Here is a 57,671-nt window from a genome sequence, read left to right on the forward strand (position 1 = left end):
ATCGGTCCGTTCCTCTCTCGTTTGCAACAAGAGCAATCTAACCGATCGCTCCGGAGAGGGGCGGGCCATCCCATAATCTGAACGAAGTGTTCACGATACGATCGGTCCCATCAAGTGGCGATCTATTGATCTATTTTAGCTGGGCAGATGCCCCTCGGCTTCAGGGACTGACAAGCTTCGCTGAATATGAAACGAATGCCATCTTCATCCGGGATCCGGGGAAGTCCTGGTACAATGGCGCTATTCCAGGCCTTTCGGGCAATGCTAACGAGCTGCTCGATTTACTACGGGCGCACTGCGCAAAGTTTGATCTCAGCAGGGTTACAGTTGCCGGGACTTCCATGGGCGGGTATGCAGCAATTCTGTTCGGAACGCTCCTCGGCGCCGGCCGCGTTGTTGCGATCGGTCCCCAGATCGTGCTTGACAAGAATCTTCCTCGCTCGCCGTCCGCTCCAGTAAAATACAGCGATCTGGCCCCTGTAATCGTTGGCAAGCACGAGCGCACAGCGATCGACATCTGGTACGGCTTTGAAAGCGCACTTGATCTCTACAACGCGCTACTGGTTCCCCAGATCGATGGGGTGAGAACATTCGGCGTACGAGGCGCAATGCACAACGTGTTGGCCAAATTTAAGCGGACAAATGAGCTGCGGCGCTTCTTCTCGCATATCGCGATTGGCACCCCCTTTGACGTTCCTGTCTTCCACATCAATGGTGATTTACGCGAAAGGATTTTGCAGGCCGGAGAAAGGTTTTTTGTCCAGAAGGACTATCCAGGCGCCATAAGTATCAGCACGCCAATCGTTGAGCAAATTAGCCTCTCTTCCGTGCATTTCCTTATAGGTGCATCCCACTTTCGCATGAAGGATCTTGAGCTGGCCAGGCAATCATTTGAGCGAGCAGCTTCGGCCTGCGATGAGAACTACGATGCGCATCATCACCTTGGGCTATACTTCGAGAAAAAAGGAGATTTCAAAGCGGCAGAAGCCTCCTTCGCGCGTGGACTCGAATACTTCGACGCTCCCAACGGCCTCAGATTTTCAAAGCTGGCAGCAAGTCAATTTCGAAACGGGAAGTACCAAGAGGCTATCGCCAACCACCAACAGGCAATCAGCCTCGATCCTTCTATTTCCAGAAGTCATTTTGAATTGGCGATGATGTACGACCGTGCAGGCGTAGGCGATAGGGCATTGCATCACTTCCAAGTGCACGCTCATCTGAAACCTGGCTTCCCCACGACGGAACGCCACATCTCCCGCCTGATGAAGGTGACAGCGAAGCGATAGCCGATCGCCTGAAGCGGAAACCGCCCAAAGCTCTATTACGCTTTTAGCGCTGCCAACCTCGCCCGAACACCCTTTAACTCGGCGACGAGATAAGGCACGAGTTTGCTCATATCGACGCTCCACCATTCAAAGATTCAAAGCCAGAATCCCGGGGGAGTTTCTCCGGGCTGGATCGCCAACGTAACCATCCGGCCAGGGCCGCAGGTTAGGCAGCCTGATGTTGTAGGGACTTCGGTGGCTGCCAATTCCACGGAAGCAATTGCTCGAGCCTGGTGATCGGGGTGTCGGCGATGCGAGCGAGCACCGTCGGCAAGCCACGCCTGCGGATCGATGTCGTTGAGCTTGGCGGTTTATGCCGACCGTCGAACCATGCGAGCACCTCTTCGAACATACCAGTTGAAACGCGCTTCGTTTCGGTTGGAGACTTGTCATTGATATTCGGCATAGTTCTCATGCCCAGAGGGCGTTCAGGAATTCCAGAAGCCGGTCGTTTGGTCGAAATCGCTCGGCCTCCGCGCGTTCGTACGGCTTCAGCTTTGCGAGTGCGGATTCCTTCAGTTGAAGATGTGCACGAAGATAGGTCAGCGTCGTTTCCATTGCCTCATGGCCAAGCCACAGGGCAATGACCGAGCGGTCGACGCCCGCCTGTAGCAACTCCATGGCAGCGCTGTCCCGCAAAACATGGGGCGATACCCGCTTTGAGCGAAGGGAGACGCAGTGCTCGCGCGCTTTGGCGACGTATTTGTTCAGCAGCGCCTGGTGCCGCCGATTAGACGTACGCTCAAAACTAGATCCCACGCATACCGAACAGGTTGGTCGTTGTCACACGGCAGATGCGGCCGGCGACGTTGGGCAATGTTTTTGGCGAAGTCGGTAGGAATCCGACATGCATTACATATATTGCTGTGCAATCCTGTTTGCGTTCAGCGTTGTTGCAGTAGCTGGCCTGTCGGCGACTCGTCCAGTGGCTGCTCTCCCGTCGCCGTTCAGGACAAAAAGGGTCTAAAGCCGGCGTCATTATCAGCCCCATTTTTTTATTTCGGTGCTGTTGGACTGTGCGGGGCGAACCCGCAGTCCAGTTCAATGCCCGATTGCGAAGTTGCGAACCGGTAGTGTCGTCTCATTGTCACGCGGCGTCGTCGTCGTCCTCGCCGATGGCAGTCGAGCTGTAGTTGCCACCAACGACTGTCATGTCGATGGTGTTGCCCTGAGGTTGGCACCAAGCACGATTTACTGGAAAGGCGTTGGTGTCGATCACCGCATCGGCCGATGCGGAGGAGATTCCTTCGAGGAAACTATCGTAACCATTGTAGGAACCCCAGGTGCCGCCCGAGCCTGCGCCGCCACCGCCGGTCGTAGCGATGCCACCTGCAGCGCCTGCGCCGCCTGCACCGCCTGTGGCTGCTCCACCTACACCGCCACCGGCAAAGGCATCGCCAGCCCATGCACCCGTGAGGGCAAAGCCGCCGTCACCAGCGCCACCGGTTGCCGCTCCGCCGGTTCCAGTCCCGCCGCCGGCAGCGCCGGACGTTCCGCCATTCGCAGTGGCACCGCCGCCGCCGCCATTACCGGATCCGACACCGGCACCCATGCCGATACCAACGCCAGCGCCGAGCGCATCGCCGCCGTCACCGGCATCGGCCGCGCTGCCGCCGTTGGCGTTGCCGGTCTCACCGAGAGCGATGCTGTTGCCGCCATCGTTGTCGCCGCCGTCGCCAGCGTCATTATCGCCACCCGCCCTCGTTCAGCGCGGTAGCGCGCGAGCGACGGAGCGGTGGTCATTGCAAAGCGACAATCCGGGTAAGATTCTGGTGTCGCAGTCGTCGGTGACGGTATCATCCAGATTGTCGCCCAGCTCGGGGGATGTGCTCACATTCGTGCGCGTCCCTGCTCAATGTCCATTTGCTTTGCCGCAACCCGTCGAGGTCAGGTGGAGACGTTGAGACTGCGTCGCTGCAAAACTCCCAGCCCCGCTCAAACATCCAGCGTCGTCTCATGTTTCACACGCGCTGAACTGCGAGCAATAGCTACTCCATTCGCCATCTTTCAGCTTGAGATACGCTTGCTCGCGCCGGTGAGCGACGGCACACGCCGTCTGCCCGAAACCACGAAAGCCAACTAGAAAAACGACAAGCATTTGCGGCCTCCAATTGGAAGCATGTGCGAAGGCAGTTCCCTACAACGTTTAAGTGAAGCCCCTGAGGACATATGACCATGTGGTCCGCGCGTCCAGCCGAGCTTCACGTGTTGTCGCATCGATCAGCGCTGCAAGGTGCGGTCGCCTTGGCCGGGGCATCGTCGGTAACTAACAACTCCAGGAACGCGTAGCCTCCACAGTGTCGAAGAAGTCATTGTGGCCAAGCGGCAGGAATTGCCAAGCTGTACCCGTTTTCGCCCGCCGACGGCCGGACCGCTCGGCTCAAGGCAGACGCCTGCGTCAGGCGCCCGCAGAACCACTCTGTGAACGGCTTGTCGGTAACCACCATGAAAACTAGAGGCGCATAAAAGAAAACTTCCAATTGTGTCCCAGCGCACGGAGACACCCGGGCGCTGCGAATAGTCTTTCTCCTGCCACCAAGGCACTCACCACCTCGAATTTCGGGGGCAAGCCACAGGAGGAACCCTTCAATGAAACATGATCTCAAGCTCACGAGTGGTTCAGTTCAACAAGTCGTCAACGACCTAAATGCCGGCTGGCGTAACGAGGTCGTCCGCGCCCTCGGCATGGATTCAAACACGTTTCAAATGGCGCAAGGCACCCTCGGCCTGCAAAGCGCCGATTCCAGCGGGCTGTTCCTGATGGCTGATTCAGTGCCGCCACAATCGACCACCGCCTATTACGATCCCTCGGGCAAGAACAAGCGCTCCAGCGCTTACAACCAGATGCTGCATGCAATGCTGCCCAGCACCTCGAGTGGCCTTCGCGCCGCACTCGGTGATCAGTATTCCAACTGGATCGCCTACAGGAACGCCGACACCAGTGATCTCAGCCAGCTCGAGCTGTTCAAGAAATGGGCCAGCCGGCGTCTTGATCCGAATCAGGAAACCGCGGCTATCACGGCCTTCAAGAAGACGTTAAGCGATCCTCTGAACGTGGCGCTGAGCAATTACGTCGACAAGAACTTCTACATGACGTTCACCGATGACTCCGGCAAGTCCTTCACTCTTCCGAGCTATTCCTGCACGATCGACGCGGCAACGAAGGCGATCAACACAGGTGGCTCGGCCTCAATCGACTACGATTCGACCACTGCATCCACGTCCTCGAACGGGACTATGGTTTCGGGATCAGCGTCCGGCTTCTATGACATTTTCAGCGCCAGTGCGGGCGGCTCGTTCGAGCAACTGAACCAGACGGCCGCCAGCAGTGCCTTCACCATCAAGGGGACGATTGGCAAATACGCGACCGTCGTGTCGGATGCGGCCGAGTGGTACGACGGCTCGATGGTAAGCCGTGCCTATAACGGGAAGAACGACAACACGATCTGGGATCCCAATTCCAATATGGGCACCTGGGACTCCTTCTTCGGCGCCAACGGCTCGCTTGCACGGCGCATGTCGTCACTCCTGGTGGTGAGTGAATATGACCTCGTCGTCACCTCGAAGGCGACCTATTCCCAGGCTGACTTCCAGCAGATCAAAGCGCAGGCATCTTTCGGAATCTGGCCGTTCTTCTCGGCAAGCGCGAGTGCCACCCACACCGAGACATATACGCTCAACGAGGACGGCTCGCTGAGTGTGCGCTACCAGCTCAACAAGGGCCTGATAGCGATATGGGGTGCCACAATCCAGAACGCTCCGAACTGAGCGTGCACGTTACGGTCAGCGCCGGGTTTCCGGCCGGCGCTGATCATTCGTTTTCACGCCCATGAAAGGGACCCGGCGATGACCAGGCAAGTTGATCTCTATTTCGACACGATAGCTGGCGTGGCGCAAAGGGCGGTTGCCGCCCAGACACCCCCCCCTCCAAATCCCGCCCCGGTGTTCAATACCTCGCAGGATGCGACCGCAACCGCCTGGTCCGCTGTTGCGGTCCATCCGATGTCGGTGCTCGAGACCGAATATGTCAGCGTCGTTCAGCAGGCCGAAAGGAGCGCCGGAAACAACGGCGACGAAAAACGAGAAAGAGCATTCGAGGCGATGAGCAGGTTCTTTGTGCTTTCCTCGGAAGCCCCCTCGTTGCTGCAGCCGAATACGGAGCCCCTGGCAGACAACCGGATAAAGGACCTCAAAGCCCAGTTCGACCTGGTCGAGATCATCGCGGAAAAAAATGCTAGCGAAGCTTCGGCCGAACTGAAGGCCTTGATCCAAGCGGCGGCCGAGATCATCGTTTATGTGACGAGCGGAGAGGAGCTCGAGTTTGCCGGCGAAAACATCCAGGCAGCCGCAACGTATCTGCAATTGTTCGAGGTCCCCGCCGAAAATGCGGCAGAGGCTTGGGCAACGTCGCATGCCGACCCCGACAAGATCGGCGACTATATCGCCGAGGTCGACAAGAAGCTGATCCAGCCGCTGCTCTCGAATGACAACGCCGTGGCCTCGGCCCGAAGCCTCTACAATATTGCGCCCTTTTACCTGTTCCGCCTCATGCACCGCTTCATTGGAGGGGATCAGGCAGCACCCATGGATCTCGACTCGAAGGGTGTCGCCAGTGGTGCAGCGACGAAGGCCATGCACCCACCTCAGTGGGATTGGTTGATAGAATGGCACGAGACACAGATCGTATTGCTGAAGGACCGGCTATCCCATCTCAACACGTCGCTGAAAGCGTCGTTCAAGACGAACGAGGACGTAATCCGCTTCTTCTTGAAAGGGGGGGCGAGCAATGTTTACAGCTCTCGGCAACGCACGGAAGGGCGAGAATGACTGGGATACGGGCATCCTCATCAATCCAAACCTTTCTCCCGAAGACTGGTATTCGGCCTATGCCGCCGCAAACGATACGGTTTCTACCTTCCTCGATCAGGCGCGATACGGTTACACGGCGCTTTTGAACCGCCACAAGGCGGATCTGCAGCCGCCCGCCGCCCTTGCGCGACAGTCGGTCGGCCCCGTGGAGTTGAGGTATTACTCGCGCTTGGCACTCCAAGCCGAACAAGATACCGAACGAACCAGGCAGGGAAGCGGCCGGCTGCGTCCGCTTGCCTCGGGCACTGGCCAGCCCGCAGAGATCCTCGCAGGGAGGCCCCGGACTCGCCCGGTTGGCGTGAACGGCGAACTTATCGACGTCGGGCTTTCGAAACGAAACACGGTCGAGCTGATGGAACATTGGCTGGATGTCAAGATCGTCGAGAAAGAAGGCGTCGTATCTGACGGCATCCCGGTGCCCCAGCTGCCTTATTTCGTCGACGACTTCTCGACCATTATCCGCGAGGCCCTGGCCACGAACACGGCGGATCGCAAGCTCGCCAAGCGGCTCGTTCGGCTGAAGCTGGTGCTCGAAAGCGACGACGACACACTGGTCGAGGCCGCGCAAGCAGCCTCGGACGCAGTGGCGGCGGCCCTGCCGAAATCGGCGAACGCCTTCGGGACCGGTGTCGCAACGAGCACTGCACGAATGGCAACCTGGGTGCTTGCCGGATTGATACAATCGATTCCGGATCTCTGGCTGAAGCAACAATGGCAGGAGTCCCTCGACTCATACATTGCCGCGCAAGCTCCGACGCTGTTGGCCCGTGAGAAAGTCGCCGGGATCTGGCAGCAGGTGGTCACCGCGATAAACCCGCCCGATCAAGACGACTGCCAAACCATCCTGGCCATCCAGTACGCGATCAGCACTCTGTCCCGCCGCATCGTTGAAGATGGGGTTACGGTTGCGCAGGCAATCGGTGGACCTGATCTTTCGGCGGTGCCGCTCTGGAAGGCGGTCGAAACCGCAATCGGAGCAGTCGTGGCGCTGAACTCGGATACCCGAAGCGGGATGTTTTATATCTCGGGAGGGTTGGCCGGACGCATGCAGACGATGCATGCGGATTTGTCGGCGAACGATCTGATGAGCGTATATCCCGACGGCGGCGTCGAAATCTTCTATCGGCCGAACCAGGTGCAGCCGGCCTGGGCCTTCCGCGGCTTGCAGCAGCGACTGGTGAGCGTCCTCACCGGACAACCGTTGACCGCCGAACTGGTCTCGAGCACGAAGGGTACCGCCGTGGTGGTGAAAGGAGCCAATCCAATCAACAATCTGGCTATCGCGGATCCATCGCCCGTGCTGATGACCATCTTGCAGGAACCTGCGAGCCGAGCCTGTAAGACGATCGACTTTGTCAATGGCTGGCCGATCGGATCAACACGGGATCTCGTCCGCTTGTTCCTGGCGCGAGCAGCCGACAGTCACGATTTCGACTTGCGCCAGGCACGCAAGGCAAGCTCGGAGTTTCTGCTGAGCGACGTCCTGGGGCAGCAACTGCGATAAGTCTCGGTAAACATTTGTCAGCCTTTGACGAGGAGCAGCCTGTGACGGCCGAAGCGGCCTTCAGCCAAGCGCTAACCATCTAAATTGTGGTCTCAGAGCCCTTCCAACATCGCGGAAGGGCTCTAGACTACGCATGCGTTAGCGCCCGTCGACGAGGACAAAAGGGGCTTCGATCATGACCCAGGCGAATTTACCAGCTTGCGGAAGTGCCGGCGCGGCGCTCGGATCGGTTTCGCTGCTCGCGGAGCTCAACGAGAGCACACGCGCTGCTTTTGCCAAGAGCTTGTACCTGAGGTCGGTCAAACCCGGGCAGATCGTCGTCGAACAGGGCGAGCGTACCGACGATCTCTACATCGTCTTTTCGGGGCGCCTCCTTGGTTTGCTGCTCTCGGCAAACGGCAAGGAAGTTGCCTTTACCGAGATCGGACGGGCCAGCTATTTCGGAGAGCTTGCGGCGCTGGACGGCCAGCCCCGTTCGATTACCGTATCAGCGTTATCTGAAAGCCAGCTCGGCGTTATGCACGCTTCGATGTTTTGCGGTTGGATCGAACGCGAACCACGAATCGGCTTCAATCTCGCGAGAGACCTGGCAAAACGAAATCGGACGCTGACTGAACGGATATTCGGCCTTGTCGTGCACGATGTCGACAAGCGCGTCCGCGTGCTGCTTTCACGTCTGGCGCAGTCGACCGGGCAATTAAGGCCAGGCGGTGTGCTTGAGCCTGCCCCGACCCACGACGCCATTGCAACCTATGTCGGCGCCAATCGCGAGGCGGTCAGCCGGGTTATTGCGCGCCTTTCATCCGACGGCATGATCGAGGCCGGCAGGCGCAGGATTGTCTTTCACAATATCGACGCTTTGCTCTCAGGCCTTTGAAGGAGAGCCGATGAGTGCCTGGCAAGCGGGAACCAGCCAGCGCTCTCCGGCCAAGAGTTCATGTTGCAGTTCGACGAGGTCCAGGTCGAGCGATGCTCCGCTATCGCGTGCAGCCAGTGCCATAACGAGCTTGAATGTCGGTCCCATGAAGCGAAACCCTTGCGCCTCCAGCGCTTCCTGCGCCTGTCTAAAAGCTGCTTGCCCCGAGCGATGGTCGCCTTGAGCCACTTCCAGTATGCCGCCTAGCATGCCGTCGAAGAGCATCCAGAATACCAGCCCCCGGTCATTTGTAAGTTGCTTGAGACGGTGAGTGTATCGGCTCGCCATTTCCCAGTCCCCGCGGATTGCCGCTGGCAGCGAGGCGCCGAAGGTCAAGGTATGGCAAAGTGTGTGCGCGTGACCTGATGCCTCTGCGGCTCCTACGGCCCTCTCGATGGCGCCAACAGTGCTGTCGTGCGTTCCCGATATACCCTCGATTGCCGCCTGACAGCAGAGGACAGTGACAAAGTTGTCGGTCACACCGAACTGACGCAACTGGCGGGCGTGCTGGTCAGGCTGATATGCGTCGAGGAAAGCAGCGAGATGAACTTTGGCATCGACGAACTCGCCGCGAAACATCGAAGTGGAGCCGATCATCCGGTGAAGCATCAACCGCTGGAGACCGGTGTTGTCCGCATCCGCGATACCGGAAAGACCCAAGGCAAATTGGTGGGCGGTGTCGATGTCGCCCTGCGTGGCAATTTGGAGCCACCGCACGAACAACGACGAGAAAACACGCTCAGGACCTCCAAGACGCCTGCTCAGCCCCTGGATGCGAGTGAGGATGTCAGGTCCGGCTGCCCGGTACCCATAGGCTCCGACGATTGCAGAGAACATCGCAAGCAACGTATCGGCCTCAAACCGTTCGCCCCATTCGCTGTCACGATTTGCGCACCGGGGGATCAGGCCAATGGCTCGTCGATAGAGCGATACTGCCTCGGCGTCCGCTGACTGCAGCGCTGCGCGGCGGCCGGCGGCCGCCCACAGCTCGGCCGCTTCGGACAGGCGATCTGCGCGTTCGAGCTGTCCTGCGCGCAACGCAGGTTCTATCGCAAAGCCTTGTGAGACCCTGCTCTCGAGTGCGTCGGCAATCTGGGAGTGGATCGACATGCGATCACGCGTGAGAATCATGTCATACGCACAATCGACGATCAGCTGGTGGCGCACGACAAGGTGATTTTCCTGATCGTCACGACGCGAAAGTTTCAGCTCGGCCAATCCCGTTTCGACGATTTCGATGAGAGCGAGTTCGATTGGGTTTCTGCCGGACCAGAGATCGCGCAACAGTGAAACCGGCACCTCGCGCCCGATGCTGGCAACCAGCCGCATCAAAGGTCGCGCTATGGTCAATTGCCCAATTCGCGCCTGGAGACTTTGTTGCAAGCTCGACGACATGAGGTGGGCAGCGTCAGGAACAGAATCGCCGGTTCCGGGCGCCCCAAGCCTCGCGCGCATCTCGAGGGCCAGCTCCTCGGCAAAAATCGGGACGCCTTCTGCCCTTTGTGCCAGGATCGGAACAAACGCTGCACTTCCCGAGGCGTCAGACAGAATATCCAGAATGATCTGTCCCGCGTCTTCGATGTCCAGGGGAGAAAGTTCTAGCGCTGCCATTTGACCAGCATCACCAAACTTGTCGAAGGGCAAAGGTGCGCGCGTGCTCGCGATAAGGAACAGGCCGGAGCGCTTGCATCGAACGAGGGCTGAAAGGACTTCAATCGTTGAAGGATCGGCCCAATGCATATCCTCCAGCCAGATTGCTCGTGGAGTGCGGGCGTCACCGGCAAAGTAGTCGACCATTGCCGCTATTAGCTGCGTCCTTCGTTGACGTCGTTCCGATTGGTTTGCGCCTGAGGCGTCATCCAGCAGCCGCATGATTGCGGCAGGCGCTTCTTCCCCGTCTTCGCGATCGCGTTCCAAGGCAGGGAGAAATGCATGGAAGGGAATATCCTGGCCCCCTGGCCGACTGACGATGCGACGAACGGGATTCCCCTGAGCGCGAAGAGGCGTCAAGAACTCCGAGATAAGCCGCGTCTTTCCTATGCCTGCCTCGCCGATCACGGTTACCGCAATCGATCCGCCACACAGCACGCGAGTCCAGTACTCGGCGAGTTGAACAAGCTCAGTTCGGCGCCCAACGAATCGTGCTCGTCCCGGTCTAGAGAGCATCGCCGCACCGAGTTCGGGCGAGCGCTGGCCGCGGACCTCGAAAAGTGTGCATGCATCGTCGATCCCCTTCAGCTGGCGCGCGCCAAGTGGGTAAAGATCGAACTGGTCTTCGACGAGCGATGCGGTTGTTTCTGCTAGAACGATCGTGCCGGGTTCTGCTTCGCCTTGGACCCGCGCTGCGAGGTTTATCGTGGCACCGAAAGCTCGCCCGCCTTCGAGGTGCCTGCCGCCGTTGTGCCCGTTCACCACCGCCACGCCACTCGCAACGCCCACGCGGGCGGCGACCCGCTCTCCGTGCGGTGTCAAAAGCTCCGCGACACGGGCCACGACCTTGACAGCCGACAGCACGCAGCGAATGGCAGCGTCTTCAAGGCCTTTCGGATAGCCGAAATACACCAGAACACCATCGCCGTGATATTGAGCAATGTAGCCGCCAAAGGGATCGATTGCTTGGTTCACGGCCCTGTAAAAGCCGTCCAGCAGCTCCGCAAAGCGCTCGGCGCCAAGTATCAGCGAAAGTCGTGTCGAACCGACTAGATCGCAGAACATCACGGTCACGAATCTGAGCTCCGATGCCGTGAGATCAACGGTCTCACCCGCTGCCATATGTGACAGGCCAGCCATGATCTTGCGTCGATGACCGAGCGATCTGACACCCAGTTCCGTAAGGTCTGCATCGCTCAGAAGGGCAAGCGCCTCCAGGTCGATGTCGGCGCGCGCGAATTCATCCGCATAGGCGCCGAGACCAAGACCGGCCAGCCAATTGGCAACCGTCCGGGCTGACGCCTGCTGCGTGGTCATCTCATCACGTCCCGTCGCTATAGGCTATAGGACCGGCCAATTCGGGTATCATTGCGCTATCGAGGGGCTCCTCAAGGAGGGCAATGCTTTGGGGATAACGGAAGAGGTTACCTGGATCGTACTTCGTCTTGATGGCTCTCAGAAGAGCATACCTTTCGCCCCAGTAGTTCTCGCCGAAGTTTTGATTCTTCGGACTGGGATAGTTTTGATAGACGCGCCCGCACCAGTAAGGGGCTATTCGTTTTTCCCAGCCTTCGAGAAAGCTCAGCATTGTCTCGCGCTCGTCTTCGCTAACCCAAAAGACGTCGAAGAAGAGGTCACAATAGACGTCGCGATGGATGAAGGCGTTGGACTCGCAGCCAACTGCGGCAATAGCTCCGCCATAGATCTCCATGGCTGCAATCGTATAGGGACTCGGGCTGGTGCGGAAATAGTCGATCAGGCCCAGCCAATCCGAAGCCGCAAGCGGGCGCGCCAAATAGCGGCTCAACTTGGCTTCGGGCGGTGGCATCGGGACCATATCGGCCGGGAACTCCGGAACCTCGTAAGGTTCGCTGAGCAAGATGCGGTTGAGGTCCGTATAGGGCTGGGGATCGTAAAGCGCCTGCAGCGTTGATCCTGGCAGGTCAAGCACCGGCTTCAGAATTGTTTCGAGCTCGTCCGTTGGCCCCCGGTACATGCCGCGCATCAGCAGCATCGGCTCCTTGGGCTGGGTCACAGGGCCTTCGAACGCCCATATCATCTGGTAGCCCAGGTTGTCAGGAGCGCCGGTGCGCATGAAATGTTCCTGCAGCCAGGCCAGCGCCCTCGCCGCATTGGCCGCTTCTTCATCGGTGTTCATCGACCAGACGATGGAGAACCCGGCGAAATCATTGCCCTTGTAGAGCCGATACTTGACCGCGAGCAGAACCCCGAAATTACTGCCGGTCCCGCCGCGCACTGCCCAGAACAGGTCGCTGTTCGTATGTTCATCGGCGTCGACCATCCGTCCGTCCGCGAGCATCAAGCGCACCGCCTGGACCTGATCGCAGTTCATTCCGAACATCCGGGCGGTAAACCCGTAGCCGCCACCTTGCATATAGCCTCCGATGCAGACATCGGCACAGGCTCCACCGGGGGTGTGAAGGTCAAAATACTGGAGCTTGGCGTTGAACTTGCGGAAGTTCGTCCCCGGCCCGACCCAGGCGCTCAAATTCGCGGTATCGACAACGACTTCATTCATCCGGCTGACATCAATGAGAAATCCATCTTGCGACGAGAACCCTCCGGTGCTGTGCCCGCCCGAGCGCACCACAACCGGCAGGCTCAATGCGCGTGCCACATGGATGCATTCGGCAACGTCGTTCTCGACCTCGCAATAGACGATCACCTGGGGAAACGCCGAGAAACGAGGATTCGTCAGTAGACGATCGCGATCATAATCAGGGTCACCTGGAAGGACGACTGTGCCGACAATCCTCTTTTGCAGTTCTTCAGCATAGTGTGGTGCGACCGCGTCCGTTTGTCCTATTTTAGCCCGAGCTTTCCAGGCAGGGGCAACGCGGCGCAGGCGCTGCGCGTGGCTGTCATACCAAAGCAAATCTATTCTCCCCCAAGTAGCTGCAGCGGCTGACTATCGCGGCGCCGCCGTTGCAGATGGTTGTTTCGCACCTGCGCTTTGCCTGCAGATCATCCGCCTGGTCCGAACTGCAGGAGTAATTTCGCCTGTGGCGAACCCGCAACGTTGTGGCCACAGACGTAGCGAGGCATTTGTGCTGATCCTGAGATCGGCCAGAAGCAACTCATCCGTTCAAGAAAGCGCCCAATTCCTTGGCGGCCCGAACGAGGCAATTCAAACACCGGAATGTGGTTGGCGCCCCGCCAGCTTGCCACCCTCCGTGAAGCTATTTCGAAAACTTGAGTTCGTCAATGCCAGGCTGTACGAAATATGGCAACACCCGTAAAAGTTGACTGGTTTCACGGTGTTGACGCACTCATGCTTTGGGGCTACGCAGGCCGAACGGCCTCGGCTTGTCCACTGTCAACGCTGCAGCGCACGTCGGTCAGTATTAACGCAGAGGACGGCCAGCCACGCTTCAGAAGGCCGCGCTTCTTCTTCGCAACGGCAAAGCCCTCGCCGATGGCTCACGCCAGTCGTCGTCCTTGCCAGAACTGCGCAGTCGCTCGCGTTCCTTCATGCCGGCATTGAGAGAAGATTGAAGGGCCTGAGCGATAGAACCACTGTCGCAAAGGAAGCGGAGGGCCCAGGCCCTGGCCTAAGTGGCGATGAAACCCGCAATCCAGAGCTGCGATCCATGGCCGCGGTCGACGTCCTCGGCTGAAATCTCTCGCCTGTATATTTCAGATGTTCCTAATGAAACAGCGCATGCGACGATGTCATGGTAAGTCGGAGCATGGAGGGGGTACGGGTCAATGCGCCGCGTCTATCTGCTCATGGCTACCATCGGATTTCTGGTCTGTCTCGCCGTTTCGGCCATCTTCATACGCATGGACGTTTTTGGGCGCTTGCTGGCTGATAAGGTGCTGGCGAACGCCGCCATGCCGACGGAAAAGGAGATGCCACCCACTTCTGGTCAGATCCCTTTTTCCTCTGCGGATATCCAGATCATCGGCGGACGGGGAGAAGGGTTGAGTTGCAGCCTGCCCAGACTTTTGGCCGACCTCGCCTTTCCCCAAAGAGAAGGTCGCGAAGCAATCGGCCTTCAGATGCGGCAGGCCTGTGCCACGCACGATTACTGCTACAGGCACGGTGCGGCCACCTATGGCTACACCCAAGCCGATTGCGACTTCCTGCTCCAGGAGCACGCATTTCGGCTTTGCTACTTCATCGAGAGGCGGGAACCTGGAAGTGACATGGAGGCCAAACAAAGCAAATGCATCCGCGATGCCAGGCTCGTGACCCTCGGCGTTCGCGCCGGCGGCAGTGATTCATTCCGGCCGCTGAACCCGGACGTGGATGCTCTATCGGAAGGTCTCGAAAACAAGGCTGGACTTGATGGCAGAGCTTCGACCTACTTTGAGTTCGACCCCTATCCGGTTCGGTCTCTTTCCTACGCCGTATATCGAATTGCGGATGCCCCCCACGGCCGTCAAGGACTGAAGGCGCTTTACAAGTTCTCGATGCGGCCCTCCGGCATGTTCGTCTCGGTAGCGACCATAAGCAAAGATGCGAAATTTGGTGCGCTCGAACTCCACGTAAAGCTACCTGGTGATCCGTCCTACATCGTCAATGCGCCGATTGTCATCGCCACGACACATCGCGGCAACAAGGAAGACTGGTTCGTATGGTGGCAGCGACGTGGCCTTAGCGAAACTGGCGGGCGCATCCTGGCGATTGCTCCGCGGCGGGCGACCAAAGAGGATTGGAACTGCCTCTACCTCGCCGGCATGACCGATGCGATGCTCGGCAACAGCGATCCGTGCGGTGCGCGCAGCACCATAGCAATAGTCGAAGTGGGAGACGCCGGGCGTCCTGACGATGGCGGATTTTCCCAGATCGTCGCGGCCCACGGCGCGCAGCCTGTGCCAGATACGCTTCACTTGATGGCGTTGCAGACGAACAGTTGCCTCGGAAATGGTGCGAACACACCCTGTTTTCGCGACATTCTCATCAGTACGGCGCTGCGGCGCAAGCACCAGCCACAGGAACCCCTGCGAGTAACGGATCAGCTTGCGAAAGAACCGCCCGGACAGAAACAGGAAGAAGACTACGTCTATCGCAACTACGTCTCTGCGCCGCTGGTTTTCCAGTCGCCGCTGGAACGCGATCCGCTCATGACCTGGGCGCGACGGGACAAGGACTATGAATCGAAGGCATTTGTGCGGCGCATCGGCATCGCGCGCAAGACCGCAAGGCCCAAGAACGATACCGGTCGGTCGCGCGGTTCCGTGTGGCTCGCCGACATACAGGAAAACGACGAACCGCTTTTCGCCTTGGGTCGGACAGGCGAGCGCCAATCACTGGTAGCGATACGGAAGTCCGACTATACGGGCATGGGCCGCGTGGAGATCCGCCAATGGCGCTTGCCGGGGCTAAGGGACGACGACTCGGGCGAGGCGCCGTTGATCGCGGCGAACACCGCGGCGTGCCAGCCGAAATTCGAAGGCACGTGGCTGGCTAGGCCTCCGATCGTGGTTTCCGTCGGATCCGACGAAGCCCTCGTCCTCTTGTCGCGCATCGTCGCCGCGAAGGAGGAAAACGGAGGCTACGGGCTGGAGTTGGCCACGCTCAAGATCGGAACCAATGGGCGCTGTTCCGAAAGTCTCTTCTCCGGGCCAATGATCCCTTCGGTGACGCTGATACCGAATGCGACCAAGGATGACCACAACAGACCGCAACCACTCCTGAAGCAGAAGCGTCTCGAACTGCTCCGGCAGACCCCGACACTTGTTGACGATTTGGAAGGAGACAACACGCTCGAGGTGATCTTTCCCGGCGCGGGGAGCCCTCCGACCGCAATTATGATCGCGCGGGTCAGCAAAGACGGTGTTTTCGTGCCCGAGCAGGTCGTGGCGGAAAGCATGATCCAGAAGTAAATGTGTCGCTTTTATAAACGTTGAAGGGGCCATTCAAGAATGGGAGGCTGAAGTGAAGACAAGTCTACGCGGCATTTGCGCAATGCTTGCCGAAGAGGCGATCGTCTTGGCGGCTTATAACGACGGCACGGGCACTATGACGATCGGCGCCGGCCACACCGCGGCTGCCGGTCCCCCGCTCCCCCGCTCCGGAATGGCGATCTCGCTCACCGAGGCCATAAACATATACCGCAACGATCTCGCCAAGACAGAAAGCCAGGTCCAGTCTGCAGTCAGAGCCGTGCTCTCGCAGCATCAATTCGATGCTCTCGTCTCCTGGCACTTCAACACAGGTGCGATTTCAAGCGCCACGTTGACGCGGAAGCTGAACAGCGGAGACTTGGCCGGCGCTGCAGCCGAGTTCGCGCGCTGGAACAAGAGCAAGGGAAAGGTCCTGGAGGGCCTTGTCGCCCGCCGCGAGCGTGAGACGGTGATGTTTTCGAAGGGTGATTACGGCAATCCGAAAGTCCGTGTTCTGGAGAACAAAGGTGGTTCGGAGGAGATCTTCACTGCTGACCAGATCGAGGCGCTCCTCGACGGTGCAGTGAATTCCGAGGACGAGCAGTCCACCGAAGAACTGCTGGCCAATCCGATCTCGCAGCTACTACCGCTTCACCGCCCCAAGCAGACGGCCGCCGTCACGCAGGCCGTGCTTCAGAAATTCCACGACCTGATTCCCGAGGAGGGACGAGACGATGCGGTGGCCGTGGTGGCCGTCCGTGGCTATTACCTTAACACAATGGGCAAGGAAGGCGCCAACGATCGAGGCGTCTATGACGACGCCATATTCGTGGTCGAACCGGGCGGCGTACACAACTTCAACGGAAATACCGATCCCGGCCGGTTTGCTCGAGGTATTGCCAAATTGAAGTCGCGCCAGGCAATCCGGTACCGTCCCGGCCCGCATGGGTTTTCACGCAAGAATGGCCCCTATCCGGCCTTTCGCCAGGATAGCAACTGCGCCGTGATCCGCGACGAGACAGGTGAGGATACAGACTCACCTGCGGGCCGCTTCTGGATCAATCTCCATCGCGGCGGCATCACGTCCACCTCGAGCCTCGGCTGCCAGACGGTCCCGCCGCACCAATGGAATGAATTCAAGACGCTGGTGGACGGCCTGCTGAAGAAGCATGGCCAGGAAAGTTTCTATTATTTGCTCGTCGATCAGGAAGATGTTCCACAGGAGGAAACGACCGTGCCCGCCATAGCGCAGCCCTCGCCTACGCCTGCCGAGTTCAACTCCGCACAGGTGCTGCAACAGTTTTTAACGCTCGCCGCAATGTTGCGCGGGCGCAAGACGCTGGACCAAGCCGACATGATCTGGCTGCAAGACATCCTGCGGGTGCTCATTGCCGAGCCGACCATACTCAATGGCGAAATTCTGAACGGAAGAAAACCGGACCCACTCGCGTCGACCAGCGACCGCGAGCTGACGCCGGTCAACGGTGCTCTTGGCAAGACGATCGGTCATGCTCTCGACGGTCGCAAGACCGCGATCGGTGTCGTTGGTATGCTCGCGGCAACAATCCTGCCGATCTTCTTCCCGCAATTGGCACCGATTACAGCGGTGGCCGGTCCGCTGATTGACAGCGTGACGAACCCAGGCACTTCCGCAGGCGCGGCAACGCAGGCCGGCAGTGGTCTCGGCAGCGAGCTCGTAACAGCGGCATTCCCGGTCTTCGCTGCAGTGGCGGGCTGGGGAACAATGGGCAAAGTTGAAAAGTGGGTGAGGGCGCTGCGGAGCGGACTTGTGGCTCCGGGTAAGACCATTGCCTAAGTTCCGGGCTCGATCAGACCCACCGAGTGATTGTTGTGGCGAACTCGACGGCGGCCAAGAGATTTTTCGGGGGCTCAGCGCCGATACCACTCCTTGTCCGCGGCACGGAAGCGTCTTTAGACTTGCCAGATGTGATGCCGACATGCGGTCACGCGCGGCAGTTGCACCTTCGACCGGCCTGAAGTTGCTGTCTATTCAGGTGGCGTCAAACCGCTCGAGCATCTTCTTGAGCTGCAGGTTCTGTGCCTGGAGTTGTTCGACCAACAGCCTCTTGAGCCGCTTGTTTTCAGCATCAAGGGTGGCTAGCCCGTCGAACGGGATCGGATCCGTGGCAGCCTGGGGCTGTCCGCTTTCATCCTCAAGTGCCCTTATCGAGCGATGCAGGGTCGCCTGGGCGGGGGCACGCTTGGTGCGCTTTCGAGGAGTGCCCGTTGCTGTCGCTCGACGGCGCTGGCTCTCCTGCACTTGCACAACAGCTTCGGCGGCCGGACGATCGGCCTCATGCTGCTCCGGCATTTCAGCCTCCGTGCCGACGCGTTCTATGCCAGAAGCTGCACTTACCGGATCAGCCGGCGTGATTTGAGCCGGATTAGGGGTTGCGGGTGCCTCATGTGAATTGAACAGATGCGGCGCCTTCTGTTCCACCTCGCGGGCCAAAGCCTTGAGATCTGTGTCGCCCCAGATTGAGTTTGTTTGGCCTTTGGACTGTCGTCGCCCCGACTTGAATTCAACAACGAATCTCCGTTGTGGCGTCTTCATCTACTTTTTGATCCCAAGTAAACCGTGAAAGCAACGCCGATTGGCGCCGCTGCATCCCTGCTTGCGCACCAATACAGCCCTTCCCCGCGCACGGCAACTCCTCGCCGACCACACAGCCGGCGTGCATTCACCCGGAAAGAGCGGGGGAAACAGCAGGGGCTTGTTTGCCCCCACAAGGTCAACTGGGGGCAAATTCAAGCATCTGGCGTGACACGGGGGACGCAAAAGAAACTGTCGCCCCGCGCATTCGCGGTCATGATTAGTTCAGACCGAGCCTCTTGCGCAGTTCGGCATTTTCCGCTCGCAATTTTTCCGACAGTTGTTTGCGGAGCCGCTGGTTTTCCTCTTCGAGCTGGACAAGATCTGCCAACTCGTCGCCGGCCGGACCGGGCTTGGTGCCCTTCGTGGCCTTTTTATCCACGGGCTTGGCAGCACCTTTCCACTGATAGTAGGTCTGCTCCGATATGGCGGCGCTCTTGATAGCGTCCTTAAGCGTGCTGCCTTCGGTGACTTGCCTCTCGATCAGCTTGAGCTTCTCGCTCTTCTCTTGATNCGCTTGCACCGGTTCGGCAGCCGCCTTCGGACGCCGTGGCGACCTCTGCTTCTTAGCCGTTGGTGCTTTCACTTCTGCGTCCGTCGCTACGGTCTGAGCAATCGGTCCCGTATTACTCTCGTCAGCCATCAGCAATTCCCTCCTTTTGGTCATCACCTGTTTTCTGCTGAGTGCACTACAGAGTCAACACAACCGTTAAAGTCCTGCTTTACGGATAGTTGATGTTGGGCTTGTGCTTGGAGCCCGGACGATCTACCGGGGAAAGGTTATAAGCTCTTACCTCAAGTACCCGGCGGCCTGGTCACCACGGTCCCCGATTGATCGTGGCGACCCGTGCACTTTGGCGCAGGTTCGTTGCGAGCGCGAACTGTATTGCAGTATGGTGAGACAGGCCCGCCATGGCCAAGGCGATCTGCTTCAATGCTTGACCAGCTCTACTTCTAAATTTCTACCGTCCCGTGAGACCCGTAATATAGATCCGCCCGATGAAATTCGTTGATAAGTAGTACTAGAAAATAGACTCGACCAGAAGATCGTTCTCTGGTTCTATCCTGCCGTACTATTTTCGACTTGCCTTCAAGGGTGTGGCAAATGGCATACGATTGGGATGGAAAGCGCACGCGTCGGCTTCAAATGCTCAGGTTCATGGGGGCTCTGGCGATACCTGCTCTCCTGTTCGGTTCCGCCATGGCGGCACTGAAGTGGACCGACACGGATGGTCCCGCCTTAAGGACCGCTCACTTTCGATAGATCTCCAGCGAAACTGCACACTTTCAAATCACACCGAAACGCAGGGGCACAAAGGGTATTCCGTCACATCGTACTGGCGGAGGCAGAGGGAATGATGAATTCAGCTCACACCTTGAGTTTCGATCCAATCGGGCCTGCCGAGTTGGAGTTGATCGGAAAGGCCTTCCAAGACGAGCTGCAAAGGCGAGCTTTGTCACGCAAGTCCGAAGAAGCTGAAGCGCTCGCCGCAAAGCTGATCAAGGCTTATCAAGCAGGGATTCGCGACGACCTGGGCTTAAGTATTGTGGCTGGGTTGTCCTGAGGCGCAGCGGCAAATAACCTTGGCGCGTTCGCTTGATGGCCGACTGCTTAGCAGGCTCTCGAACTCGTATGGCGGCGAGCGTTTTGCCGCCGAGCAACGATGACGCAAGTGCGCGCTTAAATTGGGCCGCTGCCCCAGCTCACGAAACGCCGAATCGCTCAAGCATCTTCTTAAGCTGAATGTTCTGCAGATGAAGCTTTTGAGCGAGTTGGGTCCTCAACATTTGAATTTCTTCATCGATTATTGTCACTTCATGGAAGAACGAATCCCGTGAAGACGGGGGTTGCACGCTTCGATGGTCCTTTGCGGCGGCAGCGCTCTGCACAGCCACGTGAGATTTGGCCCTCTTCCCTCGTTCTCGATGCTTGACCCGCGGTTTGCGTTGCGGCACCAACGATCTCGCTTCTGCACCCGAATTGTCAGCTTCATGACGCGCAGGTGCTTGATCCTCATCAGTATCGATCGGCGGGTTTAGTTCCGGCGCGAAATCTTCGTCTCCTTTCGCCGGAGCCGATGCGACCGGCCCTTGGTCAGCCGGGAGGTCCTCATCGTGAGCAGGTGGGCTGGCAGAAACCGGCGAATTGGGCGGAAGTGCAGGCGTATGAACCAATTCGCTCTCGGGCGCCTTGGGATCGGGGTCATTCCCAATCGCACTCTGTTGCGCTTTCGCCGATCGCCGCGACGTCAATTCGGTAAGAAATTTCCACGGTGCTTTCATAGTATTCCAACCTTGAGCAAGCCGGACTGTGGTAGCCCGCTGACTTCACAATGAAGATCGGCTTTCAACAAGAACCGGTGTCCGAGCCTGCGCGGTAAAGCCATCCCCATCAAGCCTTGTACCGATCAAACGCGGTCAGTCTTTTGATGGGTGGGTCGGCCTCTTCCCACCGGTAGATCTCTGATCTCAGGAAAGCGAGCTCCGTGGCGAGCTCCCCCTCGTCGATCTCGGTCCACCAGGATTTCGGACGACCTTCACTGCCATCCGACCAGCGGTATCCCCGAGCCTTCAGATGATCCTTCATGTCGAAGGGGCTGTGTTCGGCGTAGATACGCACGCGCGAGCGCTGGCTTGTCTCGAGCAGTTCCGCAAAAGCGCTTGGCTCCGTCGCCCCACCGGCGCCGGCGAGCACCTCGAGCAGAGCAAAACAGTCTTCGACCGCCCGATGGCCGTCGTGGAAGTAACCACTTTGACCAATCAGATAGCCGAGCTTGGTGCCATCGAAACCGCGCGCCGACCAATCGACTTCCTTGACGGAACAGGCCCATGCCTTGCCTGAGAACAGGCTAGAGAATGCCTCGCAGAACGGCCGATCGAAGCTGGCATTGTGGGCGATCACCAGGTCGGCGGGATCGACCAAGGCGCGAAGCAGCCCGACATCGATCATCTGCCCCGCAACCATCTCGTCGGTGATCCCTGTGAGGCGGGTGATGTCAGGGTGGATCGAGGCGGTCGGTTGCTGCAGGCCGCCATAGACACCCGTGACGTCGCCGATATGGCCCTCGTCGTTAAAGGTGAACGCAACTGCGCCGATTTCAATGATCTCGTCCTTGCTGTGGTCGAGGCCCGTCGTCTCGGTGTCAACGACTACTCCATGGCGAGGAAATCCCGGCCGCGGCTTGTCGACGATCTGGCGGGCGACAAGCTTGCGCAGCACGCGATAACTGCCGCTCTCCTCCAGAAGCCGGGCCATGCTCTCGTCATCAAGGTGTCTCGGCTCGCGCAGCCTCAAGGGCCGTCGCAGCTTCACAACGACATCATCGACCTCACGCGGCGAGGGAAACATGTCTAGCTGAGATGCCATCGGCCTCCAGTGTCCTCGGGCTTCGGCGCACCGCCGGGTGCGGGTCATTCGTCAGGATAGAAACCGAGTTGTAGTCTGGCAATGCGAAGGAGGTCGTTGAACGGGCCACACAAGCCAAAATGCCCTGAAATCTGTCAAAAACACACCCGCCGGCACCGCCTTCCTCCAGCCGAAGTACCTGCATGTTGAGCGAACTGGTCTGAGCGGGAGGAAGACAGAGGAGGCAGTGTTGAGCGAATCACGTTCGAGCGATGAGGAGCGGAAGCCGGAGCTGACAAGCCGGATCGTGCCGCTCAACGAGGAATAAGTCTGCTGGATAAGATCGGACACTTCGCCCGGCAAGCATTAGCTTCGAGCGCCGTTTCGGATTGGTTCGCGGCATCAGCGAGACGGAGCCGACGATAACACTGACGTCGCCGGCATCCAAAATGCCGAGCATGCCGATCCCGAGCCTGCGGCAGAGATCGCGGTAACGGTCCGGCTGACCGGGGATCGCTCGCCAGACGAGACGGCCGCTGCAATCTACAAAGACCTTTGGTTTTCAAGTGCAGGCGGCCAGAACTTCTCAATCCGATATTGTTTGGCGACCTTTGATGCCGTCCCAATCCTTTCAGCGACCTGGACGCGGCAACTTTCGTCACTAGAGGAACTCAACGTCGCTAGCCGCCGCGCCCGACCTTGCTTATTTATTACCCCTTCCCCCAGCTGACCTGATGCTGTCGGGCGAATTGCGCGATCAGGCAGGGACATAGGTCAGCTTGATCACGTCCTCGCCAACCAGATCGTTGGCCACAAGGCGCAGCGGCGGCCGGGGGCCGGCGAAGAAGGGCGTGCCGCGACCAACCACGACGGGGTGGAAGTAGAGGCGATATTCATCAACAAGACCAAGGTCGGTCAGGCTTTGCGCCAGGTTTGGTCCGGCGACGGCAATCTCCCCAGGAAGCCGAGCCTTCAGCTCACGGATCACCGCCGCGATGCCATCCTCGATAAGCGTGGCGTTGGGGCCGACCGACTTCAACGAGCGGGACACAATCCACTTCGGTTGGCGCCGCCACGCCGCGGCGAACTCGCGTTCTTCCGCGCTCCACTCAGGACGGTCTTCGTCCCAATAGCGCATGATCTCGTACATCCGGCGACCGTACACGCTGCCGGTGAGCTCACGCACATGCTCTATCCAGTGACGAAAGAGCGCGGGGCCGGGTGCAAATTCCTGGTGGTCGACATAGCCGTCCAGCGATTGGTTCATTCCAAAGATGAGCTTCGCCATTCTATACAATCTCCATCTGTGGTGCTTCAGAATAGCTTGAGGCGGCATCACGTGTAAGTTAGATTGGAGCACACGCTTCGCACCGCTTAACGAAAGCAACACGGCTTCTCTCTCCCCCGAGCGCCCGGATAACCACCGATATCCAAGGGCCGAGCCGCTCCCGACTTTGGCATCACCCGACAGATGCCTGCGTAGAATAGAGGAGCGAACCAGACTGCTCCATTCTCCTAGCCGACCACACGGTCCCGGAAGTGCCACGGCACAATCCGATATGAAAAGGAGATGAGAGATGAGAAACGAAGTGCCAAGTAAGTCGCTGGAGTGGAGCAATCTCGTTCTGGGTGTATGTTTCATCTACGCTGCATATATGTTCGGCGGACTACCCGCCGCGGCATGGAACGCCGGGATCACGGGCACGTTGATAGTGTGCTGCTCTGCCGTGGCCCTCACGCGTTATGGAGCTTGGGCCGAATGGTCCAATCTCCTCTTGGGTTGCTGGGCGGTGGTCGCCCCGTTCCTGCTCGGCTTCGGATCAGAGTCCGTCGCAATGTGGACACATGTCCTGCTTGGGCTTTGCGTCGCGACGATCGCCGCAATCCAGCTTTTTGCCGGTCGCCAAACGGACAAGCCCTCGAGCACCAGGCTAAAGCCCGGGGAGTGAGGCAGCGGCCATTTTACGAAATGTGGTCGACCGCAAACACCGATCGTCGAGACGTCGTGAAGCAGCTCAGGAAAAAGAAGGCCGTCGGCTTGCTGCCCTGTCTCACCTCAGGGCAGCAAATGGCGGCTCGCAATCCGACCTCGGCCGCCCCCGAGCCTCTCCGCGACTGCCAGTAAGCAGGAATGGCGCTTGTAGCAGCCTCCGCCTCAACGCCGCCTAATCCAACTTTCCACGAATTCGGCGTAACGCCGACGTCTGTGCAATGTATGGATTTCCATGAATTGCCGCTGTGGCGCGGCGGGTTTACGGTGTCGAGACGAGTTCGCCAGCCCATATCGAGAACACGTGCTGTACGCGCTGACGATCGCCTGAGTTTGTCCGGCAGGAGCAGCTGATGATGAGAGTGTGGTCGCACCGCCCCAAATTCTCTCACCTGGGGCTGTTTTTCGCGGCCTATGTGCTGGGCTGCGCCTTCGCTCAGTCGCTCGCAATTGTACCCGGGACAGGTGTTTCCATTTGGCCACCGGGCGGGCTGTTCATGGCGACGCTTGTTCTCACCCCGCCTTCCAGCTGGCCCTGGTGGGTGCTCAGCGGCTGCCTGGCTGAACTGTTCAGCAATGCCCTATGGTTCCACAGCCCTCTCGCCGCGGCCTTTCTCATATATATTGCCAACGCACTCGAAGCAGCGGCCGGGGCATGGCTGGTGAACCGCGTGCTAAGGCGGCCGGTCCGGCTGGAAACGCTGCAAGAAGTTCTCGCATTCGTCGTGCTCGGTGCCGGAATCGCACCTGTCGTGGGCGCGACCGTCGGGAGTGCGACACTCGCGTGGTTTGCCATACAATCGCAATCCTTCACAACGGCCTGGCCTCTTTGGTGGATCGGAGACGCCACCGGAGTCCTGATCGTGGCGCCGCTGGTGCTGGTCATGTTCAATAGCTGGCATGGCGAGCCGCGGCTGTCGACTTCGCAATGGATGGAAGCCTGCGCCCTGGGGCTGATCCTTCTCTGTGTCGCGGGCCTTTCACTCAGCGGCTACCTGCCCTTCGCCTACATCGTCATGCCGCCTCTTCTTTGGGCCGCGGTGCGGTTCGATTTCAAAGGCGCCGCAGTCAGCCTGACCCTTCTTGCTCTCATCACGCTGATGTTCACGATATCCGGGTCCAGCCAATTTGCGGGAGATCCCGAGTCCCAGAGGCAGAAGCACATCATGCTGCAGCTTTTCCTGGCCATCTCGGCATTGTCGGCGCTGATCGTCGCCGCCATATCCCGGCAGCATCAGCTGGCGCTGCTCACAGTGCGCCAGAGCGAGCGCCAACTTCAGCAGCTGATCGACGCCGTGCCCGCTCTCATCTGGTGTACGACGCCACAAGGAATACCGTGTTACCTGAACAAGCGGGTGACCGATGTCACCGGCATCACCCTTACGGATTTGATCGCGCCCGATGGCTCGCGATCGCTGAGTGTCGTCCATCCGGACGATCGGATCGCGATGGATGAAGTGTTCGCACGCTCGTTCGAGACGGGCGCACCCTTCCTGTGGAGATATCGTCAGCGCCGCGCCAACGGTCCTCATCGGTGGGTGGAGAGCCGCGCGGAACCATTGCGTGACGAAACCGGCGCGATCGTCCAGTGGTACGGCGTGTCCGTCGACATCGAGGACATGATGAAGGCGCAGCAGGCATTGCAAGACCGCGAGCGGGAGCTCTCGCAGCTTGTGAACATGGTTCCGAGCCACGTCTGGCGCCTGGCACCCGACGGCGAGCCGACCTTTTTCAACCAGCGAATGATCGACTACCTTGGCCTTCGGGTAGCCGATACGGACAAGCCCGGCATGAGCCGCCTGGAGGCACTCATAGAGACCGTCGTCCACCCCGATGACACAGCTGAGTTCAGGACGGCGCTCAGACGGTGCCTCGGCACCGGCGAGAGCTTCACCATGCGGTATCGGCTGCGCAGTGCCGCGGGCACCTATCATTGGATGTCGAGCCGGGCCGAACCAATGCGCGATCAGGCCGGGAAGATCGTCCAATGGTGCGGCCTGTGCCACGATATTGATGATCAGATGCATGCCGAGGAAGCACTGCGGCGAAGCGAGCGGCAGCTCGCGCTGCTTGTCGACGTGGTTCCGATCGCCATTGCGTGTATGACGCCCGAGGGCGAGCCGACCTTCTTCAATAAGCGCTTGAGCGATTTTCTCGGCCTGGACGTAGCGGATATGGACAAGCCGGGAGTGACCCGGCTGGCGGCCGCAATCGCGGCGGCCGTCCATCCGGACGACGCAACAGAGTTCGGGGACGAACTCAGCCGCTGCCTCGTCACTGGCGAGAGCTTCTCCAGGAAATATCGTCTGCGTCGTTCGGACGGCGAGTATCGCTGGATGGAGGGCCGCGCCGAGCCGCTGCGCGACCATGGCGGAACGATCGTGCAATGGTACGCGGTTGCTATCGACATAGACGATGAGGTGCGTGCGCAGGAGGCACTGCGCGAACGAGAGCGCGAGCTGTCGCAGCTCGTAGACATGGTCCCGGTTCATATCAGGCGACTGACGCCCGAAGGCGAGCCGATCTTCTTCAACAAGCGCCTGATCGATTTTTTCGGTGTGGATGTCGGTGATATGGACAAGCCGGGCACGAGCCGGCTCACCGCCGTCATACAGACCCTCATTCATCCAGAGGACGCAAGAAATCTGCTCGAGACGGTCCGTCGTTCGCTCGTGACCGGAGATCCCTTCTCGATGAAATATCGCATGCGCCGTCAAGACGGCGTCTATCGCTGGGTCGATGGTCGCGCGGAACCGCTGCGAGATCAAAGCGGAGCGATCGTGCAATGGTACGTCATTTCCGTCGACATAGACGACGAGATGCGGGCACAGGAGGCTCTGCGGGATCGTGAGCGCGAGCTCTCCCAGCTCGTAGACATGGTCCCAAGTCTCCTCTGGCGCCTCAGTCCAGACGGCGAACCGACCTTCCTCAACAGACGCGTGATAAATTTCCTTGGCCTCGATCTTGAGGACCTGGAGAAACCGGGCGTGAGCCGACTGGAAGCCTTTATGGAAGCCGCCGTCCACCCGGAGGATGCGGTGGACCTTTGGGAGGCGCTGGACTATTCCTTCGTCACCGGCGAGCGCTTCTCCAAGCAATATCGCCTTCGGCGTGCCGATGGTGTCTATCGCTGGGTGCAAGGCGGCGCAGAGCCGCTCAGGGATCAGAGCGGACGCATCGTCCAGTGGTACGGCCTCTCACATGACATTGACGATCAGCTGCGCGTCGAGGAGGCGCTGCGCGAAAGAGAACGCTCCCTCTGGCAGATCGTTGAGACGCTGCCTGCAATGATCGATTGCGCCGCTCCGGATGGGGAGCCGGTATACCGCAACCCGCAGCTCCGTGACTTCCTTGGATATAAGCTCGAAGAGCTCGACGGAACGGGGAAATCCCGATTGGAGGGCACGCTCGATGCCGGCGTTCATCCAGACGAGGTCGATGGTGTCAAGGAGAACTATGCCCATTCGCTGGCAACGGGCGAGCCCTATGCACGAAGGCACCGCCTGCGGCGGTTTGATGGCGAATATCGCTGGGTCGAAACGCGTGCCGCGCCGATGCGCAATGCCGAGGGCACGATCGTTCAGTGGAATGTCATATGCCTGGATATCGACGGCGAAGTTCGGGCCGAGGAAAAGTTGCGCCTCGCGCAGGAGAGTCTGGCGCGCGCAAGTCAGGCTGCCAGCCTCTCAGAGCTTTCGGCTTCCATAGCGCACGAGGTTAACCAGCCCCTGGCCGCGGTTGTGGCAAACTCGCACGCCTGCCAGCGTTGGCTCACGGCCGCACCGCCGAATATCGAACGCGCGCAGCGGACGGTGGAGCGCATCGTCCGGGATGCCAATTCGGCGGCCGACGTCGTCAGCCGCATTCGCGCCTTGTTCAAGCAATCCATAGGGACGAGGATCAATACTGCGCTTGCCAGCGTGATCGGCGAGGTCCGCAACTTTCTGGCCGATGAGGCGGTGCGGCGGCGCGTTCGGATCGACTTGAAGATCGATGGCGACCTTCCGCCGATCGCAATCGATCATGTCCAGATCCAGCAGGTTCTGATCAATCTCATTCGCAACGGCATGGAGGCAATGGGCTCTGTTGCGGGCGACAGGGTGCTTGGCATGCGTGCGCACCATACCGGGGAGGTGATTCAGACGGAAATCAGCGATCGCGGCCCGGGCATTGAATTTCCCGACAGGATATTCGAGCCGTTCTTCACGACAAAAGCAGACGGCATGGGCATGGGATTGGCGATCTGCCGCTCGATCGTCGAGTTGCACGGCGGACGATTATGGGCGGAGAAGAACGAGCCGAATGGAGCGACGTTCATCTTCACCTTGCCGGTTGAAGCGAAGGCAGCGCCATGACGAGTGATGATCAGGTTGTCTTCATCGTCGATGACGATGCACGCCTCCGCGAGGCGCTGAGCGACCTCCTGGACTCACACGGCATGCGCGCTATCGCCTTCGGATCTGCCGGCGAGTACGTGAGCGCGGACAAGCCGGATGTCCCCGCCTGCCTCATTCTCGATATCGAATTGCCGGATATCAACGGCCTCGATCTTCAGAGGCAGATCGCGGAAGGCGATCATCCGCCGATCGTGTTCATTACCGGTCACGGCGACATTCCTTCTTCAGTGCGTGCGATCAAGCGCGGCGCGGTGGATTTCCTGACCAAGCCCTTCAGCGATGCGGACCTCATGGCCGCAATTGGTGCTGCGATCGCTGAAGATCGGGACAAGAGAGCGGAACGCGCGGAGCTCAGCCTTCTCGGACAACGCTATCGCGAGCTGACGCCGCGTGAGCGCGAGGTTTTGCCGCTCGTCGTGAGCGGTCTCCTCAACAAGCAGGCTGCCGCCGAATTAGGCATCAGCGAGGTCACGCTGCAAATACACAGAAGAAACGTGATGCACAAAATGGCCGCAGCCTCGCTCGCCGATCTCGTGCGTATCGCGGAGAGGCTGGAAATACCGATCACCCACTCCCGTCGAGTGGGAGGGAATTGAGCATGAACAAGAAAAGACCGGTCGTCGCAATTGTCGATGACGATGCAAGACTACTTGAATCGGTGAGCGACCTTCTGGAATCCGCCGGCTATGTGGCCCGCAGCTTCCCGTCGGCGGGATCGTTGCTCGCCAATGGGCTGTCGGACCTGGACGTCCTCATCACCGATATCGGAATGCCTGGAATGGACGGTTTGGAGCTTCGTGACCTTGTAAGGACGTCACGTCCCGAACTGCCGGTATTTCTGATAACGGGCCGCCACGAGATAGCGGATCAGGGCCGCGCTCGAGGCATTAGCGGGTTCTTCCGCAAGCCCTTCGACGCACAGGCCCTGCTCACGGCCATCGCCATTGCTCTAGACAAGTAGAAGGAGGGTGTCATGGGAGTAGGCCAGCCTTTCCCGCGGAGAACGTCGTCGTCGTCACCACGGCATAGGAGTGAAGAGGATGAGCCGCTCGTCATCATTGTCGACGACGACGCATCGGTTCGCGCGGCACTGTCGGAACTGATCCTGTCGGCCGGTTTCCGGCCGGTCAGCTTTGCCTCGATTCGCCAATTGCTTGACGCCGGTCTGTTGGACGCCCCCGGCTGTTTGATCCTCGATGTGCGCATGCCGGGAGAGAGCGGCCTCCATCTTCAGCGCCATCTGGCCGATAACGGCAACCCGAAGCCGATCATCTTCCTGACCGGGCATGGCGACATCCCGATGACCGTCGAGGCGATGAAGGCCGGTGCGGTGGATTTTCTCACCAAACCGGTGCGGGACCAAACGCTGCTTGACGCGATCACTGCGGGCATTGCGATGGACGCCGAGCGGCGTGCCGCAGCGGCGATTTCCCGGCTCAACGTCGAACGTCTCGAGACGCTGACGCAGCGCGAGCGCGAGGTTCTCTACGAAGTGGCGCGCGGACGCCTCAACAAGCAGATCGCCTTCGATCTCGGCATTAGTGAAGTGACGGTGAAGGCGCATCGCAGCAGCGTCATGCACAAGATGGGAGCGGCGTCCGTCGGCGAATTGATCCGGGCCTTTGAGACATTGCCGGCACAAATGCGCCAGGCCGGCGCCCGCTGACGCGCGTCGCGTTCAAACGTATGCACGCGGCGCGCTTTAGGTCTATGTTATTGTGCACGTCGTCAGCGCAAAACCGCTGCACACGTTTCGGCGACATGCATTAGCCTTAGACTAACCAGGAACCGCTCTGCCGGGGATCAGCCCGGCAGAGCGGTTCCAGATGAACGTGTGCTCCACATGCGCTACGGCGAATGGCGCGATTTGGCGGCTAAGCAGCCAGTCCTTTGCCTTCCATGTCCAGCTGGCCTGCCGTCAGTGGTCCCAAACGGCCGGTACCCAACGAAAGACGTCGCCGTCGACCGCCACATGGCAGACGCTCGGGAACGGCAGGTGCGTGGCCACCAGCGGCTCGCGGGTCGCCGCCAGCTCATGCAAGAGACGGACGCGGACGCGGGCCGCCTCCTCGGGGTCGTGTTCGAAGCCGTTGTGCCAGTCGGGATGGTCGAAGCCGACTTGGAACACGGCGTCGCCGGCGAATGTCAGCCGGTCGCCGCCGGACGCCAGGCGGACGACGCTGTGCCCGGGGGTGTGGCCCCCGGTGCGATGGACGACCACCCCCGGCGCCACCTCGTACTCCTCGTCGAACTGCCGCAGCTGGCTCTGGTACTCGGCCATGAACCGCTTGGCCGTCCGCCGAAGCACGGGCGGCACCGTCGACGGCATAGAGGCGTGCGAAAAATCGGGCGCCTCCCAGAACTTGACTTCGGCCGCCGCCACGTGGATCCGCAGGTCCGGACGCAGCCGGTCCTTCACCCCGTCGGCGAGCAGCCCGCCGATGTGGTCCATGTGCATGTGGGTAAGCACCACGTCGGTTACGGAGGCGAGATCGATCCCGGCCGCCTCCAGTCGCGAGACCGTCTGCCCGGCCCGCGGGAAGTCCGGAAACTCCACCCCTAGTCCAGCGTCGACGAGTATGGTCTGGCCGCCGCTCCGCAGCAGAACCACGTTCAGCGGCCAATGGAGCACGTCCGTCGGCAGGAACATGTCGTCCAGCCAGGCCGTCCGGACGGCCGGGTCGGCATTGGTGGCCAAGACCGGGGTTGGTATAGGCAGCACTCCATCGCTGATCACCAGCACGTCGATGTCGCCGACCTTCACCGCGTAGCGTGACGGAACGAGCTCGCCGGGCCCCGATCTACCAGCGTGTGAGGCGTTGTCCAAGCTCATGCTTGTCTCCTGACCAACGTTAACGGGTGTTATTTCTACCTGCGACATGATGCGCTCCTTTCTTGCGTGATCGAGCCGTGTCGGCCACGGGCCTTAGGTTTGCACGAAGGTAGCGGGCAATCATTTGGGACGGCAGTACCGGAAGGTATTGAGTGGGTCAGGCTATAGTATTGCGGCAATAGGCACTTGGGTGCCCACATATGCTTAGGGGCTCGGTACAATGGACCGGGAGGGAACAGCTCTTCTTCGACAATGGATCGGCAATCCCCTCCTCCCGGTGAGCTATCTCCCTCAGGGTGCATTCCTCCGATGCCGCATGGCGCGAGTTCCTCCCTTTCATCGAGACTTCCTGATCGAAACGGGGGCTACTCCAATACCTCTGCATTGTAAGACGGCGACGTCCGTAGAGTAGTTTGGCGGAATGGTCCGTTGCATCCTCCATGCCATCGGTCAGGCCGACTGGCCCCGGAGAGAACACATGCTGAACCATCAGACTGTCGCCCCAGGGGATCGGCCTCTCCCTGCCCAGTTGCTAGCGCCGCCCGCCCCGCCGGCCGAAAGCTTCCCCATCGAGGCTGCGCGCTGCGCGGTTTGCCCATCGGCGAACACTTTGCAATGCACATTCGTGAGGAGATCAAGAATGAAAATCGTAGTCATTGGCGGTACCGGTCTCATCGGCTCGAAAACGGTGGAGCGCTTGCGCAAGAAGGGTCACGACGTGTTGGCGGCATCGCCGAATTCAGGCGTCGACACGATCACCGGCACGGGTCTTGCCGAAGCCCTTGCCGGAGCGCGCGTGGTGCTGGACCTTGCAAACTCGCCGTCATTCGAGGACAAGGCTGTCTTGGAATTCTTCCGGACGGCGGGTCGCAATCTGCTGAGGGCGGGCGCTGCCGCCGGCGTGGAGCATCACGTCGCGCTCTCGATTGTCGGCATGGAGCGGCTGCAGGGCAGCGGCTACATGCGCGCCAAAATGGCTCAGGAAGAGCTGATCAAGAGCTCCGGCATACCCTACACAATCGTACACTCGACGCAGTTCTTCGAGTTCATGGACGGCATCGCCCAGGCGGCAACGATCGGTCAGACCGTCCATCTGTCGCCCGCCTATGTGCAGCCGATCGCATCCGATGACGTCGCCGACGTCATGGCGGAAGTCGCGCTCGCCGCCCCGGCGAACCGCACGATCGAGATTGGCGGCCCCGAGAAAATCCGTCTCAACGAAATCGTGGCACGTTTGCTGGCGGCCAAAAACGATCCGCGCCAGGTCGTTGCCGATCCGCACGCCCCCTATTTCGGCGTGGAGCTGAAAGACCAGTCGCTCGTGCCCGGCAGCAGCGCCCGACTTGGCCGAATCCGCTTCGACAACTGGCTGAGCCAGCAACCGCCTCAAAAATTGACTGCCTAGCCAAGGGACGCCGGGCTTTTGTGAAGTTTCCCGGCAGCCCGCTCCGGCCATTCCGATCAGACAGGAGACCAGACATGTTGAGACACATCCTCTCGACGGCAGCACTCGCCGTCATTCTTGCCACCGGTGCGCAGGCTGAGGACGGCAGAGCGAAGTTGACCATCGTTTACGATCAGCAACTACCCAATGTTGAGGGCAAGAGCATCAAGGCGGTGCTCGTCGAATACGGACCCGGCGGTTCCTCGCCCGCGCACACCCACCCCAAATCGGCATTCATCTATGCCACCGTTCTTGAAGGGGCGATCCGGAGCCAGGTCAATAGCGGGCCGGCGAAGGTCTACCATGCCGGCGAAAGCTTCGCGGAATTTCCGGGCGACTTTCATCGCGTCAGCGCAAATGCCAGCAACAACGAGCCGGCGCGTCTGCTGGCCGTGTTCGTGGTGGACACTAACGAGACCAATCTGACCAATTTCGAAGAATGATGTCTTGAACTCATGTCAATGAAGACATCGATGACGCGAACCGGGTTGTCCTGCGTGACATAGTATTCCAGCGTGTCGGGGAGCAGTGTCGCTTGCCGCCGATCCTCGCCGTCATGAAACGCTTCATCCCGACCGCCGCTCAACGGGAATCACTCTATCATATCAACGCGTTTCCACAGGCTCGACCCTGAGCGGTTCGTCCACCGATCACATATGGAACATCTGGTGATGGCTCGCGGAGCAGACTTCCTTTCGGGGCCCACAGCGAGCACGCGACGGCCTTCCAACTTGAGTCGTCTTCCAACCTTGATAAACATGACCTGAGCGATCGCTTGGTCCGGCAACGATGGGAGCTTTCGACAGCCAAGGCTTGACAGCAGCCCGCGAACAGATCCTCACGAGTCGTTAGGCGCCGTTGCATTCCCGCAGAAGACTCAGCACCTCAGTTTGAATGCTTGCACAAATGTCGCGGTATTCTGCCAAACGCTCGGGCTGCTCCGGCACCTGCATATTCAAGGTCTCCAGTGCCTCGGCGACTAGGGCGTAGGCTTCGAAGAGGTCATCCAATTGCGGGCTCTTCAAGGAGAGCAGTTGCTTTCGATATTGCGGTAGAGCCATCGCCAAGCGGGCTCTGCCTACTCGAACTAGAGACATGTTTTCGCCTGCAGAATTAACTTGAGCCGGCCTTCGTTCGGGTGAAGCCCGGAGGGCTCGGCAGTGTCGAAATCATCTGGCAACGCTCTCCAGGCCAATTCCTCCTTTCCGGTGTTCATGGTGAACCTCGCGCGAATGCCCGGAGGCGAAGCGCCAGAGCGTAGCGAAGGGACGGCACAATGACCCAATATGCGGCGGGAGAAACGCTCGGCAATGCAGGTAGGACCTTTGGCCATGCCGAGGGGGGACTAAAGTCCCGTAGAGAGCGGGAGCGGGAACCCACGAACGCCATTTTCGTTCTCCTGGACTACAAGGGAGCGCTTAATGTATCGCCTGCATCATCAAGATATGCCCGGAAAGAAAGCCTCAACCACTTTTCCGATCAGCTTACTGTTGCTCTCGGTTGGCGCCATTCTCGCTTACCTAGCGATCGGCGGGGGTTGGTCAGAGAGTAAAACTGAAATGGTCGTCTACACACCGCAGACCGCAGAGGTCCCGAACCACCGCTAGAACATGTCTCGCACGCGCTAGCTTCCACGGTTGATGTAAGTTTGCGCGCAGCTGGGAGGAGCCGTGATGGCGCACTCAACAAGAAAGATTCAGATTTCGCCGACGAAGGAGAGCGAGGCCGGGCTTGTGGAGCAAGTCGTCTCCGACTGGTGCGAAGTGCACCAGATAGACCCGAAGAGCCACACCGCGATGATGGAAGGGTTGAGGGCTCTCTACATGATCCGCGAATTTGATATCACGGATAAAGGGCAGCTTCTGAAGGCGCTACTGGAAAGCGACGAGGTTTAACCTACCCGAAGAGGCGTTCGCGTGTTGAGCACGCATCATTGAAAAACCGCCCGACACGCCTCCGCTCCTATGCGCAGATGCTGTGTTTCATCGCCACATCGAAATCGAAGCGCTACGACGCGCATTCGATGGGGAGGACGAAGGCGGCGGACATTTATAACGAGACAGGCAACCTGCGCGGTCCAGCTCTTGCTCAAGCACAAAGCTGGAAAGCACCGTGCAATAACTCGGAATTGAGGTGCGACATTTCTGAGCAAGTGGGGCTGTGGAACGTGAAAGGTCGGCCCATTGTAGATGTCGGCAACGCAACGTTGGACGACCGGAGTCGGTGGATAGTAGGACGGGCGGCAGGGGTAAGCGCCAGCGCAAATTCAGCCAAAGGTTGATTGTTATTATGAACATTCGTGCTCGTAAAGCGTTTCTCTTTCGAGTGAGCGATGGAGGAACTGCAGTGAGTGTCGACCAACGTATCATCCTCTCAATTGCGCTTACTGCGGCGATCGCTATTTTCGCGGCGACCATGATCGGCATCTTCCTGGCCTGATACTCCTCGAGCAAAGCCACTAGGGGGAGCATGCCCTGAACCGACCTACAGACGGCCAAAACTGTACACGCCGTGGTCGACAGGCCGGCCGACGCGATTTCAACCAAGTACCCGCCAGCTATCCCTGATGCATCGTCATGGTCGCACCGCAGGAGACGATCGCGGGAGTGCCGAGGTCTACCGCGATGTGGCGTGAACATGCCACCCCGCCCCGACCAAATGCCCTATTCCCGAACTTCACACCCCGAAGGACGACAAAATTAGGCAAGGACCCGTCTTACTCTCTGCGCATTCGGATACCTTCGAAGAGCCTCGCGAGCACGATGAAGCTCTGCGATCCTCGCGTCCAGTTGCTCGAGCCTCTTCTTCGCCAGATCACGCGCGGCCGAGCGGTTCTCTCCGGCGTCCAGCGCCAGAAGCTGCCCGATTTCCTCGAGCGTAAAGCCGGCAGCCTGTGCCTGTTTGATGAACCGCAGCCGGCGCACGTCATCCGGGCCATAGCGGCGCACGCCTTCCGACCGCTTCGGCGTCGAGAGCAGACCCCTGCGCTGGTAGAAGCGGATGGTCTCGACGCCCACGCCTCCGGCGGCGGCGAGTTTCCCGATCGTGAATTCCTGGGGGGCTTGACTCCGTACCATGGTACGGAACTCATAGTCCTGCCGACGATTTCACAAGAACGAGGAGACGTGAAAGATGTTGGACAGGATAAATCCGCAGAATCCCGGCAAGAAGGCCGTCCTGTACCGGATGGTTATGCCAGGCCACACATGCCCCTACGGGTTGAAGTCGAAGGACCTGCTGCAGCGATCGGGCTACGAGGTGGATGATCATCACCTGACGACCCGCGAGGAAACGGACGCCTTCAAGGCGCAGCACGGCGTGCCGACGACGCCCCAGGTCTTCATCCACGGCAAACGGGTCGGCGGCTACGACGATCTGCGCCGTTTTCTCGGAAAGCCCGTCGCCGATCCCAAAGCAACGAGCTACCGTCCGGTCATCGTGCTGTTCACGCTGACCGCGCTCACGGCGATGGCGGCGAGCCATGCCGTCTTCGGAACTCCATTCACCCTGCGCGCAGCCGAATGGTTCATCGCCTTTTCGATGGTGGTTCTGGCGATGATGAAACTCCAGAACGTCGAGAGCTTTGCGACGATGTTTCTGAACTATGACCTCCTGGGAAGGCGCTGGGTGCCATACAGCTACATCTATCCCTATGCGGAGGGATTGGCTGGCGTTCTCATGGCGGCAGGCGTTCTGACATGGTTGTCGGTTCCGGTGGCGATGTTCATCGGTACGGTAGGGGCCGTGTCGGTCTTCAAGGCGGTCTACGTCGACAAGCGTGAGTTAAAGTGCGCCTGCGTTGGCGGATCGAGCAACGTCCCCCTTGGTTTCATCTCCCTGACCGAGAACCTGATGATGATCGCCATGGCAATCTGGATGGCCGCTGGAAGCATTGGCGTCACGGCGACCCACGCGATGTAGCTGAAGTGAACACGGTCCAAAACAGCGCCCGTCCGAATAAACGCAGGCCGCTGGAGATTGAATTGGCGAGGCTTCGTAGCCGTCCGATCGAATTTGCCCTGAAAGCGGCCAATCGCGCGTGTCGCTGTTGAGACGTGCACCGTTTCGTGCGAAACGCCAAATTCTGCTGCAGCGGACGGCCGCGCGGGATAGGCCCGCAATAGGGAGCAGCAGCCGCCATCATATTTGCGAGATCGGTGGTTGCAGAAGATCAGCCGAATGGGCATCTAAATCAGGACCGGACCGCGTTCTCCAGGACTGCGAGCAAGCGGTGCTCCTCTGTCGGCTTGCCGACGCTGGGCGCTCCGGCCAGGACGTCGCCGCCGATAAGTTCCGGTCTGCTGTAGGCGCTTGCCACGACAAACGGTACCTGCCTCGCGCGCAGCGCCTCCGCCACCAGGGTCACCGAGCCATCTTTGAGGGTGACGTGAAGAATTGCGACGGCAGGCAATTCGTCGTCCAACAGTGCGAGCGCTTCCTTAACCGTCGTCGCGGGGCCGAGCACGCTCCAGCCGCGCCGTTGAAGCAGCAGCTTGAGATCGATCGCGATCAGGAACTCGTCCTCCACGATAAGCACGGTCTTGTGTATGAGACCAGTCTCGATGTCATGAGACCGATCCTAGCGGGGCGACGATCTCGACCACCAAACCCGCTGGTGCATAGTTCAGTTCCACCCGTCCGCCCAACTCGCGGCTCACAGCGAACTCGATGAGCTGGGTGCCGAACCCGGAAGAGACCGGGGGCGCGACCGGGGGGCCGCCGCTCTCTTGCCAAACAAGTCGCAGACTTGGAGCGCTCGCCTCCTCCACCTCCCAGTGGACGCGAATTTGTCCGGTGGGTGTCGAAAGCGCGCCATATTTAATCCCATTGGTCGCCAGTTCGTGCAGGATCAGGCTCAGCGACATGATTTGCCCCGACGTGAGAGACACGGTCGGCCCCGATTCGACGAGAACCCCGGTCGGCGAATAGGGCTCAAGCGTTCGCTGAAGCACCTCCTGTAGGTCAGCCTCGCCCACTTGCGAGTAAGCCGCATCGTGGGCCTGCACGAGCGCATTGAATCGGCCGAGGAAAGCGTCGCGGTATTCCTCGCCAGAATGACCCGCGGCCGTGGTCTGGCGCGCGATTGCCTGGACCAAGCCGAGCAGGTTCTTCATTCGATGCCGGAGTTCGCCTAGGAGCACATCCTTTTCGGCTTCATGCTGGCGTCTCTCCGTGGCGTCCACAATTGAGAGCAGCAAGGAGCGGCTGATGTTGTCGGGATGGAACAGCCGGTGCGCACTGACGAGCATCGTCCTCCGACCGATGCTCGGAAAGTCGTGCTCTACCTCATAGTCCACCACCGCCGTGCTCTTCGGAATCACCTCTTCGAGCAGGCGGCGCAGTTCAGGAATGTCCCATTGCTGATTGCCGAGCTCGTAAAGGTGCTGCCCGATTGTCTCGTCGCGGGTGACTTTGAAGGTCGTAAAGAAGGCCCGGCTGGCGGTCCGGACGTACAAGTTCTGGTCAAGCACAAGCAAGGGATCGGGGACTGTGTCGACTATGCCTTGCGCTTCGACATGACCGTTCCGCAACAGGCGGTAGAGATCTTCCAGATTCATTACCATTCCCGACGTTCAAGCTTCTCAGGATATTACTACATGCCGTAATGGACATGCAAAGGACCGTGTTGCTGATGCAAACGACAAGGTGACGTCACCTGACCGGCAAGGTTGGTTGTCTGGCTATGAAGACTTGCCAAATGACCATACATCCTGCCGTTCAGGGCGTGTAAGGCAGCCCTCTTAGAGGGACCGCTTCCACCCACTGGGATCTAAACCGGCTAGATCAGCGATTCCAATCGTCGATCAAACTTTTCATGCCGGGTCTACCCCTAAATGATGATTACCATTCCCCACGAACATCGCCCGTGTGGACCGTGAAACAAGCGTATAGTAAGAGCGCCACGGCTCAGAAATGCTCCGACTCCTTGACGGAGGCATGGCATAATGCTGTCACCTCCCGAATATATTCACGAGAAAGATGCAAGAAAGCTCGGGAGGATCTTTGAGCAGCTATTGGATGAATACCGAATTACCCGCGACAGCGATGAAGCAGACAGGTTTGCCGATCGATTGATCACCGTATATCTGTCGGGTGTGCGTGAGACAAAACTTCTAAAAAAGCTCACCAATCCTGAAGGAAGACGGCCTTAGCAGCCCGGACCAATCGCGCGTCTCATGCGGGGTTCTTCGCGTAATCACACCCAGTAAGGTGCGATTCCATAGTAGTCGTAAACTCGACGGCCGCTCTCAGGGCCCCAGGCAAACTCCCGGTCTGCGGGATATCGCGGAGCTCCTTCAACCTGTTCTTTGGTGATGTTCACCTGGAAGCCGCCAAGATCGGTATTGTAGTTGAGCATCTCCCAAGGAAGCGGATAATGGTCGTGGCCAATTCCGAGAAAGCCGCCGAAGCTCAACACCGCATAGGCGACGCGGCCGCCGCGTTTTTCGAGAATGATTCTCTCGATTGATCCTATGTTATTGCCGTTCATGTCGTAGACACTAGTGCCGACCACCATGTCGCTCGCGATGAGATCATGCGATTGATGAAGATCTGCGTTGGCCATCGTCGTTCCTCCTTGTAGTGGCCCAACGCTCGTGGATGCCAGTTGTTCCTTGGGATCGCTTCGGCAGTGTTGAACGCTTCAACAACCAGGTCTGCAGTGGTTCCGAGCCCCAAAGCAGCAGATTCGTGTTATTCGTTCGCATGGACCAAATTCTCCTTAATCGAGAGCCGCTTACCGCTTCGGAATCACTTCTTCAAACAGGCGGCCCTACTCAGGGATGTCCGATTGGCGATTGCCGAGTTCGTTAGAGGTGCTGCCCGATCGTCTTGTCAGGGCCGAGGTGCAAAGAAGGCCCTGCTGGCGCTCTCAATGTGCAGGTTTTGGTCCAGGGCCAGCATCGGATCGGGAACGGTATCGACGATGCCTTGTGCTCGACGTGGCCATTTCGCAAGAAGCGGTAGAAGTCTTCCAAATTCATAAGCAAGTCCGCGCGTTCAACTTCCCGAGATTGAAAATACACGCCTCCGTGTGATCGCAAAACATGCCAGGTTCCGCGTGTGAAGAGTGCCTTCGGACTCGCGCCGATCCCTCCCCCCGACCCAACGTATCGATGCTCGACGAGCGAGCCGATCGTGAGGAAGCATTTTTGACGAGGCTCACCGTCGTAATGACGAAGGGCGGAATATACGCTGCGGCAGGCGTGTCAAACGTGCAGCGGAGTTTTGTGATAGGCCAACTTTCAGCACCCTTGCGCACGGCTCGCCGCGAAGCTCCACATAGCCGTGATTGAGGAGGAACGTGTCATGCAACCGCGTGGGCGGGTTTCTGCTTTAATGCTTTCACTTCTGCTATCGACAGCTCTCATTCCGGCCGCTGCTCAAATGAGCAAGGAGGCAACGAGTGGCAAGGAGTTTGACGCCACGGTCGCCGAGCAGGCCAAGCGGTATTTGGAAGAGGGTCGCGAGACGTTCCGCTTCGACACGTTCGGCAGCGAGGACTTCTGGGGCGGCAAGCTCAAGCTTCACGAGGCGATATCGGGCGAAAAGGCCGGCGGCGTCGGGCCGGGCCTCAGCCCCGAAAAGGCTCTCGAGCTTGGCTTGAAAGTCGATGTGAATGCGCTCCCCAAGGAGGTGGCCGAGGCGCTCAACAAGGGCGAGGTTGACCTTAAGGATCCGGCCAGCACGGTTGTGCTGCTGAAGTCCAACGCCGTGGTCGGCGTGACCGGCTTCTTTAGCGAGGATGGCAAGACCTTAAGGTCTGTGGGCATCCAGTGCTCACTCTGCCATTCGACAGTGGACGATGCCTATGCGCCCGGCATTGGGCATCGGCTCGACGGGTGGCCCAACCGGGACCTCAACATTGGCGCGATCGTCGCCCTGGCGCCCGATCTGACCGCCTTCACCGACATGCTACAGATCAGCGAAGAAGAGGTGAAAAAGGCGCTAAGCGCCTGGGGTCCCGGCAAATTCGATGCCGAGCTCAATCTCGATGGCAAGGCATTCCGGCCGGACGGCAAAACCGCCGCCACGCTCAATCCTCCGGCTTTCGGCCTGGCTGGCGTGAACAACCACACATGGACCGGGGCTTGGGGCACGGTAAGTTACTGGAATGCTTATGTCGGCAATTTAGAAATGCATGGAAAGGGCGTCTTCTTCGACCCGCGGCTGGACGACGCCAAAAAGTATCCGGTCGCCGCCAGGACGAAACAGGGCCACAAGCAGGACAAGGAAGACCGGATCACTGCCAAGCTGCCCGCCCTCCACTTCTACCAGCTTGCGCTGCCGACGCCGAAGCCACCGGAAGGCACCTTCGACACTGCCGCTGCGGAGAAAGGAAAGGCCCTCTTCAACGACAAGGCAAAATGCGCCACTTGTCACGTTCCGCCAATTTTCACCGAGCCGGGATGGAACTTGCATGAGGCAGACGAGATCGGCATCGATGATTTCCAGGCGATGCGCTCGCCGGACGAACGATACCGGACCGCGCCTCTGCGTGCCCTGTGGGACTTGGAGAAGATCCACAAGGGCGGGTTTTATCACGACGGCCGGTTCGCCACTCTCCGAGACATCGTGGACCATTACGACCGCCACCTCGACCTTAAGCTCACCGATCGGGAAAAGGGTGAGCTGATCGAATTTCTCAAGTCGATCTGACGCGGTTAAGCCATCCGAGGACACTCAGATGTTAGAACCTGAGCTAGAGAAAATTATCGAGCAGGATCATCGGGCCTTGGATGCCTTTGTGAAGGGCGACCCTGAACCTTTGAAAGAGCTCTACTCGCGACGGGATGATGTCATAATAGCCAATCCGTTCGGGCCGCCGGCCAAGGGGTGGGAACTGGCCGCCGCGGCCATGGAACGGGCTTCCACCAACTACCGGGACGGCGAGGTCACCGGCATTGAGCGCATCTCCGAGTACGCGACCTCGGACTTGGGGTACATCATCGAGGTCGAGCGGTTCCGAGCCAAGATCGGTGGCGGCGACAAGCTGGTGCCGATTGCACTTCGAGTCACCACCATATTCCGGCGGGAGAAAGGCGCTTGGAAGATCGTCCTTCGTCATGCCGATCCAATAACCTCAGCCCGGCCTGCGACCTCCATTGTCGGAGCGGAGCTGCCCTAGACGCCGCTGAGTTATCGGCGCCGCTTTGCCTTCCTTTACAAAAAGCAACACGCGAAGTTGCGGCCAAAAGCAGGTGTCCCGCAGACTGCCGCGCAACTCCGCCACAGGCGATGACCTTTCATTTTCTTTGAGCCGCGCGAGCGGCTTAGTCCAACCACTCAACTGCGACAGATCCGAACCGGAAATATCGACCCTGAGCAGGCATTCACCCTAGCGCCGCAATCTCCCGGTACTGGCCCTCAAAGCGGCCATTCATCAACGGAAGTGCAAAAACGGAACCGGCCGTTACAACTCGGAAACTTCCCTGAGCTTCCCGAACCCGACCCCTGCTCCCTGGAATTGCCGCTAAAATCCCTCCCTTGAGGTTTGGTCGGTTCAGGCGGGTGCCCGGCGCACTTTCGTTCATCCAAAGGACGTCCACGGCGAGAACCGTTGCGTTATGACAAAGATCAAAGGCGCCGGTTCGCTTGGCTCACGGCTCGCGGTTTCCATCAACCAGTGCCTCACATTTACATGTCCGGCGGGAGATCGGGCGCCGTGCGGATCATTCTGCCGCTAATGAGCCACGTCCTTGGTTGAGCAGCATAAGCTGCTTTGCTCTTTTCAGACAGCCGGCTTGCTCGCTGCGGTAGCGCGCGCCAATCTCCATCATGAGCACCGTGTCAGGCAGGAAATCAAGCTCGCTGAAGATGTCATCCCAGTCGATATCTCCCCAGCCGAGCGGCATGTGCAGATCGCCAAGGCCGAGCGCCGTCGCCTCCTGCGGATAGAAGCCCTTGTAAAAACCCTGTGGCCGGCCAAATGAGTCGTGGACGTGGAGGTGCCCGGTTATCGGCGCCATGGCACGGATCTGCTCACGAAAGTTCAGACCGCGATAGGTGCATTCGATATAGGCATGGCTGAAGTCAATGAGGGCGACAAGATTGGGATGGCTGACCGCCCTTACAGTTTCGGCGATTTCCGCCGGGCTCTGCCTGTACTGGCCCGGCTCCGTCGTGAAGATATTTTCCAATGCAATGCGAACTCCATAGGGCCTCGCGAATTCGGCGAGCTCGAGCAGAGCCTCGCGCTCGCGCCGATCCGCCTCGGCCCGCTCGAACACCTGATCGGCACGCAGGTGCCCGCCGTGCTGGACAACGGTGCGGGCGCCGATCCGATCACACACCTCGACTAGCGCCTTGGCGGCCTGAAGCTGGTAGTCCGCAGTCGCCGGATCCATGAAGTTCGAGGAAACGAGGCCATGCACCGTGTAACGGAACGGAAACTGGCCCGTGAGCCTCAGGAGCCGTTCTGCCCTCTCCTTGATCACACGTCCGCCGGCAATGATGTCCACGCTAGTTAGCCCGAGTTCGATGGTTTCGACGCCGAGCTCGCTCAGGCGACGAAGATCGAGTTCGAGGCTCTCCAGTTCACCGTCGGCAGATTCCGAGTTGAAACCAGTCGAAACGATATTGCTCATTGATTTCTCCATTGGAGTGACCGGCGTAAGCCGGCATTAGGTGGTGACGGTGTCGCGTAGCCGCAGGGCCAGATCGGGCCGGTCGGACGTCAGGTGGCCGATGCCTCGGTCGAGCCAGTAACGGATTTGCGCTTCTTCGTTGAGGGTCCAGACGCACAGGCGCTCCGGGGGAACTGTCGTTCGGATCAGCTCCCACTCGGCCGCCATCAGCTCGTGATGGATGGCGACGATCTCGGCGAGGCTATCGACGGCAGCAAGAAAAGCGGCGAGGCCGCCATGCCGCGCCGCCCAGTCTGCGTTCACGGAAACGAGGCGCGCGACATGCGGCACATGGCGGCGGCAATCTGTCAGCACGGATGTATCGAAAGACGTGAGATGGGCGCGATTGTCGACGCCGAAGCGCTGAAGCTCCTCCGCGATGCGCCGGGCGATGTTCGGGTAAGGCGAACCCGCTTCGTCAAGCTTTATTTCGACATGCAAGCGAGGCCCGTCGGTCGATGCAAGGACGGCCAGCACATCGGCCAGTGTCGGCACGCTCTCGTCGGTGTCTCGCAATCTCGTGGTCGCCCGCGCCTCGGGCGTCAGCCGACGCAACGGACCGGTGGCGCGCACGGTCCTGTCCAGCGTGGCGTCGTGGATGACGAGCAATTCACCCGAGTCCGTCAAATGCACGTCGAACTCGATCGCATCGACGCCAAGCCGCATTGCATGGCGAAAGCCCGTCAGCGAGTTTTCAGGCCAAAGATTGCGGGCGCCGCGATGGCCGATGATCTTTGTCATGCGAATAGCCCTCATCGCAAGGTTGGATCGAGCTTATCGCGGAGCCAGTCTCCGACAAGCGAGATGGAAAGCGTCGTGAGCATGATGACGGCAGCCGGAGCGAGCATGATCCAGGGTGCGCGGGTAAGATATTCCCGTCCGAAGCCGACCATGTTGCCGAGGCTCGTCTCGGGCGGCTGCACGCCGAGACCGAGGAAGGAAAGCCCGCTTTCCATCAGGATGATTTCCGGGAAAGTCAGCGTCATCGATACGATCAGCGTCGATGCGACATTAGGGAGAATGTGACGGAGATAGACCCGGGCCGGCGTTGCACCGAGTTGCACCACCGCGGCCGCATAGCCCTGCCCGCCGGCAGAGATCGCCAGTCCGCGGGCGATGCGCGCATAGCGCTCCCATCCGTAGAAACCCATCAGGCAGACGAGCAGCACCATCGAGGAGCCGAAGAAAGCCAGTACCGCGAGAGACATGATGAGAAACGGCAAAGCCGCCTGGAAGTCCGCAAGCACGAGCACGAGATGCTCGACAACGCCGCGAAAGCGTGCCGCCGCAAAGCCGAGCGTCGTGCCGAAGACGGCAGACAAAATGGTCGCGCCGAAGGCGATGATCAGCGACACGCGGATCGATTGGACCAGCCGCGACAGAACGTCCCGGCCAAGTTCGTCAGTGCCGAGCCAGTGCTTGAACGCGCCCGGCGAAGAAAGCCGGCTGGTGAGATCCATGGCGGTGATGTCGTAAGGCCGCAGGTAGTCAGCGAAAAGGGCGATCACGACCATGGCCGCCAGCCAGAAGACACCGAATGCCACCGAGACCGGCACCTTTCGGCGAAGCAGTGCGACGGAGCCTCGAAGCCGCCCGGGCGACGCTGTCTCGATCCGACCAACGGGCGCCATTTCGCTTCTCCTCAATGATCCGTATGCAAACGCAGGCGAGGATCGAGCCAGCCATAGAGCAGGTCGACGACAAGGTTGGACACGACCATCGCCGCAGCGATGATCAGCAGAATGCACTGCACGACGGCGAGATCGCGATTGCTCACCGAGACCACCAGCAAGCGCCCGATGCCCGGCCAGGAAAAGATCGATTCCACGACGACGGCGCCGGCGATCAGCGAGCCGACCATGAAGCCGACGATCGTGACGATCGGAACCGCGGCATTGGGGAACGCATGACTCCAGATCACGTCGCGCCATTTCAGTCCTTTGGCCGCAGCGGTCCGGATATAGGGTTGCCCCATCACCTCGATCATTGCACTGCGCGAGAAGCGCGCGAGAATGCCGATGCCGCCGATGCTCATCGTGATCGTAGGCAAGATGCCGTGCACCCATGTATCCTGGCCCCCGGACGGCAAGACACCGAGAAGAACCGAAAAGACCAGCACGAGCACCAGACCCATGACGAAGGAGGGGATAGTGAAGCCCACGATCGCCAGCATGATCACGCCGCGATCGGCGAAGCTCTGTCGGTGAAGCGCCGCATAGACGCCGGCCGGAATGCCGATCAGCAGCTTGAGGATCAGCGCCGGCACAGTCAACTGCAGCGTCGCCGGCACCCGCTCCAAGACCAGATGAAGCGCCGACGCCTTGTCACGCATGGAGACGCCGAAATCGCCGGTAAAGATCGACTTAATATAGGCGAGGTATTGTATCCAGAGTGGCTGATCCAGGCCCCAGGTCCTGCGGAAGGCATCGAGCGCGTCCTGTGGAACGTCCGGACCGAGCATCACCTGTGCCGGGTCGCCGGACATGCGCAGCACGATGAAGGCGAAGGTCACAACGGCCAGAATCGTGATCACGGCTCGAAGCAGCCGCACGAGAACGAAGCGGATCATGCCCGTTTCCTCAACCTCTCGACCGACGCTGTCTCGCCCGCGACGACGTGACAGGCTGCCGTCCGTCCGCTGCCAATCTGGCGAAGCGCCGGCACGCTCGTGCGGCAGATGTCGCGCGCGAGCGGACAGCGCGGATGGAAGGCGCAGCCAGAGGGACGATCGGCCGGATTGGGCGGCTCACCCTGCAGGATCATCCGACCTTCGGGCGGCTTGCCGGGGACCGGCACGCTCGAGATCAGGGCACTGGTATAAGGATGCTGGGGGGACTGGAAGATCACATCGGACGAGGCCTCCTCGACGATCCGGCCGAGATACATCACCGCGACGCGGTCGGCTATGTTGCGCACGACCTTCAGGTCATGGCTGATGAAGACCATGGCGATGCCGTTCTGCTCCTGCAGGTCGCGCAGCACATTGACGACCTGCGCCTGGATCGAGACGTCGAGGGCGGAGACGGGTTCATCGCAGACAAGCAGCTTCGGCCGCGAAGCAAGAGCGCGGGCGATGACCGCCCGCTGCCGCTGGCCGCCGGAAAGCTCATGTGGGAAACGCCCTGCCTGATCGGGGCGAAGGCCAACGGCCGCCATCAGCTCCGCGACGCGGGCAGCGCGGTGCTCCTTTTGAACGAGCCGGTGGATCTCCAGCGGCTCGCCGATCTGTGTGGCGATCGTCAAGCGCCGGTCGAGTGCCGCGAGAGGGTCCTGGTAGACGAGCTGCATTTTCGCACGCAGCGCCCGCCATTCCGCCGTGCCGGATTTCGGCATCGGGCTGCCCGAAAAACGGACTTCGCCCGCTCGCGCCGGATCGATGCCCAAAAGCATCCGCCCCAATGTCGACTTGCCTGACCCGGATTCACCGACAATCCCGAGCGTCTCGCCCGGCATGACCGCGAGCGAAACGCCGTCGACAGCGCGAACGGGGCTCGCTCCGCCGAAGAGACCGCGCCGGGTTTCATAGATCCGGACGAGATCGTCCGCTTCGATCAGCGGATTCACTGCATCACCCCTTGGGGAATTCTTCTCTTGGCTTCGCCACGCGCAGCCGCTGAAACTGGACGCGTGCAGGCGAGCCGGCGACCGTCATCTTGCGTCATCAGAGGCGGACGCACGCGCCCGCAGGCGTCGACCGCGCGCGGACAGCGAGGGGAAAAGGAACAGCCCTCGGGCAGATGTTTCGGATTCGGTACCGTTCCGGGAATCGCAAGGAGCCGCTCACGCGACCCGTCGATCCGCGGAATGGCGTCGAATAGCCCGCGCGTATAGGGATGCCGTGCCTCGGAGAAGAGTTGCGCCACGGTCCCCTCCTCGACGATCCGGCCGGCATACATGACGCAGACGCGCTCGCAAACCTGCGAGACCGCCCCGAGATCATGGCTGATGAAGACGAGCGCCATCCCGGTCTCCGCCCGAAGCGTGTTCAAGAGATCGAGGATCTGCGCCTGGATGGTCGCATCGAGCGCCGTCGTCGGTTCGTCCGCGACCAGCAGGTCCGGCTCCCCCGCAAGCGCCATCGCGATCATCAGGCGTTGACACTGCCCACCGGAGAACTCGTGCGGATAGAGATCGAAGCGCCGCGACGGAGCCGGGATGCCGACCACGTCCATGAGCCGCAAGGCCTCGGCTCGCGCGGCCTCGCCGCGAAGGCCGCGGTGGATGCGAAGCGCCTCGATGATCTGCCGGCCGACGCTGAGAACCGGGTTCAGCGAGCTCGACGGGTCCTGGAAAATCATTGCGATCCGTCCGCCGCGGATCTCTTCCAGGGCGGAACGCCGGGCGCCGCATAGTTCGCGGCCGTCGACCCGCACGGAACCCGTCACCGCCGCCTTGCCCGGCAGCAGCCCGAGCGCCGCGAGCCAGGTCACCGACTTGCCGCAACCGGACTCGCCGACAAGCCCAAGCGCCTCTCCCTTGGCGACGTCGAGATCGATGCCATGCAGAACCTCAACACCATCGAAGGTGACATTAAGATCCCGCAACTGCACCAGATTGGGATTGGCTGAGCTCATTTTCACCCCCGCTTGGTTCGGCCGCGTCGTTACCGCTCCGGTGTCAGCAGAAAGGTTCCGGCAACCGAGGCTATCGGAACGCGACTGTCTCAACCGGCCCAGTTGGAGGCCCTGAAGTCCATTGCGAAGGCGGGCGCCGCCCTCCACTTCAACGAGGACTTAACACCGGTGAATACCGCGTTCTGGTGCAGCACCTGGTAGACCGGGTCTTCGCGCTCGCAGATCTCGAGCATGCGGGCGAAAGCCTTCTTGCGCTTGGCGTGATCGGTGCTGGTTTCGAGGATCTGGGCCATCTGGTTGACCTCGGCATTCGTCCAATCCTTCTTCTGCTGGACCTCGCCGTTCGGGCCGAAGCCTGCCACGATCGAGGAGACCGGGTCGCCGAACGCGGCGCCGGCCGACCAGTCGCGCACGCCCTTCAGGCCCGACGGATCATGGATCTGTCCCCAGTTCTCCTTCATTTCGATCTCGACGTTCAGTCCGACCTGCCGCCACATCTCGACCATGATCTGACCGTTGGCGGTCTGGTTGGTGTAGTAGTTGTTGAGAAGACGGAAGGGGATCGCATCGCCCTTGTAGTTCGCCTGCTTCAAAAGATCTTTGGCGAGCTGCGGATCATATTCCGGAACCGCCCAGCCCTCGATGAACATGTCGCCGTAGAAGGGGAATTGAAGACCGGCCGGAACGGACGTCTGGCCCGCCCAGAGTGCCTCAACGATCGCCTGCCGGTCGATCGAATGGGTCATGGCGCGACGGACTAGCGGATCCTGAAGGATCGGGTTCTGGACGTTGAAGACCGAGATGCGGTGATTGTGGATGGTGGAACCCTGCACCTCGTAACCGGCCGCGCCCTTGACGGTGGCGATCTGATCCGGGGGCAGGTCGCAGGCGAAGTCGTACTCGCCGGAAAGCAGTCCATTCACGCGCGAGGAAACTTCGGGAACCTCGACGAAGCGAATTTCTTCGAGCGGCGGACGGCCGCCCCAATATTCGTCGAAAGCGACAAGCGTCAAAGAGACATCGGGCTTGTGTTCGCCGACCATGTAGGGACCGGTGGTGATCGGCTTTCGCGCCCAATCGATATAGGTCTTGGCCTCATCCCAGGCACGGCGATTGGCGATCTGGCTGCCGAAGGCGTAAAGGCGGCCCTCGATGGTGACGTCCGGCGTCGCATTGTGGAAGCGGACGGTATATTTGTCGACGGCCTCGACACCGGCGAGCGCCGGCCACAGGCGGCGGCCGGTGCCCGGGACGATTGCCGGCAGCTCCTTGGCATTCGCCGGCTTGTGCTCGTCCTCGAAAATCGTCTTGCCGCCCGCCGGCTGCGTGTCGCCAAAGACGCGCTGGGCCGAGAAGCTGAACACGACGTCGTCGGCGGTGAGTTCGTCGCCATTGTGGAATTTCACGCCCTGACGCAGCTTCAGTTCGAGCGTCTTCTCGTCAATGCGCTTCCATTCCGTGGCGAGGCCTGGAACGGGACCCTGGTTGCCCATCCAGTCGCGCAGTATCAGACCCTCCCAGAGGTTCGGGAAGAAGATCCGCTCGCCGACATTCGACGTCTCGTTCCAGATGTCGAGCGTATTGTTGATGGTGATCTTCTGCACCGCAATCGTCACGGAGGGTCGCTTGCCCTGGCTGAAAGCGAGCCGCGGGAGGATCATGCTGCCCGCAGTTGCGCCAATGAGACCGAGCGCGCCGCGCCGATTAATAGAAAGCATGGGAAACCCTCTTTTTCAATGGAACGAGCGACTGCCACCGGAGCCGTTCAACCTCGCTTTTAGCTTCGGCGGCACGTAGTTTTCCTGATGTTTGGGTGAAACTTCGGTGACACGGAATCGACAGCGAAGTTGCACATAGTCTTGCTAAGCGCGGGCGTTCGCGCGGAGACATGGCCGCGGCCGGCAAGCCGCTCATGGGTAAGTTGCAATCGGATATTCTCGAGTTTGCCGTCATGAAGAAAGGCGCCTGATCCGATGTCGATCAGAGCGAGATAGTTTACATTTGTTACATCGATGTGACGTATGTAACTCACAGCATGAGGAACACTGAGCGCATGGGGCAACTGGAACTGATGACGAGGGCCGCTTGGCTCTACCACGTCGAAGGACTAACGCAGGGCGAAATCGCCGAACGCATGAATCTCACGCGCCGCCGCGTGAATGAGCTTCTCGCAGCGGCGCTTGATCAGGGCGTCGTTCGAATCGGCTTCCGTTCAGCCTTGGTCGAGAATGTCGAACTCGAATCGCGTTTACGCGACTGTTTCGGCTTGGATGATGCTCTCGTCGTGCCCACCCCGGCCGATCTGCGCTTGCTGCATGCAGTAATTGGACGCGGGGCGGCCACGTATCTGGATCGCCTAATCCAATCTCGAAAACCCGCTTCGATCGGGGTCGGATGGGGCGCAACGCTGCGCGAAACGGTGCAGCACCTTAGCCCTTCAAATGAGCCGCAGATGGACGTGCGCTCGATGATGGGGGGGCTGACGCGTGGGTCGGAGATCAATACCTTCGAGATCGTCCGGGGCTTTGCCGAAGTCCTGAATGCGCAGTGCCACTATTTCGTGGCGCCAATCTATGCGGAAAGCCCGCAATCGCGCGACGCGATCATCGCCCAGTCGGTGTTCAGCAAGATTTTCAGCCAGACCTGCGATGTCGACGTTTCCTACCTCAGCGCCGGCGATGTGTCGCAGCAATCGCTGCAGGTGCGCTACGGTCTGCCGCAAGGAACAGAAGTTGGCGATCTGATCGCCGGCGGCGCTGTCGGCGATCTGTTGGGCCGCTATCTCGATGCCGAGGGCAATCCCATCGACCACCCCCTCAACAGCCAAGTGCTTTCACCGGAACTTGCGGACTATCGCAGGATTCCATGCCGCATTGTCGCCTCGGGCGGCGCGCACAAGCATGGCATTCTTCTGGCGCTGGTAAGGGCGAAACTAGCGACGACCGTCATCACCGACACAGACAGTGCGAAAGTCATGCTGCAAGAGCGTTAGCGACGAAGTGGGTGCCGCATACTTGCCTTAGCGGGCAACTCGCTGGGCGAGGCGTTCTCGTCGCCACTATTGAAGGTGCAAGCTCCTCCGGATCATCGTCGTCCTCGCAGGCGATCTCGTCGGCCGGCGCAGGCTTGGCGCATAGGAAGTCGCCATGCGATCCGGCCACCGGCAATAATGCACGCCCCCGTCGGACGTAGCGCCTCGGCGTCTGGCTCACATTTGTGCAAATCGTGTGTTGCGCGCGATCAGCATTTGAGGCCAATCTCAACGGGCAATCCCCGTGTTTTCGTGTTTGAACGTCGGGGTAGCGCAATAGTTCCTGCAGGGAGGGGTGGGAGGTAATCATGCACGTTCGGGGCCACAAAGCGGCCGGGCGGCGGGGCAAATGCCGTGGTGATCATATGCGGGTGCTGCGGGCATGGATCTGAACGCGGCATTCAGCACGCTTTATGCGTGGTTTGCCGAGGACCTTCGCTTGGTCCGCCTGCTTCTCCTGGCGGTCGGAGTGTGGCTTGCTTTGGATATCGCCTGGAAACTGCGACGTGACGCGCTGCTTCGCCGCACCGGGACATCGACCGAGGGACAGATCGTCCGGGTGTCCAGGGGGGAGGACTATGACACCGCGATCATCCGCTTCACGGATCAGACAGGGCGTACGCACGAATTCGACTCGGAACTTCCCCACTCCGGCCCCCCGGGGGCAAGCATTAACATACGCTATGACCCTCAGAACCCACGCCGCGCCCACGTTGCCGGTGGACCCCTGGGTCGCACCTTGCTCTACGTGGTTACCCTGATGACCGCCGCGGGTTCTGTCTTCCTCTCGGTGGTGATGGGCAGCTGAGTGCGGCCGCCGCTAGGCACCGTCGTCAAGTCCCCGGGGCGCAACCGCCGACTTGGAGAGAAAACTCCGTTCGCGCGCGACGGCGAACACCCACGAATGGGAGTAAAGAAAGGCTCAAGCAGCGACCTTATATTAGGATGTGAACCGATCAAGGATGACGGCGTTTCACCCAACTGCGACGTCGACGAATGTGAAGAGCCGACCCGTTGCGGTCGCTCGGGGATACGCACCGGAAATTCTGGTGTCGGCCCTAAGCTGCCACTTACTGCAGCTAGCCCCGTAATCCTGCAGACGCGCGAAAGCCAGAATGAGGCTAACCGAGCGTGACACGGAAATGCGCAGCAACGCGGTCGGCGGCGTCGCGCACCGCGTCGCCCTGATCATAGAAGTCGAAGTGAGCGCCTTCGGCCCAATGCAACTCCTTGGGACCAGCCAGCAGCCCGTACACCTTACGGGCTTGGTCTGGGAAAGCCGAACCGTCAGAGTGGATCACGAGCGTAGGCGCAGTGACTCGCGGAGCCCGGGATACAGGATCGAAATCGATCCATGGCTCCCAAGCCATGACCGCGAACTCGTTACGCCAGGATGGAACGCCGCCACCACGTGTCTGATCCAGATAATACTGGCTCGGGCTGACGCTCGCCGCCGTCTGATCGGTATTGTGGTAAGCTCGGATAGTCTTGATCTCGCCGGTCTCATCGTAAATCTGCCGTGCGAGACGGCCGTCGGCCCTCAGGCGTTCGACGACCTCTGGTCCCTTCTTGATCACCGTTACCATTTCTGGCTCGGAGAAGAAGCCCGCCACGGTCGCGACGGCACCGACGTTGGCGTCCTCGGCTGCCGTGTACAGGACGGTGCCGCCAGAGGTGCATACTCCGAGAAGACCTGTTCCGGACACATCTGAGCGGCTCGCAAGATAGCGCAGCGCCGCTGACAAGTCTTCGGCCTTGGAGGCGGGGTCCTCGTACTGACGCTTAGCGCCGCCGCTCTGGCCGTAGTTCCGGTAGTCGACGGCCATTGCCATCACACCACGACGAGCCATTTCGCCCGCGTAGATACCGCCCATCTGCTCTTTGACGGAGGTAAAGGACCCGCCGACGGCCACAGCCGGATACCGTTTGGCAGGATCATGGCCCTCAGGCAGATAGAGATGGGCCACTACATAGCTGTCGCCGCTCGGAAAGCTGACGGTCAATGGTTTAATTTTTCCGCGCTGCGCACTCAGGGTCTGAGACATGCCTACTCCTACGTGGGAGAATAGGGTGGCCGCTCCAACCGACAGACCGAAGGCGCGGCGGGTGATAGATGAAGCGGTCATCCGTGTCTCCTCTCTAAATGATGAGGAAAGATGCGCCCCGATGTGCTATTTGATAATCCGTAGATTTCTTGACTAGCTTGTAAAGTGGATTTGATAATGCGGGCAGACTTGCTTGAGGGAATCCTGGCCTTCACGAAAGTGGCGGAGAAGCGGAGCTTCACGGCGGCGGCCCTGGAATTGGGCGTCACGCCTGCAGCTATAAGCTGGACCATCAAGCAGTTGGAGGGGCGTGTCGGCGCACCCCTCCTCACTCGTACGACCCGTTCGGTAGGCTTGACCGAGGCAGGGACGCTGCTGCTCGACCATGCTCAAGCGGGTGTCGCGCAGATCGCCGCAGGTTATGACGCAGCGCAAGCGCTCGGTGCTCGACCCGCAGGGCTGCTGCGCCTGAATCTCCCGACGGTGGCACAACCGGTTCTGGAACCAATATTGCCTGGCTTCGCCTCCACCTATCCGGACATTGAACTGGAGTTGACCATAGATGACCGCTTCGTCGACATCGTGGCTGAAGGTTATGATGCGGGCATCCGTATAGGCGAGACCATAGCGCAGGACATGGTGGCCGTACGCTTGACCCACCCCTCTGCGATGACCGTGGTCGGCTCACCCGCCTACTTTACAAAGCGCGGAAAGCCCCAGCGCCCCGAGGAACTGGCGGAGCACGCCTGCATAAATTTCCGGCTGGCTAGCGGCGGGATTTACCGCTGGGCATTCAAGGAGCAGTTCGACGCTGGCGGCAAAGTGCGGGAGTTCGAGATCGCCGTAAAGGGGCCGTTGATCGTCAACGGGTCAGGACCAAGTCTGTCTGCAGCCGTTTCAGGTGTCGGCTTGGCCTATAACGTGGCCGACAATGTCGAGCCGCTTGTAAGGCAGGGGTTGCTGGAGCCGTGCGTGGAAGACTTCATGCCGATAATGCCGGGCTTCTTCATCTACTTCCCTAGTCAGGCGCGGACGCTACCGAAGCTGAGAGCATTCCTAGACTTCTACGCCAGATGGTAAAGGTTGGCTCAGTGAACCGGAAAGATCGACCCGCCCACGTGGTGAAGGTGAATTCTCGGCGCCGCCTTTGGCCGCGGGAGCGGTGAACGGCCGGATTTTGATCTCTTACGACCCTTTGGAAACGTCAGGGGTCGGCCCCCTAAAGCCGCCTGGCATGTCCGTCAGGTGACGAGGGTCGGAAGCCAATTCTCTGGGCCTTCCGGATATCCGTCGGTAAAACCGCAGGTAATTCGAAGACTCGAAGCTGATGCTCGCCCATTCGTTTGACCACATTCCCGTTTGTGGCCAACCAAGCTCGATGCCTCGGTGGTGCCGATGTGCTATCTAATTGGTTGTGGCAGCGAGAAGCGTCGATGGAACAGAAACTCTCCGTCATCATGGCCTCGGACATAGTCGGCTACAGCCGACTGATGGGGGTTGACGAGAAGGGCACCCTGGCGGCTCTCATGAGGCACCGACAAGAGCTTCTGGATGCTAAGGTCGCTCTCCATCACGGCCGCATCATCAAGCTCATGGGCGATGGCATGCTGGTGGAATTTCGCACCGTCGAAGATGCGGTCCTTTGCGCGGTCGGAATTCAGCGTGAGATGCGGACGAGGAACGCGGATGTCCGCCGTGATCGGCAAATAGAATTTCGCATCGGCATAAATATCGGTGACATCCTGTTCGAGGACGGCGACGTCTACGGTGACGGAGTGAACGTGGTGTCGCGCATCGAGAGCGTCGCCAAGCCGGGCGGCGTTGCGGTCTCGGCATCGGTGCGCGATACTGTCGGCAACCGCCTCGCCGTCTGCTTCGAGGATGCCGGAGAGCAGACATTGAAGAACATCGAGCGTTCGCTGCGCATCTTCAATGTCATCATCGATGAGGACGAGCCACGCGGTCGCGCGCCGATGTCCCTCATGGCACCGCCGTCGGTCGAAGTACAGGGTGACCCCGCGCTCGCGTCGAACAGAACGCTTCTCTATGTATCGAAGTTCGTGAACCTCAGCGGCGATCCAGACCAGGAGTACTTCGCCGCGGGAATTACGGAGGACATAGCTGCCGCGTTGTCGCGTTTCTCCGGATTGAGCGTGGTCGTTCGTTTGCCGAGCTCAGAACTGCGCCTCCCGGCTGCTCCATACACGCTCGATGGCAGCGTGAGACGGCTCGGCGATCGTGTCAGGGTCAATGCCAGTCTGACGAATGCCCTGCGCGAGCGTGTCTGGGCGGAGAAGTATGATTTCGAGCTCGTCGATGTGTTCCACATCCAGGACGAGCTTTCTCGGTCCATTCCGGCCGCGCTGAACATAAAGATCGAGGAAGCCGAGCGCCGGCGCGTTTTGAAAAAGCCGCTGACCGCCTTGAGGGCATACGATTTCTACCTGCGGGGCAGACACCTCGAAAAAAGCCTGAATCCGGCTGACGTAAAGGTTGCGAAGGAGATGTTCGAGGCCGCGGTCGACGATGATCCGGGCTACGCGCGCGGATACCTGGGTCTCGCGTGGCTCCAGATACGGAAATTGAAATGGAACGAGCGCGTCGACATGGTCGCCACCCTGGACAGTGCATTTGCCTTTGCAAGCAAAGCCCTGGAGCTCGATCCGTTCGACGCCGACGTTCACTGGGCTCTGGGGGTCGTATTCCTCTGGCGTGGGGAGGCGGAAAGAGCAATCGGCTGCTACGAGCGCGGCCGCGAGCTGGCACCTAACAACTGTGACCTCCTCGCCGAATATTGCGATGCTCTGGGCTATCTCGGCCGTCTCGAGGATGCAATCAGGATCGGAGAACTCGCTTTGCGCCTCAATCCCAGTCGACCGGACTGGTATCTCTGGAACATTGCAGCCAGCAAGTACCTGTCCGCCAACTATCTGGAGGCATTGTCGCTCCTGGAGAGGATGACCGACCTTGGATCAGCCTATCGCTTGCTGGCCGCGACGTATGCTCAACTTGGGCGCCTTGAGGACGCGCGTCGCGCTGCGAGCGAACTTCTGAAGCTAAATCCGGAATTCTCAATCGAGCGATACAGCTCCCGCGCACCCTATCGTGACAAGGCGCTCCTTGCCCGATACGTCGAAGGTCTTCGACTCGCAGGCCTCCCGGAGTGAGCACTACTCGCGGTACGTGCCGCGAAGCTGATCAGGCCGACCAGACCGTCCCCCCGGCCGGCCAAACGCGACGGGCCGCTCTTGTCCTCTGTCTCGGCGGCGAGAGCGAGGTATCGACCCAAAGCTGCCGCTCGCCGATACGGCCGGTATGTCCGTGCATGGGGCGCGAAGCGGATGTTCACCTTTCTTGGCAAGCTTCGTCCTTGGAACAACTGGCGGTGCAGTGGTGTGCTAATCGCACTCGGGACCGCAAACCCGTCTCCCCTCACGCAATAGACTGACTTGTATTGTATCCAATTTCGAGACAATGCAGCCCATTTTCGTCACCTACTGCGATCATCCGATCCCGATTAGCTTTCTACTCACACCAGTTGGCCATCAACATGGAAACGGTGGACGAAACGTCAAACATCGGAGAACTGCCATGCTCACCCGTAGAGGCCTCATCAAGAGCGCAGCGGCGCTTGTCGCAGCGGGAACCGTTTCGGGCGGGTTCACCCCGGCCCTCGCTAAGGCACCCTTTCAACCTTTCCAGGCTCCCGGCTTTTACAGGATGAAGCTTGGGAACTTCGAACTGACGGCGCTTTCGGATGGTACTATTCCGTTGCCTCTTCCGGAGCTTTACACAAACACCGACGCCGAAGATGCGCGGAGAGCGCTGGCCGCGGCGTTCATGGGCACGCCGACAGATACGTCGGTCAACGCCTTCCTCGTCAATACGGGGGACAGGCTGGTGCTGATCGACGCCGGCACGGGCGCCTATCTCGATGGCGCGCTCGGCGAGCTCGTCGCCAATCTCGAGGCGGCCGGCTACAAAGCGGACCAGATTGACGATGTCATCCTGACGCATATCCATACCGACCATTCCGGCGGGCTGACGATCAAAGGCAAGCCGGTGTTCGCCAACGCGACCGTTCACGTCAACAAGCGTGAACATGATTTCTGGATGGAAACGCCTGTGGGGAGCCGACCGGACAATGTGCCGCTCAGCTATTTCGTCGAGGCGCACGAAAGCCTGGGCCCCTATGCCGAAGCTGGCAGGGTTCGGACTTTCGCCGATAATGCCGGAATCTTGCCGGGCATCGGCTCGATCCTGCGGGCCGGACACACGCCGGGGCACAGCTCGATCGTCGTGGAAAGCGCAGGCGCAAAGATCGTTTTCTGGGGCGACATTACCCATGGAAACGTGCTTCAGTTCGACGAGCCGGACGTGGCGATCCAGTTCGATACAGATCAGTCCGAGGCCATTCGTGCCAGGGAGGCGGCCTTCGCGCATGCGACCGACGGCAAATACCTCGTGGCCGGCGCTCACATTGCCTTTCCGGGCATCGGCCATGTTCGCCGCGATGCGACGAATTACGAATGGGTTCCCGTCAACTATGCCTCTTGAAAAATGCGGCGCAACGGAGCGGAACCCGTTGCGCCGGTTTCATGTCTGGGCGGCACCGATTTCGATCAGTCCAGGCTTCAATAGGCCCCGTGGGACCA

The 57,671-nt window shown here is 59.9% G+C and carries 47 protein-coding genes and 3 pseudogenes; 26 read left to right on the top strand and 24 right to left on the bottom strand.

What is annotated here, in order from left to right; genetic code table 11:
* Positions 1 to 125 precede the first annotated feature (125 nt).
* Positions 126 to 1,286, top strand: coding sequence for a tetratricopeptide repeat protein (locus tag ATC00_RS21690; RefSeq protein ID WP_064254382.1), 1,161 nt, complete (start codon positions 126 to 128; stop codon positions 1,284 to 1,286).
* Between the two features lie 205 nt (positions 1,287 to 1,491).
* Here the strand turns inward: ATC00_RS21690 and ATC00_RS32655 are convergent.
* Both ATC00_RS32655 and ATC00_RS21700 read right to left on the bottom strand, forming a co-directional pair.
* Positions 1,492 to 1,636, bottom strand: a pseudogene (locus ATC00_RS32655) (transposase domain-containing protein); the annotation flags it as partial.
* Positions 1,637 to 1,736: 100 nt separating this feature from the next.
* Positions 1,737 to 2,084, bottom strand: coding sequence for a tyrosine-type recombinase/integrase (locus ATC00_RS21700; protein WP_268801745.1), 348 nt, complete (start codon positions 2,082 to 2,084; stop codon positions 1,737 to 1,739).
* 301 nt (positions 2,085 to 2,385) lie between these two features.
* Here ATC00_RS21700 and ATC00_RS32660 point away from each other — a divergent pair, with 301 nt between their 5' ends.
* The 5 genes from ATC00_RS32660 to ATC00_RS21725 all read left to right on the top strand — a co-directional run bounded on the left by ATC00_RS32660 (position 2,386) and on the right by ATC00_RS21725 (position 8,575).
* A complete protein-coding gene (locus tag ATC00_RS32660) occupies positions 2,386 to 3,042 on the top strand; it encodes a hypothetical protein (RefSeq protein ID WP_161951936.1) in 657 nt (218 codons plus the stop codon).
* A gap of 872 nt (positions 3,043 to 3,914) precedes the next feature.
* Positions 3,915 to 5,093 carry a hypothetical protein gene (locus ATC00_RS21710; RefSeq protein WP_064254386.1) on the top strand — a complete coding sequence of 393 codons (1,179 nt, stop codon included), beginning with the start codon at positions 3,915 to 3,917 and terminating at the stop codon, positions 5,091 to 5,093.
* Positions 5,094 to 5,171: 78 nt separating this feature from the next.
* Positions 5,172 to 6,152 (top strand): hypothetical protein, encoded by a 981-nt coding sequence (locus ATC00_RS21715; protein ID WP_064254387.1) that lies wholly within the window; start codon positions 5,172 to 5,174, stop codon positions 6,150 to 6,152.
* A 340-nt stretch (positions 6,153 to 6,492) separates the two neighbouring features.
* Positions 6,493 to 7,698 carry a hypothetical protein gene (locus ATC00_RS21720; protein ID WP_153045264.1) on the top strand — a complete coding sequence of 402 codons (1,206 nt, stop codon included), beginning with the start codon at positions 6,493 to 6,495 and terminating at the stop codon, positions 7,696 to 7,698.
* 175 nt (positions 7,699 to 7,873) lie between these two features.
* Entirely contained in the window at positions 7,874 to 8,575 is a 702-nt protein-coding gene (locus ATC00_RS21725) for a Crp/Fnr family transcriptional regulator (RefSeq protein WP_064254389.1), read from the top strand.
* On the opposite strand, the gene ATC00_RS21730 is transcribed toward ATC00_RS21725, so the two are convergent.
* Positions 8,564 to 11,581 carry an ATP-binding protein gene (locus ATC00_RS21730; RefSeq protein WP_064254390.1) on the bottom strand — a complete coding sequence of 1,006 codons (3,018 nt, stop codon included), beginning with the start codon at positions 11,579 to 11,581 and terminating at the stop codon, positions 8,564 to 8,566. The genes ATC00_RS21725 and ATC00_RS21730 overlap by 12 nt on opposite strands.
* A 4-nt stretch (positions 11,582 to 11,585) precedes the next feature.
* Positions 11,586 to 13,160 (bottom strand): FAD-binding oxidoreductase, encoded by a 1,575-nt coding sequence (locus ATC00_RS21735; protein ID WP_064254391.1) that lies wholly within the window; start codon positions 13,158 to 13,160, stop codon positions 11,586 to 11,588.
* Positions 13,161 to 13,993: 833 nt separating this feature from the next.
* Here ATC00_RS21735 and ATC00_RS21740 point away from each other — a divergent pair.
* Positions 13,994 to 16,117, top strand: a complete 2,124-nt coding sequence (locus ATC00_RS21740) for a hypothetical protein (RefSeq protein WP_064254392.1) — start codon at positions 13,994 to 13,996, stop codon at positions 16,115 to 16,117.
* An 82-nt stretch (positions 16,118 to 16,199) separates the two neighbouring features.
* Positions 16,200 to 17,933, top strand: coding sequence for a lysozyme (locus ATC00_RS21745; protein ID WP_234782393.1), 1,734 nt, complete (start codon positions 16,200 to 16,202; stop codon positions 17,931 to 17,933).
* A 195-nt stretch (positions 17,934 to 18,128) separates the two neighbouring features.
* On the opposite strand, the gene ATC00_RS21750 is transcribed toward ATC00_RS21745, so the two are convergent.
* From ATC00_RS21750 to ATC00_RS33680, 3 genes and pseudogenes are all read right to left on the bottom strand, one after another.
* Positions 18,129 to 18,692, bottom strand: coding sequence for a hypothetical protein (locus ATC00_RS21750; RefSeq protein ID WP_064254394.1), 564 nt, complete (start codon positions 18,690 to 18,692; stop codon positions 18,129 to 18,131).
* A 259-nt stretch (positions 18,693 to 18,951) separates the two neighbouring features.
* Positions 18,952 to 19,244, bottom strand: a 293-nt coding sequence (locus ATC00_RS21755) for a transposase (protein WP_234782394.1), incomplete at its 5' end; no start/stop codon positions are given.
* Position 19,245: 1 nt separating this feature from the next.
* Positions 19,246 to 19,374: pseudogene (locus ATC00_RS33680) on the bottom strand (transposase); the annotation flags it as partial.
* Positions 19,375 to 20,086: 712 nt separating this feature from the next.
* Here ATC00_RS33680 and ATC00_RS21760 point away from each other — a divergent pair.
* Positions 20,087 to 20,296 carry a hypothetical protein gene (locus tag ATC00_RS21760; RefSeq protein ID WP_064254396.1) on the top strand — a complete coding sequence of 70 codons (210 nt, stop codon included), beginning with the start codon at positions 20,087 to 20,089 and terminating at the stop codon, positions 20,294 to 20,296.
* 139 nt (positions 20,297 to 20,435) lie between these two features.
* Here the strand turns inward: ATC00_RS21760 and ATC00_RS21765 are convergent, their stop codons facing one another.
* From ATC00_RS21765 to ATC00_RS21775, 3 genes are all read right to left on the bottom strand, one after another.
* Positions 20,436 to 21,014, bottom strand: a complete 579-nt coding sequence (locus ATC00_RS21765) for a hypothetical protein (protein ID WP_064254397.1) — start codon at positions 21,012 to 21,014, stop codon at positions 20,436 to 20,438.
* 109 nt (positions 21,015 to 21,123) lie between these two features.
* On the bottom strand, positions 21,124 to 22,098 hold the full coding sequence (locus tag ATC00_RS21770) for a 3'-5' exonuclease (RefSeq protein ID WP_064254398.1): 975 nt from the start codon (positions 22,096 to 22,098) through the stop codon (positions 21,124 to 21,126).
* Between the two features lie 736 nt (positions 22,099 to 22,834).
* Positions 22,835 to 23,365: a dihydrofolate reductase family protein gene (locus ATC00_RS21775; RefSeq protein WP_064254399.1), complete on the bottom strand. Its 531-nt coding sequence runs from the start codon at positions 23,363 to 23,365 to the stop codon at positions 22,835 to 22,837.
* 289 nt (positions 23,366 to 23,654) lie between these two features.
* Between ATC00_RS21775 and ATC00_RS21780 the strand changes: the two genes are divergently transcribed.
* The 5 genes from ATC00_RS21780 (at position 23,655) to ATC00_RS21800 (ending at position 30,130) form a co-directional block, all read left to right on the top strand.
* Positions 23,655 to 24,026 (top strand): SPW repeat protein, encoded by a 372-nt coding sequence (locus tag ATC00_RS21780; protein ID WP_064254400.1) that lies wholly within the window; start codon positions 23,655 to 23,657, stop codon positions 24,024 to 24,026.
* 394 nt (positions 24,027 to 24,420) lie between these two features.
* Positions 24,421 to 28,422, top strand: coding sequence for a PAS domain-containing protein (locus ATC00_RS21785; RefSeq protein WP_064254401.1), 4,002 nt, complete (start codon positions 24,421 to 24,423; stop codon positions 28,420 to 28,422).
* Positions 28,419 to 29,060, top strand: a complete 642-nt coding sequence (locus ATC00_RS21790; protein ID WP_064254402.1) for a response regulator transcription factor — start codon at positions 28,419 to 28,421, stop codon at positions 29,058 to 29,060. The genes ATC00_RS21785 and ATC00_RS21790 overlap by 4 nt, the downstream gene beginning before the upstream one ends.
* Before the next feature lie 2 nt (positions 29,061 to 29,062).
* Positions 29,063 to 29,425, top strand: a complete 363-nt coding sequence (locus ATC00_RS21795) for a response regulator transcription factor (RefSeq protein ID WP_064254403.1) — start codon at positions 29,063 to 29,065, stop codon at positions 29,423 to 29,425.
* Positions 29,426 to 29,437: 12 nt separating this feature from the next.
* On the top strand, positions 29,438 to 30,130 hold the full coding sequence (locus ATC00_RS21800) for a response regulator transcription factor (protein ID WP_064254404.1): 693 nt from the start codon (positions 29,438 to 29,440) through the stop codon (positions 30,128 to 30,130).
* 252 nt (positions 30,131 to 30,382) lie between these two features.
* Here ATC00_RS21800 and ATC00_RS21805 read toward each other — a convergent pair whose 3' ends face one another.
* A complete protein-coding gene (locus tag ATC00_RS21805) occupies positions 30,383 to 31,297 on the bottom strand; it encodes an MBL fold metallo-hydrolase (protein WP_412458412.1) in 915 nt (304 codons plus the stop codon).
* A 640-nt stretch (positions 31,298 to 31,937) separates the two neighbouring features.
* Here ATC00_RS21805 and ATC00_RS21810 point away from each other — a divergent pair.
* Complete coding sequence (locus tag ATC00_RS21810; RefSeq protein WP_064254406.1) at positions 31,938 to 32,702, top strand: SDR family oxidoreductase; 765 nt, start codon at positions 31,938 to 31,940, stop codon at positions 32,700 to 32,702.
* Between the two features lie 74 nt (positions 32,703 to 32,776).
* Entirely contained in the window at positions 32,777 to 33,184 is a 408-nt protein-coding gene (locus ATC00_RS21815; RefSeq protein WP_064254407.1) for a cupin domain-containing protein, read from the top strand.
* 405 nt (positions 33,185 to 33,589) lie between these two features.
* On the opposite strand, the gene ATC00_RS21820 is transcribed toward ATC00_RS21815, so the two are convergent.
* Positions 33,590 to 33,802, bottom strand: a complete 213-nt coding sequence (locus ATC00_RS21820; protein WP_234782397.1) for a hypothetical protein — start codon at positions 33,800 to 33,802, stop codon at positions 33,590 to 33,592.
* Positions 33,803 to 34,414: 612 nt separating this feature from the next.
* Here ATC00_RS21820 and ATC00_RS21830 point away from each other — a divergent pair.
* A complete protein-coding gene (locus tag ATC00_RS21830) occupies positions 34,415 to 34,636 on the top strand; it encodes a hypothetical protein (protein WP_064254410.1) in 222 nt (73 codons plus the stop codon).
* A 781-nt stretch (positions 34,637 to 35,417) separates the two neighbouring features.
* On the opposite strand, the pseudogene ATC00_RS21835 reads toward ATC00_RS21830, so the two are convergent.
* Positions 35,418 to 35,818 (bottom strand): annotated as a pseudogene (locus ATC00_RS21835) (MerR family transcriptional regulator).
* A gap of 55 nt (positions 35,819 to 35,873) precedes the next feature.
* Between ATC00_RS21835 and ATC00_RS21840 the strand changes: the two are divergent.
* Entirely contained in the window at positions 35,874 to 36,662 is a 789-nt protein-coding gene (locus tag ATC00_RS21840) for a glutaredoxin family protein (RefSeq protein WP_064254411.1), read from the top strand.
* 271 nt (positions 36,663 to 36,933) lie between these two features.
* Here ATC00_RS21840 and ATC00_RS21845 read toward each other — a convergent pair whose 3' ends face one another.
* Positions 36,934 to 37,290, bottom strand: a complete 357-nt coding sequence (locus ATC00_RS21845; RefSeq protein WP_064254412.1) for a response regulator — start codon at positions 37,288 to 37,290, stop codon at positions 36,934 to 36,936.
* A 16-nt stretch (positions 37,291 to 37,306) separates the two neighbouring features.
* Positions 37,307 to 38,299: an HWE histidine kinase domain-containing protein gene (locus ATC00_RS21850; RefSeq protein ID WP_064254429.1), complete on the bottom strand. Its 993-nt coding sequence runs from the start codon at positions 38,297 to 38,299 to the stop codon at positions 37,307 to 37,309.
* A gap of 387 nt (positions 38,300 to 38,686) precedes the next feature.
* On the opposite strand from ATC00_RS21850, the gene ATC00_RS31430 reads away from it, so the two are divergent.
* Positions 38,687 to 38,893, top strand: coding sequence for a hypothetical protein (locus ATC00_RS31430; protein ID WP_072642942.1), 207 nt, complete (start codon positions 38,687 to 38,689; stop codon positions 38,891 to 38,893).
* 44 nt (positions 38,894 to 38,937) lie between these two features.
* Here ATC00_RS31430 and ATC00_RS21855 read toward each other — a convergent pair whose 3' ends face one another.
* The gene (locus tag ATC00_RS21855) at positions 38,938 to 39,306 is read right to left on the bottom strand and encodes a PRC-barrel domain-containing protein (protein ID WP_064254413.1); all 369 of its coding nucleotides are present in this window, start codon (positions 39,304 to 39,306) and stop codon (positions 38,938 to 38,940) included.
* An 821-nt stretch (positions 39,307 to 40,127) separates the two neighbouring features.
* On the opposite strand from ATC00_RS21855, the gene ATC00_RS21860 reads away from it, so the two are divergent.
* Together ATC00_RS21860 and ATC00_RS21865 are read left to right on the top strand one after the other, a co-directional pair.
* Positions 40,128 to 41,399 carry a hypothetical protein gene (locus ATC00_RS21860; RefSeq protein ID WP_234782395.1) on the top strand — a complete coding sequence of 424 codons (1,272 nt, stop codon included), beginning with the start codon at positions 40,128 to 40,130 and terminating at the stop codon, positions 41,397 to 41,399.
* A gap of 28 nt (positions 41,400 to 41,427) precedes the next feature.
* The gene (locus tag ATC00_RS21865; RefSeq protein WP_064254415.1) at positions 41,428 to 41,868 is read left to right on the top strand and encodes a YybH family protein; all 441 of its coding nucleotides are present in this window, start codon (positions 41,428 to 41,430) and stop codon (positions 41,866 to 41,868) included.
* A 544-nt stretch (positions 41,869 to 42,412) separates the two neighbouring features.
* Here ATC00_RS21865 and ATC00_RS21870 read toward each other — a convergent pair.
* The 7 genes from ATC00_RS21870 to ATC00_RS21900 all read right to left on the bottom strand — a co-directional run bounded on the left by ATC00_RS21870 (position 42,413) and on the right by ATC00_RS21900 (position 49,658).
* Positions 42,413 to 43,327, bottom strand: a complete 915-nt coding sequence (locus ATC00_RS21870; RefSeq protein WP_064254416.1) for a TIM barrel protein — start codon at positions 43,325 to 43,327, stop codon at positions 42,413 to 42,415.
* A 36-nt stretch (positions 43,328 to 43,363) separates the two neighbouring features.
* Entirely contained in the window at positions 43,364 to 44,107 is a 744-nt protein-coding gene (locus tag ATC00_RS21875) for a glycerophosphodiester phosphodiesterase family protein (RefSeq protein WP_064254417.1), read from the bottom strand.
* Positions 44,108 to 44,118: 11 nt separating this feature from the next.
* Positions 44,119 to 44,997 carry an ABC transporter permease gene (locus tag ATC00_RS21880; protein ID WP_064254418.1) on the bottom strand — a complete coding sequence of 293 codons (879 nt, stop codon included), beginning with the start codon at positions 44,995 to 44,997 and terminating at the stop codon, positions 44,119 to 44,121.
* An 11-nt stretch (positions 44,998 to 45,008) separates the two neighbouring features.
* Positions 45,009 to 45,935 (bottom strand): ABC transporter permease, encoded by a 927-nt coding sequence (locus ATC00_RS21885; protein ID WP_064254419.1) that lies wholly within the window; start codon positions 45,933 to 45,935, stop codon positions 45,009 to 45,011.
* Positions 45,932 to 46,930: an ABC transporter ATP-binding protein gene (locus tag ATC00_RS21890; RefSeq protein WP_064254420.1), complete on the bottom strand. Its 999-nt coding sequence runs from the start codon at positions 46,928 to 46,930 to the stop codon at positions 45,932 to 45,934. Before ATC00_RS21890 ends, ATC00_RS21885 begins: the two co-directional genes overlap by 4 nt.
* A complete protein-coding gene (locus ATC00_RS21895) occupies positions 46,927 to 47,940 on the bottom strand; it encodes an ABC transporter ATP-binding protein (RefSeq protein WP_064254421.1) in 1,014 nt (337 codons plus the stop codon). Before ATC00_RS21895 ends, ATC00_RS21890 begins: the two co-directional genes overlap by 4 nt.
* An 89-nt stretch (positions 47,941 to 48,029) precedes the next feature.
* Positions 48,030 to 49,658, bottom strand: a complete 1,629-nt coding sequence (locus tag ATC00_RS21900; protein WP_064254422.1) for an ABC transporter substrate-binding protein — start codon at positions 49,656 to 49,658, stop codon at positions 48,030 to 48,032.
* 335 nt (positions 49,659 to 49,993) lie between these two features.
* On the opposite strand from ATC00_RS21900, the gene ATC00_RS21905 reads away from it, so the two are divergent.
* Together ATC00_RS21905 and ATC00_RS21910 are read left to right on the top strand one after the other, a co-directional pair.
* On the top strand, positions 49,994 to 50,932 hold the full coding sequence (locus ATC00_RS21905; protein WP_064254423.1) for a sugar-binding transcriptional regulator: 939 nt from the start codon (positions 49,994 to 49,996) through the stop codon (positions 50,930 to 50,932).
* Between the two features lie 421 nt (positions 50,933 to 51,353).
* Complete coding sequence (locus tag ATC00_RS21910) at positions 51,354 to 51,779, top strand: DUF3592 domain-containing protein (protein ID WP_064254424.1); 426 nt, start codon at positions 51,354 to 51,356, stop codon at positions 51,777 to 51,779.
* Between the two features lie 313 nt (positions 51,780 to 52,092).
* On the opposite strand, the gene ATC00_RS21915 is transcribed toward ATC00_RS21910, so the two are convergent.
* Entirely contained in the window at positions 52,093 to 53,016 is a 924-nt protein-coding gene (locus ATC00_RS21915) for an alpha/beta hydrolase (RefSeq protein WP_234782396.1), read from the bottom strand.
* A 177-nt stretch (positions 53,017 to 53,193) separates the two neighbouring features.
* Between ATC00_RS21915 and ATC00_RS21920 the strand changes: the two genes are divergently transcribed.
* The 3 genes from ATC00_RS21920 (at position 53,194) to ATC00_RS21930 (ending at position 57,573) form a co-directional block, all read left to right on the top strand.
* Positions 53,194 to 54,096, top strand: a complete 903-nt coding sequence (locus tag ATC00_RS21920) for a LysR family transcriptional regulator (RefSeq protein WP_064254425.1) — start codon at positions 53,194 to 53,196, stop codon at positions 54,094 to 54,096.
* A 353-nt stretch (positions 54,097 to 54,449) separates the two neighbouring features.
* The gene (locus ATC00_RS21925) at positions 54,450 to 56,183 is read left to right on the top strand and encodes an adenylate/guanylate cyclase domain-containing protein (RefSeq protein ID WP_064254426.1); all 1,734 of its coding nucleotides are present in this window, start codon (positions 54,450 to 54,452) and stop codon (positions 56,181 to 56,183) included.
* 424 nt (positions 56,184 to 56,607) lie between these two features.
* Positions 56,608 to 57,573: an MBL fold metallo-hydrolase gene (locus ATC00_RS21930; protein WP_064254427.1), complete on the top strand. Its 966-nt coding sequence runs from the start codon at positions 56,608 to 56,610 to the stop codon at positions 57,571 to 57,573.
* The last annotated feature ends 98 nt before the right edge of the window (positions 57,574 to 57,671 follow it).

Source organism: Sinorhizobium americanum (genome assembly GCF_001651855.1).
Taxonomy (GTDB): domain Bacteria; phylum Pseudomonadota; class Alphaproteobacteria; order Rhizobiales; family Rhizobiaceae; genus Sinorhizobium; species Sinorhizobium americanum.

What these genes read in the sequence shown, in the direction of transcription:
- ATC00_RS21710 (WP_064254386.1), top strand. Translation starts at nt 3,915, where the DNA reads ATGAAACATGATCTCAAGCTCACGAGTGGTTCAGTTCAACAAGTCGTC.
- ATC00_RS21715 (WP_064254387.1), top strand. Translation starts at nt 5,172, where the DNA reads ATGACCAGGCAAGTTGATCTCTATTTCGACACGATAGCTGGCGTGGCG.
- ATC00_RS21725 (WP_064254389.1), top strand. Translation starts at nt 7,874, where the DNA reads ATGACCCAGGCGAATTTACCAGCTTGCGGAAGTGCCGGCGCGGCGCTC.
- ATC00_RS21730 (WP_064254390.1), bottom strand. Translation starts at nt 11,581, where the DNA reads ATGACCACGCAGCAGGCGTCAGCCCGGACGGTTGCCAATTGGCTGGCC.
- ATC00_RS21740 (WP_064254392.1), top strand. Translation starts at nt 13,994, where the DNA reads ATGCGCCGCGTCTATCTGCTCATGGCTACCATCGGATTTCTGGTCTGT.
- ATC00_RS21745 (WP_234782393.1), top strand. Translation starts at nt 16,200, where the DNA reads ATGCTTGCCGAAGAGGCGATCGTCTTGGCGGCTTATAACGACGGCACG.
- ATC00_RS21750 (WP_064254394.1), bottom strand. Translation starts at nt 18,692, where the DNA reads ATGAAGACGCCACAACGGAGATTCGTTGTTGAATTCAAGTCGGGGCGA.
- ATC00_RS21760 (WP_064254396.1), top strand. Translation starts at nt 20,087, where the DNA reads ATGATGAATTCAGCTCACACCTTGAGTTTCGATCCAATCGGGCCTGCC.
- ATC00_RS21765 (WP_064254397.1), bottom strand. Translation starts at nt 21,014, where the DNA reads ATGAAAGCACCGTGGAAATTTCTTACCGAATTGACGTCGCGGCGATCG.
- ATC00_RS21770 (WP_064254398.1), bottom strand. Translation starts at nt 22,098, where the DNA reads ATGGCATCTCAGCTAGACATGTTTCCCTCGCCGCGTGAGGTCGATGAT.
- ATC00_RS21775 (WP_064254399.1), bottom strand. Translation starts at nt 23,365, where the DNA reads ATGGCGAAGCTCATCTTTGGAATGAACCAATCGCTGGACGGCTATGTC.
- ATC00_RS21780 (WP_064254400.1), top strand. Translation starts at nt 23,655, where the DNA reads ATGAGAAACGAAGTGCCAAGTAAGTCGCTGGAGTGGAGCAATCTCGTT.
- ATC00_RS21785 (WP_064254401.1), top strand. Translation starts at nt 24,421, where the DNA reads ATGATGAGAGTGTGGTCGCACCGCCCCAAATTCTCTCACCTGGGGCTG.
- ATC00_RS21790 (WP_064254402.1), top strand. Translation starts at nt 28,419, where the DNA reads ATGACGAGTGATGATCAGGTTGTCTTCATCGTCGATGACGATGCACGC.
- ATC00_RS21795 (WP_064254403.1), top strand. Translation starts at nt 29,063, where the DNA reads ATGAACAAGAAAAGACCGGTCGTCGCAATTGTCGATGACGATGCAAGA.
- ATC00_RS21800 (WP_064254404.1), top strand. Translation starts at nt 29,438, where the DNA reads ATGGGAGTAGGCCAGCCTTTCCCGCGGAGAACGTCGTCGTCGTCACCA.
- ATC00_RS21805 (WP_412458412.1), bottom strand. Translation starts at nt 31,297, where the DNA reads ATGAGCTTGGACAACGCCTCACACGCTGGTAGATCGGGGCCCGGCGAG.
- ATC00_RS21810 (WP_064254406.1), top strand. Translation starts at nt 31,938, where the DNA reads ATGAAAATCGTAGTCATTGGCGGTACCGGTCTCATCGGCTCGAAAACG.
- ATC00_RS21815 (WP_064254407.1), top strand. Translation starts at nt 32,777, where the DNA reads ATGTTGAGACACATCCTCTCGACGGCAGCACTCGCCGTCATTCTTGCC.
- ATC00_RS21820 (WP_234782397.1), bottom strand. Translation starts at nt 33,802, where the DNA reads ATGGCTCTACCGCAATATCGAAAGCAACTGCTCTCCTTGAAGAGCCCG.
- ATC00_RS21830 (WP_064254410.1), top strand. Translation starts at nt 34,415, where the DNA reads ATGGCGCACTCAACAAGAAAGATTCAGATTTCGCCGACGAAGGAGAGC.
- ATC00_RS21840 (WP_064254411.1), top strand. Translation starts at nt 35,874, where the DNA reads ATGTTGGACAGGATAAATCCGCAGAATCCCGGCAAGAAGGCCGTCCTG.
- ATC00_RS21850 (WP_064254429.1), bottom strand. Translation starts at nt 38,299, where the DNA reads ATGAATCTGGAAGATCTCTACCGCCTGTTGCGGAACGGTCATGTCGAA.
- ATC00_RS31430 (WP_072642942.1), top strand. Translation starts at nt 38,687, where the DNA reads ATGCTGTCACCTCCCGAATATATTCACGAGAAAGATGCAAGAAAGCTC.
- ATC00_RS21855 (WP_064254413.1), bottom strand. Translation starts at nt 39,306, where the DNA reads ATGGCCAACGCAGATCTTCATCAATCGCATGATCTCATCGCGAGCGAC.
- ATC00_RS21860 (WP_234782395.1), top strand. Translation starts at nt 40,128, where the DNA reads ATGAGCAAGGAGGCAACGAGTGGCAAGGAGTTTGACGCCACGGTCGCC.
- ATC00_RS21865 (WP_064254415.1), top strand. Translation starts at nt 41,428, where the DNA reads ATGTTAGAACCTGAGCTAGAGAAAATTATCGAGCAGGATCATCGGGCC.
- ATC00_RS21870 (WP_064254416.1), bottom strand. Translation starts at nt 43,327, where the DNA reads ATGAGCAATATCGTTTCGACTGGTTTCAACTCGGAATCTGCCGACGGT.
- ATC00_RS21875 (WP_064254417.1), bottom strand. Translation starts at nt 44,107, where the DNA reads ATGACAAAGATCATCGGCCATCGCGGCGCCCGCAATCTTTGGCCTGAA.
- ATC00_RS21880 (WP_064254418.1), bottom strand. Translation starts at nt 44,997, where the DNA reads ATGGCGCCCGTTGGTCGGATCGAGACAGCGTCGCCCGGGCGGCTTCGA.
- ATC00_RS21885 (WP_064254419.1), bottom strand. Translation starts at nt 45,935, where the DNA reads ATGATCCGCTTCGTTCTCGTGCGGCTGCTTCGAGCCGTGATCACGATT.
- ATC00_RS21895 (WP_064254421.1), bottom strand. Translation starts at nt 47,940, where the DNA reads ATGAGCTCAGCCAATCCCAATCTGGTGCAGTTGCGGGATCTTAATGTC.
- ATC00_RS21900 (WP_064254422.1), bottom strand. Translation starts at nt 49,658, where the DNA reads ATGCTTTCTATTAATCGGCGCGGCGCGCTCGGTCTCATTGGCGCAACT.
- ATC00_RS21905 (WP_064254423.1), top strand. Translation starts at nt 49,994, where the DNA reads ATGGGGCAACTGGAACTGATGACGAGGGCCGCTTGGCTCTACCACGTC.
- ATC00_RS21910 (WP_064254424.1), top strand. Translation starts at nt 51,354, where the DNA reads ATGGATCTGAACGCGGCATTCAGCACGCTTTATGCGTGGTTTGCCGAG.
- ATC00_RS21915 (WP_234782396.1), bottom strand. Translation starts at nt 53,016, where the DNA reads ATGTCTCAGACCCTGAGTGCGCAGCGCGGAAAAATTAAACCATTGACC.
- ATC00_RS21920 (WP_064254425.1), top strand. Translation starts at nt 53,194, where the DNA reads ATGCGGGCAGACTTGCTTGAGGGAATCCTGGCCTTCACGAAAGTGGCG.
- ATC00_RS21925 (WP_064254426.1), top strand. Translation starts at nt 54,450, where the DNA reads ATGGAACAGAAACTCTCCGTCATCATGGCCTCGGACATAGTCGGCTAC.
- ATC00_RS21930 (WP_064254427.1), top strand. Translation starts at nt 56,608, where the DNA reads ATGCTCACCCGTAGAGGCCTCATCAAGAGCGCAGCGGCGCTTGTCGCA.